Genomic DNA, 44,311 nt, shown 5'->3' with positions numbered 1-44,311 from the left:
GGGGGGGGGGGCGGGGGCGGGGGCGCGGGGTGCTGGGGGCGGGCGCGCTCGTCATCGCCAGCGCGACCGCGGCGGCGACCGGCTTGCTCGACCGGCTGCCGATCCGCATTCCCGGCATCACCCGCGTTGCCGAAGCACCCGCGCCCAAGCCGCATCACGTCGTCCGCGCCGAAAAACCGCGCTTCGAGGCTGCGAAGCCCGCCGCGCTGGCCGCCATGCCGCTCGCCAATCCGACCCCGATCCCGCCGACCCCGCAGGAGCAATGGCGCGAGCGTCGCGCCGCGCGGATCGCCGCGGGGCTGCCGGTGAAGCGCCCGCTGATCCAGCGCGCGATCGCGGCGAAGCTGCGCGCGCTACCCCCCGAACAGCGCGCGGCGGCAATCGCCGAATGGCGGCGGATCAAGGCGCTGCCCCCGGCCGAACGCAAGCTCGCGGTGGCGAAGGTCAGGGCCGAGTTTCTCGCGCAGCACCCGAAGATGGCGGCGCGGTACGAGGCGCGGCTGGAGGCGAAATCGGCCGCCGCCGCCGACGGCCGTGACCCGGCGACCGTCACGCTGCCGCCGAGCGCGCCGCAATACGGCCCGCGCTTGCCGCTCACCCCCGATCAGCGCGCCGAGCGCCGCGCGCGCCGGGAGGCCATGCTGGCCGGCCTGACGCCCGATCAACGCGCCGAGCGCCAGCAGCAATGGCGCGCCTGGCGGATCGAGCGCCGCGCGCAACGGCTCGGCAATGGCGGCATGCCACGCCGCGAAGGATCGCCGCGGCCGGCGCGTTAATCGTCCGGCGGGGCCGTTCCCCCATCCAATTTCAGCGGCCCCGCCACCTCCTCCTCCCCGATCTCCGACCAATGCGGCTCGTCCTCGATGAAGTCGTCCTCATCGTCGGGCGCGTCGGTGATGAGCAACTCGCCGCGATACGGGTCGCCGTTCTCCGGCAGCCGGATATAATTTGTCTCGGGGTCGTCCTCCAGCGCATCGGCCGCCGTGTTGCCGCCACGCTCATACGCATCGTCGATCGCGCGTTGCCGTTCGGCGCACGCGGCCAGCGCCGCGCCGATCGCGGCCTGCGCCTCGGCATCGAGCGTCACCCCGGCAAAGCCCTCGATCGCCGCCGCCGCCGAGTCCGCGCCGCCCGCGCCATTGCCGTCGCCGTTGATGACCGTGCGCACCGTCGTGGTGGAGGCCTCCGCGCCCGCCCCCGCGTCACCAGACCCGGCGCTCGCGCGCGTGCTGAAATAGTTGATCGTCGTGCGCTTGCCGTTTGCATCCTGGCCGTAATGGCGCAGGCAGAACATGAGGAGCGCGTCGTTGCGCTTGCGGCGAAAGCCCATTAATTTGCCCGCCGCGAATACGGGGATCAGCTCGCCCTCGATCGCGCGCTCGAACACGATGTCCTTCAACCGCCCCAGCCCGAAATCGAGCGCCGCCTCCCACGCGCGGCGGAATTCCTCGGCGCCGGGCGCGCGCCGCAGCGTGTAGCAATTGGCCTGCGCCATGTTGACCATGGCGGCGGCGCGCGTGACGCAGCCGGTATCGGCCAGCGCCTCGATAAACGCGCGCTGCCGCGCGGGCGTCCAGCCGTCATGCCGGTTGCCCTGGCGCGGGACGGGGGTGAAATCGGGCAGCGCCGGGCGCTCCGCGCGCGCGACGGGGGTGCGGTTCTGCATGTTGGCCTCCTTGTCCGGGCCGCGGGCGAGCGCGGCGCAATCGGCCAGCTTATGCGGGAAGGGGAGGCGTGTAGGAAAGGGTTTTGTTGCGGGTTTGTTCTTGAGCCAAAATGTTCAGGCTCGCGCGATGCGCCTCACACAAAGTTAGCGCGCGGATTCAACAAAGGACCTGTTCTGCCTCATCATTCCGATGTGTACCAGCGTTACAGCCAGCTGTGAGCTAGCATTTATTGCGCATATTCACAAAATATGTTGAATATATCCTCCATATATATTGACTATGGCTATCCGTGCAGCCATCTAAATCTCGTGCAGACGATATATTTGGAGCGAGTCGCGGATGGGCATCGAAGAACGAAAGCATCAAAAATTCCGGGAGTTGGCCGAGAAGAGGACGAACAAGGCGTTGGAAGCCGTTCGCCTAATTGGTAACCTCTCTAACCGGCAGACCTACGTTTACGAGGACGCCGAAGTTCGGAAGATCGTGAAAGCTCTGCGGGACGCTGTTGGCGACGTGGAGGCACGTTTCGGAAAATCGACCGGCCGCAGTGGCGGCGACTTCAAGTTGTAAGGGAATCAAGCGGTGAGCCACATCAACAAGATCACCCCTCTGACCATCGGCGATGTCGCCTTCACGGTATCCCGGCAGATCGAACAGTGTCCCAAGACCATGATGCTGCGGGAACTGGTCATGAACGCGGTCGAGGCCGCGGCCAAGGCACCTGAAGGCAGGCGCATCGTAGACATTAAGGGGAAAGGCGTTGAGGAATGCGGCAATGCTCGCAAGCTAGCGATCTGGAATACCGGTCCCGGACTGAGCAGCATTCAGCTAGATCACATCTGCGACCTCGCCGCGTCGCTCGGTAAGGACATGGCCCTAGAAGGCAACTTCGGTATGGGGGCGAAGGTCGCCTCGCTCCCCTCAAACACCGTGGGGATGCGATATCGCTCTGTCGCGATGGTGTTGTTAGCCAAGTCATCTTGGGAAAGCGCGATGGCGTTTACGGAAAACTGTGGGTCCCGGTGGAGGACGATGCGTTCGAGGAGGTGGTCGATGTAACGGAGCAGGTGCGCGGGGAAGGCGAGTACCGGCTGGACGAGGATTGGACCGAAGTGGTCCTGTTCGGGAACGGGGTCGATCAAGACACGGTTGCAGACCCTTACGATGGCGACCCAAAGCAAGACCGCCAGTGGATTACCACGGGCCTGTACCACCGGTTTTACAACCTCCCGCCTGGTGTCGAAGTCTACTTCCACGAAGGCACTCACCCGCGCGATGGTCGTCGCCAGTTCAAGACCATTCCGGAACGTTCGGACTCCTTTGGTCGGGTCGAAACAGTGGAAGCTGGCGAGGGCGTTCGGATCCACTACCTATACGATCCGAACTATCAGGAGACGGGGCACAACAAGTCGATCTCGGGCTCACTAACTTCGTCCGTGAGCACGGCAGCAATCATCTTCCGCGGCGAGATGTATGATGTTCGCAAGGGACGTAAGTGGGCTGGGGATGCGCCTGCGTTCGGCATCCCATTCGGGGCGCGCCATATCTCGGTGCACGTCGAACTGCCCGACAGCTTCCCGGTCCGACACGAGCCGTATCGCCGTTTCGTTCAGCTCACCGGCGGCGAGCAACGGCAGGTGGTTGTTGAGGACTTCGCCGACGCGGTATTTCGCAACAGGCCCGCATGGCTAATTGAAATCATCAATTCGCTCGCTCCCAAATCTTCAGCGTCCACCGAGGATCTGCGTAAGGAATTGCAAGACCTGCTCAACGAACTCCGCATCAAGACCAAGAGTCCCCGTGAGGCGCAGACCGGGTTGCACCTAGTGGACGAGGGCGGGGCGCGGGGCGCGCGGCCTGACCACTGCGACGGTGAAGGCGGCAACAGTGACAAGTCGCCGATTAGCCCGACTGACCTCATCTTCAACCCCGGCGGTGCCAAGCGTGCCGATATCTCCAAGAATTTGGAGCAGGCGCCCGAAATTATTCCCCTGCGGGACCCCGCCGATGTTGAAGACAATAGGATCACTGGGAAGGCAGCGCGTTATGTGCGCGAGACAAACACGCTGTTCGTCAACCTCACTTATTCTGCAGTCGCAGCGGCACAGGAGGACCTCGAACTTCGCTACGCGACCTACGAGGACCCCGAGATCGTCCGCGAATTGGCGCGTCATTGGGCCGAGCGGCTTGTTATGGGCCGGGTGGGCTACGCTGTTGTGTACGCCCAAGCTAAGCAGCTTGTCCGCGAGTGGACGCCAGAAGATGTGAAGAAGGCTCTGGAGCCCGAGAGCCTAAGCTTGGCAGCAGATGGTTGGCGGGACGCTGTCAGTACCGCCTACCGCAGCATGAGCACCCGTCTTGGAGCCGCGAAGTCGGCTGGAGCGGATGACGACGAACTAGTCGCTGCATAATTGTAGCTACGCCGCGGCAAAGCCGCGTCGTCGGACCTCGCTTGAGCGAGGCCGGCCGGAGCGAGCCGGCGGCGAGGCCGCGTCGCAGCTACGCTGCGACTTTGGCGCGGCTCGCTCTTTTCCGCTCATGCGGATCCAGGAACCGCTTACGCAACCGGATGCTCTTCGGCGTCACTTCGACCATTTCGTCGTCGTCGATATACGCGATCGCCTGTTCCAGCGTCATCCGCTTGGGCGGGGTCAGCCGGATCGCATCGTCCTTGCCGCCGCTCGCGCGGAAGTTGGTCAGCTGCTTGGCCTTCATCGGATTGACTTCGAGGTCGTCGGGCTTGGCATTTTCCCCGACGATCATGCCTTCATACAGCACTTCCTGATGCGCCACGAACAGGATGCCGCGCTCCTCGAGCGGGCCGAGCGCGTAGCTGGTCGCTTCGCCCGATCCGGTGGAGATCAGCACGCCGTTCTTGCGGCCTTCGATCTTGCCCTTGTGCGGCCCGTATTTCTCGAACAGCCGGTTCATGATCCCGGTGCCGCGCGTGTCGGACAGGAATTCGCCGTGATAGCCGATCATCCCGCGGCTCGGCGCGCTGAAGGTGATGCGGCTCTTGCCGCCGCCCGACGGGCGCAGGTCGGTCAGCTCGGCCTTGCGGATCGCCATCTTCTCGACGACGGTGCCCGAATATTCTTCGTCGACGTCGATGATGACGGTCTCGTACGGCTCGGTCTGCTTGCCGTCCTCGTCCTCGCGGAACAGCACGCGCGGGCGGCTGATGCCGAGCTCGAAGCCTTCGCGGCGCATCGTTTCGATCAGCACGCCGAGCTGGAGCTCGCCGCGGCCGGCGACTTCGTAGCTGTCGCGGTCGGCGGCCTCGGTCACCTTGATCGCGACGTTGCTCTCGGCTTCGCGGAACAGGCGGTCGCGGATCATGCGGCTGGTGACCTTGGTGCCCTCGCGTCCCGCCATCGGGCTGTCGTTGACGGAGAAGCGCATGCTCAGAGTGGGCGGATCGATCGGCTGCGCGTGGAGCGGCTCGGTCACGGCGGGGTCGCAGATCGTGTTCGACACCGTGGTGTGCGTCAGCCCCGCGATCGAGATGATGTCGCCGGCATTGGCCTCGTCGACGGGCACGCGCTCGAGCCCGCGGAAGGTCATGATCTTCGACGCGCGGCCGGTCTCGACGACCTTGCCGTCATTGTCGAGGCTGTGGATGGGCATGTTGGTCTTGACGCTGCCGGAGAAAATGAGCCCGGTCAGGATGCGGCCGAGGAAATTGTCACGGTCGAGCAAGGTGACGAGGAACTTGAACGGCCCGTCGGGATCGGCCGAGGGGGGCGGCACGTGCTCGACGATCTTTTCGAACAAAGGCGCCAGCGTGCCTTCGCGCAGATCGGGGTTTTCGTTGGCGTAGCCGTTGCGGCCCGAGGCGTAGAGCACCGGGAAATCGAGCTGCTCGTCGCTCGCGTCGAGGCTGACGAACAGGTCGAATACTTCGTCCAGCACTTCCTGGATGCGCTCGTCGGGGCGGTCGATCTTGTTGACGACGACGATGGGGCGCAGCCCCAAAGCGAGCGCCTTGCCGGTGACGAACTTGGTCTGCGGCATCGCGCCCTCGGACGCATCGACCAGCAGGATCACGCCGTCGACCATCGACAGGATGCGCTCCACCTCGCCGCCGAAATCGGCGTGGCCGGGCGTGTCGACGATGTTGATCCGGGTCTTGTGCCCCTGATGGTCGTCCCACTCGACCGACGTGCACTTGGCGAGGATCGTGATGCCACGTTCCTTTTCCAAGTCATTGGAATCCATGGCCCTTTCCTCGACGCGCTGATTGTCGCGGAAGGTGCCCGATTGGCGGAAAAGCTGGTCGACAAGCGTTGTCTTGCCGTGATCGACGTGGGCGATGATCGCCACGTTGCGGAGGCTCATGATTAATCCTGATTGGAGCGCCCGAAGGCGGGTTCGGAGGCGCGCATAGCGCAATTGTTGCAATGCGGGAAGGGGCGAGGCAGACCCGGCGAATGGCCGCTCCGCTCAACATCAAGGTGATCGTCGGCAGCGTGCGCGAAGGACGGATGTCGTTGCCTATCGCGACATGGGTGATGGAGCGGATCGCCGCCCGGCCCGACTTCGCCGCCGATTTGCTCGACCTCGCCGCGTGGAACCTGCCGATGTTCGCCGAGCCCAACCCGCCGGCGACGGGAAAATATACCGGCGAGAAGCAGCGCGAATGGGCGGCAGCGATCGGTTCGGCGGACGGCTTCATCCTCGTCGCACCCGAATATAATCACGGGATGAGCGCGGTGCTCAAGAACGCGCTCGACACGGTCTATGCCGAGTGGGGGAGAAAGCCCGTTGCCTTCGTGGCGCACGGCGGAATGGGCGGGGCGCGGTCGGTCGAGCAATTGCGCGAGGTGGCCGTCGCGCTCGGCATGGCGCCGCTGAGCTCGGCGGTGCACCTGCAAGGCGCGGCCAAGCTGCGCGAGGGCAAGCGTTTCAACGCGGGCGAGACCGAGAACCGCCGGCTGGCGACGTTGTTCGACGAACTCGCCTGGTGGGGCAGCGCGCTCCGCGCGGCGCGGACCGCCTAGTTCGCGATCGAGCCGGCCAACACCGCAGGATCGTAGAGCGAGCGCGGCGCGTCGCGGCGCAGACGCGTGGCCAGCGCTGGCGGGAAACGCCATGCGGCGAGGCGCGGCGCGATGTCGTCACCGCGATCGAGCGCGAGTTGCAGCGCGAGCAACTGGCGGTCCGCCGTGGCAATCGCCGGGCGGTCGCGCTCGACCGCGGGCAAGTCATAGCGTTCGTCGATATTCCCCAGCCTCATCCGCGCCGCGCCGATCAACAGCCTCGCGGTCGGCTTGTCGCCGAGATCGAGCGCGTCGCTCGCCGCGCGCATCGCCGCCGTCGTGTCGGCGATCGCGGCGTCGACAGCGATCGTTTCGCGCGTATCGGGACGGCAGGCGCGAAGCGCGCGGAGGTAGGCGAGCAGGCCCTCGAACGCGAGCGGCGGCGGCTCGTTGCCGTCGAATTCCTCGGTGATCAGGCCGTGGACGAAGGTCGCGAGCGCGGAGCTGGCGGGGTCGCGCGACACCTTGTTTGGCGCCGTCAGGTCGGGGATCGGCTTGGGATCGAACACGCCGTTGCCGCGGTGCGAGCTCATCAGCGACGAGGTGACGTCGGCGGTGCCGGGCTTGTCCGACAGTTCGGGCAGCAGGAAAGCGGGGTTGCTGCGCCCGCTCGGGTGGCACGTCGCGCAGCTCAATTGCGCCCGCGCGCCCTGGCCGCCGAGCAGCAGCGGATCGCGGAATGCCGCGCGGCCGATCGCGACCAGCCGAGCATCGGCGTCGGGATCGAGGCATTCGCGCGGCTGGCTGGTGAGCGCTGACACGCGCATCCCCGGCGCCAGCCAGCGCTCCCCGCGCAGCCGGACGCTATCGGCGGCCGCGCCGACGAGCAGCGCGGTCGATGTGCCGAGCAGCAGCAGTTTCAGGCGGTGGGCGATCGGCCGAGGCTGATCCACAGCCGCAACTCGTCGGCCTGCGAGCAGCCGAACGTGCACACGCGGTCGAGCTTGGCGAGGTTGGCCTTGGCGCCAGTTAGATCGCCGCGCTCGACCTTGAGTTCGCCATAATATTCGAGCGCGCCGCGATGGTCCGGATAGATCGCCAGCGCCGCGCGGTAATAGCCCTCCGCCACGTCGTAACGGCCGAGCTTGCGGTTGGCGAACCCGAGATAGGTCAGGATGTCGGGATGCGCCCCGAAGCTCATCCGCGCGGCCTGGAGCGAGGCGATGGCGTCGGCGTAGCGATGCTCGTTGATCAGCGACACCGCCGCCAGATACGCGCGGTCGCCGCTCGCAGCGCTCGTGAATGCGGAGGGCAACGAGACCGACACGCTCGCTTGCGGCCCTGCCGCGATCGCCGCGTCGATCGCCTCCACCGCGCCCTTCAATTCGGCATTGGCGGCGCAGCCCTCGCCGCATGCCGCCAGCCTGGCCTTGAGCGCGTCGCGTAGCACGCCCGCGCCGGCGGCATCGCCCATCTTGGCCTTGACCACGCCCAATTGGCGTTGCGCGCCGATCAGATTGGGATCGGCCTTGGCGGCCTTTTCGAGATAGGCGCTGGCCTTTTTCCAGTCGTTCAACCCGATCGCCGACAGGCCGGCGAGGTAATTGGTGTTGGCGTCCTTGGGCGCGACCGCGAGGACGTTCTTGAACGCCTTGAGCGCGTCCTTGAAATTGCTGGCCTGGAGCGCCGCGATCCCCTTGCGGTATTCGGCCGCAGGGTCGTAGGCGGGCGCGCTGCTGCTCGGCATTTCGGAGCCGCCGCCTCCGCCGCCACCCCCGCCGCCACTCGATCCCAGCGCCGGCGCGGCGACGATCAGCGCCGATGCGATCAGTCCCAAGCTGACGATCCGATAGTCGCGCATGGCATCCTCCCGATCTTTATGGTTGGCCCCACAATATCACGGCGCAGGCTCGCCGTAAAACCACGCTCGCGGCGATATCTTGTCATTCCGCGTCGCCGTGTTACATATGCAATACACTTGAACGCGCTGGCGAACCGGGTCAGAGTCGAAGACGGCTCAGCGAAGGGGGCCAGCGAAGAGGGAATGACCATGGCGACGACGCCCGAGACGACCACCGCCGAACCCGATCTGGTGCTGACCGCGCCCGATCCCGTCCCCGTCGTCAGCGCGACCCGGGCGGCCGGGCTGGTGCCGGTCGACGATGCCAAGAAGACCGAGCTGGAAGCGCGGGTGGAGGCGTTCGTCGACGATCTCGTCGCGCAGGACGTCGACTCGCCCGAATTCGGCAAGCGAGTCGATGCCATCACCAGCATGGGGCAGAAGGAAATCCGCGAGGCGGCGGGACAGTCGAACCGTTTCCTCGACCGCCCGGTTCGCGCGATGGACAAGGAAAGCGGCGTCGGCGCCGATCTCGTCCAGCTGCGCCTGACGGTCGAAAAGCTCGACCCGGCAAATAACGGCAAGTTCTTCGGCGGCGGGCGCGGGTTCCTCGACAAGATCTTCGGCAACAAGATCACCGGCTATTTCGACCAGTACAAATCGTCGCAGAACCACATCTCCTCCATTCTCAAGAGTCTCGGCTCGGGCAAGGACGAGCTGCTGATGGACAATGCCGCGATCGACACCGAGCGCGCCAATCTGTGGACGTCGATGGGGCGGCTGGAGCAGATGATCCATTTGTCCAAGGTGATGGACGAGAAGCTGGAGGACCGCGCCAACGATCTCGACGCGACCGACCCGGCCAAGGCCAAGGCGATCCGCGAAACGGCGTTGTTCTACGCCCGCCAGCGCACGCAGGATTTGCTGACGCAGATGGCGGTCACGGTGCAGGGCTATCTCGCGCTCGACCTGGTCAAGAAGAACAATGTCGAGCTGGTGAAGGGCGTCGACCGCGCGTCGACTACGACGGTCGCCGCTTTGCGCACCGCGGTGACGGTGGCGCAGGCGCTGACCAACCAGAAGCTCGTGCTCGAACAGATCACCCAGCTCAACACCACCACCGCGAACATCATCGATTCGACCGGCAAGCTGCTCAAATCGCAGACCGCGCAGATCCACGAGCAAGCGGCCGCCTCGACGATCCCGGTCGAGGTGCTGCAACGTGCGTTCCAGAACATCTACGACACGATGGACGCGATCGACGCATTCAAGCTCAAGGCGCTCGACAGCATGAAGACGACGGTGACGACGCTGTCGGGCGAGGTCGAGAAGTCGAAGGGCTATATCGCGCGTGCCGAGGGCCAGGCGCAGGCGTCGCTCGAAGGGCCGCAGGCGGATACGTTCAAGCTCGAGGCGGTATAGGTCCATGTCATCGACCGACGAGGTCATCGCGAAAGCGCGCGAAACGCTCGAGCGTATCTCGATGCAATATGCGGCCGGGCCGGGCCGGCGCGCGCGAGAGAACGACATCGCCAAGCGCGTGACGCGGGCGGCGGTCGCCGACCTCGCGATCGTCGGGGTCGCGGTGACGATCGGGCTGCTGCTCGGGCCGATCGGCATCATGGGGTTCTTCCTGATGATCGTCGCGATGCTGATCGTGAGCGCGGTGCTGCTGGCGACCCCGGCGACCGCCGCGCCCACGTATGAGAAATTGCGCCAGACCGACCTCAAGGCGCTCCCCGCGCAGACCGGCCGCTGGCTCGACGCGCAACGCCCCGCGCTGCCCGCGCCGGCGATCAGCGTGGTCGATCAGATCGGACTCAAGCTTGATGCGCTGACCCCGCAACTCGCGACGCTAAGCGAGGATGAGCCCGCAGCGGCCGAAATCCGCAAGCTGGTCGGCGAGCAATTGCCCGAATTCATCAAAGGCTATGAACGCGTACCCGCCGCGCTGCGCGGCGTCGCGCGCAACGGCAAGACGCCCGATCAGCAACTGGTCGATGGGCTCAAGGTGATCGGCGGTCAGATCGACGAGATGGCCGGGCAACTCGCGCAGGGCGACCTCGACGCGCTGTCGACGCGCGGGCGGTATCTCGAGATCAAGTATCAGGGCGATCAGGCCGCGGTTTGATCGGGCCTAACGAACGAGCGCCGCCCACAGCACGCTGCCCGCCATGAAGACGATGATCAGCGACCCCGGCGTCCACAGCGCGGCACGCAGATCGTGGGTCTGTGCGGTCAGATAGGCGGCGAAGTGCAGCATCCGGGTGACGACATAGGCCGCAAACAGGATCGCGGCGAGCGTCGCCGGCGGCGCGATCAGCACGTAGAGCAGCCCGGCGACGAGGAAATAGGGCAAGTTCTCCAGATCGTTCATCTGGATACGGCGGATGCGCTCGACGCGTTCGTTGGGCGCGAGTTGCGCGGGGTCTGGGGCGCGGTTGAGCGGCGTGCGCCTGAGGTCCTCCGGGCTGCGGAAGCCGCCCTTCTCGCTCGTCATCCGCACGACGGTGAGCCACGACATCGCAACGCCCTTCAGGATCATGAGCGCGGCCGCCACGGCATAGGCGGCGAAGACCGGGTTGGATAAAATCAGCAGGTTCATCGTCTTGCCCCCGAACGATGCACGATTTTAGCGCGGCTTTCCCAACGCCTCAACTGCCCGGTCATGGAGCCGCGCCAGCGCCGCCAGCTGGATCGCCGGGGCGACCGCCAGCACCCCGAACGCCTCCGCCCTCGGCGTATTGAAGCGCAACTTCCGCCCCAGCGCGTCGGTCACTTCGCACCCCGCCTCGCGCGCGATCAAGACAGCGGCGGCAATGTCCCATTCGTTGCCCCAGCGGATCGTCGCGAGCAGATCGGCTTCGCCATTCGCGACCATTGCGATGCGCAAAGCGATCGAGTTGGGCTTCGTCACCGCGACCAGGTCGTGATCGACCTTGGGCAAGGTATCGGTCGGGGCGCGCGATCCGATGAACACGCTGCGGCCGCTATGCGCGATGGGTTGACCGTTGAGCGTCGCGCCCTTGCCCGCTTCGGCGCGCCACACTTCGCCTCTGGCCGGCGCATCGAGTACGCCCACCACCGGCTGCTCGCCATCGACCAGCGCGATCGATACCGCCCAGCCGTCGCGGTCGCGAATGTAATCGCGCGTGCCGTCGATCGGATCGACCACCCAGACGCGGCGATGGTTGAGGCGGACGGCGTCATCGGCGGTTTCTTCGGATAGCCAGCCGGCGTCGGGGAGCAGCGCGGTCAGCCGTTCGCGGAGCATCGTGTTGACCGTCAGGTCGACCTCGCACACCGGGTTGCCCGGCGCCTTTTCCCAGCGCTTGAAGTCGGTACGCCAAAGGCCAAGCGCATACGCGCTCGCTTCGGCGGCAATCGCCGCAATATCGTCGGCGAGATCAGCCACCCGCCACCATCATCCCGTCGATCCGCAGCGTGGGCACATTGGTCGCGTAGCGGAATTCGAGGTCGCTGGCGGCGGTCAGGTTGAGGAACATATCCTTCAGATTGCCGGCGATGGTGAATTCGTCGACCGGCGACGCGATCGCACCATTCTCGATCAGGAAGCCTGCCGCGCCGCGGCTGTAATCGCCGGTGACGCCGTTCACGCCCATCCCGATCAGCTCGGTGACGTAGATGCCGTGCGTGACGCCGGCGAACAGATCGTCGCGGCTGACCAGCCCGGGCGCAATATAGGTATTGCTACCGCCGACCCCGGGCGCGCCCGATCCGCCGCGTACCGCGTGGCCGGTCGGCTCCATCGACAATTGCCGCGCGGAGGCCGATTCGAGCAACCAGGTCTGCAACACGCCGTCCTTTACTATGTCGGTCGGCGACACCGGCAGCCCCTCGCCGTCGAACGGGCGCGAGCGCAAGCCGTGCGGGCGGTGCGGATCGTCGGTGATGGTGATGCCGTCGGCAAAGACTTGCTCGCCCAGTTTGCCGAGCAGGAAGCTCGTGCCGCGCGCAATCGCCGCGCCGGCGATTGCGCCGATCAGGTGCCCGATCAAGGACGACCCGACGCGTGGGTCGAAGATCACCGGCATCGGCCCGCTGGCGGGCTGGGCCGGATTGACGCGGGCGACCGCGCGCTCGCCCGCCTTGCGGCCGATCGCCTCGGGCGCGTCGAGATGCGCACGATGGCGCGCGGAGTGATAAGCGTAATCGCGCACCATCGACCCGCCGGCTTCCGCGAGCACGCTCGCCTGGATGCCGTGGCCGGTGGTCTGGTAGGCGCCCGCAAAACCGTGGCTGGTGGCCAGAGCCCAAGCGACGCGCGACGCCGACGCGCCGCCGCCCTCGCTGTTGGTCACGCCGGGGACGGCGCGCGCGGCGTCCTCGGCGGCGAGCGCAGCTTCCTTGAGTGCGCCGGGCGATGGCTCGTCACCGTCGTGCAGGTCGAGATCGGGGATCGGCCCGGTCAGCAGCCGATCCTCGGGTGCGAGCCCCGCCCATTGGTCCTCGGGCGCCTCGCGCGCCATAGCGACGGCGCGTTCGACCAAAGTATCCATCGCGGCGCTCGACAGGTCGCTGCTCGACACCGACGCCGATCGCCGACCGACGAACACGCGCAAGCCGAGTTCCTCCTCCTCCGACCGCCTGACATCCTCGAGCGCGCCGAGCCGCACCGACACATCGACGCTAGCGGACGCGCCGAGGACCGCGTCGGCGGCGTCGGCGCCGGCGGCGCGGGCGCGGGAAACGATGTCGTGAGCGCGGGTCCGCGCGATGTCGGGGGTCATCATCGACGCGACTTAGGAAGCTAAGCCGTGAAGGTCAAAAGCTGGTTTGCCCGACCACCAGGCAAGCCAGGAAGATCAGCAGTCCGGCATAGCGGTTCGAGCGGAAACGATGGAGCGCGTTGGCGCCGTCGGCGGGGGCGAGGGTTGCGACTTGCCACGCGAAATGGACCGCGGCCGGAAGCAACGCGACCAGCACCAGGAGGTCGGGGCGCAACTGCCAGAACGCCGCCGCCCAAAAAGCCAGCGCCACCGCATAGAAGATCGCGACCCCCGGCTTGACCCGTGCCCCCAACGCCCGCGCGGACGATCGCACGCCGACCAGCGCATCGTCCTCGACATCCTGCAGCGCGTAGATCGTGTCGTAGCCGATCACCCAGAACATCGATCCGGCGTAGAGCAGCAGTCCGGGCAGGGTGAGCGACCCCATCACTTCGCTCCATCCGACTAGCGCCGCCCACGAAAAGACGATGCCGAGCCACGCCTGCGGCCACCAGGTGATGCGTTTCATGAAGGGATAGGCGGCGACCGGCGCCAAGCTGACCAGCGCGACGATCTTGGCATAAGTGCCAAGCTGGATCAGCACGACCAGCCCGATCAGGCACAGGCACGCCAGCCAGATCCACGCCGCCTTGAGCGATACCGTCCCCGCCGCCAGCGGCCGGTTGCGCGTGCGCTCGACCTGCCGGTCGAGGTCGCGGTCGATGATGTCGTTATAGACGCATCCCGCACCGCGCATCGCGATGCTGCCCAGCGCGAGCCACAGGATCAGGTCCCAGCGCGAGCCCGCCATCCACGGCCACGCGCCCTTTGCCAGCGCGACGCCCCAGGCGCCGGGCCAGAACAGCAATTGCCACCCGATCGGCCGGTCGAACCGCGCGAGCAACGCCAGGGCGCGGGGATACGGGGGCAACGCGCCTACCACGCCGCCATATTGCGTGTCGGGGACGATTTCGGGTTTCGCGGTCATCGTGCGTTCACTAGGCGAACGTCAATTGCCGCACCAGCGCCACGCTTTGCCTCACTATCGTCACGCTGTGGCGGCAGGAACAGGGTGCGGGGCGGGCGTGTTTTGGAGTGTGTGATGACATCGACCGTGTCCCGATTGCTGGCTTGCATGGCGCTGACGCTGGCGCCGGTTGCGCTCGCGCCTTCCGCCGATGCCGGTCCGGCGCGGGCGATCGTGCCGTCCTGGACGGGCGTGTGGCGCAACACCAACAACACGGTGCACATCAAGGCCGCGCCGTGCGGCCAGAACATGTGCGCGACCGTGGTGTGGGCCGACGACAAGACCAAAGCGACCGTTGCCGCCAGCAACCGCGATATCATCGGGATGCAATTGCTGCGCGATTTCCGCGAATCCGGGCCGAGCGAGTGGAAAGGCTCGGTGTATGTACCCGATCGCGACATGACGGTGTCGGGGACGATCACGATGCTCGACCGCAACACGTTGAAGGCGGTGGGATGTTTCCTGGGCATGTTCTGCCAGACCCGCCATTGGTCACGGATATCCTGAGCCATTTCATCCGTTAGGACCTGTTCATGGTCCATCTCTCCGTCGCCATCGCACGATTCGCCGAAACTTTGTTCTGGGGAATCGCCCAGGCGGCGGGGCTGGCGCTGATCGGCGGGGCGCTTGCGATCGCCGCGTTGCTGATCGGCTGGCGCCTGATGCATCGGCGGCGTTAAAGGGGAGCATGGCAGCTACACCCGCATGGCCTCCGCGCTCCACTCCTAGACTGTTTGTCGAAACCCCGTTGGCCGAAGGCGGACAGGTGCGCGTCGAGGGGGGGCAGGCGCATTATTTGTTATCGGTGCTACGGCTGAAGGCGGGCGATCCGGTCAAATTGTTCGACGATTCGACCGGGGAGTGGCTCGGCGTCGCCAGCATCGTCGCCAGGCGCGACCTGATCCTCGACGTCACCGCGCATCTGCGGCCGCGCGATCCGGTGCCAGACCTCTGGCTGTGCGCGGCGCCGATCAAGAAGGGCCGGATCGACTGGGTCGCGGAGAAAGCGTGCGAGCTCGGCGTCGCGCGGCTGGTGCCGGTGCTGACGCGACGGACGGTGGTCGATCGGCTTAACGGCGAGCGGTTGCGCGCGCACATGATCGAAGCGGCGGAGCAATGCGACCGCACCGCGCTGCCCGAACTTGCCGATCCGGTGAAGCTGGAGGTGTTGTTACGCGACTGGCCGGCCGAGCGCGCGCTGTTCTTCGCCGATGAATTGGGCGGTGCGCCCGCGACCGAAGCGATGGCCGCTAACAAGGGCCCCGCCGCCGTCCTGATCGGTCCCGAGGGTGGCTTCGACGACGCCGAGCGCGCGGCGATCCGCGCGCTGCCGCAGGCGGTTGGCATCGCGCTCGGCCCGCGTATCCTTCGCGCCGATACCGCAGCGGCGGCTGCCGTCTCGATCTGGATGACTGTCGCGGGCGATTGGTGAGAAACTCCTAGCGCGACGCTCTTCGCCCCCCTAAATCGCCGCGATGACGACGAAGACCGTGACGGACACAAAATCAGCGGTCATCGAGGACCGGCAGCAGCTGATCGATTTCTTTGCCAGCGGGGAGAAACCCGCCGAGCGCTGGCGGATCGGCACCGAGCATGAGAAATTCGTCTATCGTACCGACGATCACCGCGCCCCGGCGTGGGACGAGCCCGGCGGCATCCGCGACCTGTTGAACGGCCTGACCGAGTTCGGTTGGAAGCCCGTCGAAGAGAATGGCAAGGTCATCGCCATGTCGGGTGCGGACGGGTCGATCAGCCTCGAGCCCGCCGGCCAGTTCGAATTATCGGGCGCGCCGCTCGAGAATCTTCATCTGACCTGTGCGGAGACCGGACGGCACCTCGAACAGGTCAAGGCGGTTGGCGACAAGCTTGGGCTCGGCTTCCTCGGGCTCGGCATGTGGCCCGACAAGACTCGCGCCGAACTGCCGATCATGCCCAAGGGGCGCTACGCGATCATGCTGCGGCACATGCCGCGGGTCGGCTCGCTCGGGCTCGACATGATGCTCCGCACCTGCACGATCCAGGTCAATCTGGACTATGCTTCCGAAGCCGACATGGTGCAGAAATTCCGCGTCGGCTTGGCGCTGCAACCGCTCGCGACCGCGCTCTTCGCCAATTCGCCGTTCACGGAAGGGCGGCCCAACGGCATGCTGTCGTACCGCAGCCATATCTGGTCGGACACCGATCCGCACCGCACCGGCATGCTGCCGTTCGTGTTCGAGGACGGGTTCGGGTACGAGCGCTACGCCGATTACGCGCTCGATGTGCCGATGTACTTCGTCTATCGCGACGGCCAGTATTTGGACGCGTCGGGCCTCAGTTTTCGCGATTTTCTGAAAGGGGAATTGTCGATCCTGCCCGGCGAGAAGCCGACGATCGACGATTTTTCCGATCATCTCTCGACCGCGTTTCCCGAGGTGCGGCTCAAAACCTTCCTTGAAATGCGCGGCGCCGACGGCGGACCGTGGGGGCGGATCTGCGCGCTGCCCGCGCTATGGGTCGGGCTGCTCTACGATCAGGGTGCGCTTGATGCCGCGTGGGATCTGGTCAAGGACTGGTCCATGGCCGACCGCGAGGCGCTCAGGAACGCGGTTCCCGAACTCGCGCTCGACGCGCCGCTCCCGGGCGGCGGCAAGCTGCGCGACATCGCCAGCGAGGTGCTCGACATCGCGCATGCCGGGTTGACCGCACGCGCGCGGTTGGATGCCGGAGGAAGCAACGAAACAGGGTTCATCGAGCCGCTGCGCGAGGTCGTGCGCACCGGCAAGGTGCCGGCGCAATTATTGCTCGACCGGTACAACGGCGAATGGGCAGGCGATATCAGCCGCGTTTACGGCGAGATGAGCTTTTAGCTTCCGGTAGCGCGACGGGCGCCGGGGCGACCTGCGCGCCGCGCAGCCAGCGAAAGAAGCGCGGGATGGCGCCGTTGCGCTCCATCCACTGATAATATTCCTCATACGCCGGGTCGGCGCGCAAATGGCGCTCCTCGGTCCGCGCGCGCCAGTAATAGACGCCGGCGACGATCCCCATCAGCGCCGTCGCGCGGACCGCATCGATCCAGTTGCCGGTCGTCAGGAATGGCACCGTCGAAATCATCCAGAACAAGTTTTTCGACAGATACGCCGGGTGCCGGCTGAACGCGTACGGCCCGTTAGTAAGGATGCCGCGGTGCGTTAGGTTCGAGAAGCGATAACCGAAGGTCACCGTCGCCCAGGCATAGATGGCGGTTAGCCCGACCAGGATCGCGCCGATGACGCCGAGCAGCACCGGGTATCCGGCGAACCAGGTCCACCACCCATCCTCACCAAATGTGCCCGGATGGTAATCGAGCGGCCCGCCATCGCCCATCAGCACGAACGGCGGATAGCAGATCAACGCCGCCATCCAGCCGGCCGCATAGGGATTGGCGGTGCGGATGTGCGAATCGAGCGGCTTCATCGCGAGCAGATAACCGGCGGTCGCAAACGCCACGTCGATCACGAACATGAAGGTGATCAGCCAGTTGGCGAGCACCACCGGGTTGTCGAACACGCCGCTGATGTCGCCGCGGATGAAATCGCCGAACCCCGGCGGCACGATCGCGAACATGAACGCGGTGAAGAACGCCTTTACGCCCCAGCTTTTGAGGTGATTATAGATCGCTTCCTTGTCGAGCGGTTCCTTGAGCCCCATCAGCCACGCGCCCAGGTTCCAGCAGCCATCCTTGGGCTCGACCATGCGGCGGTCGAGCCACAGCGTGTAGGGGATCGAAAGTACGAACAGCACCGGCGCCGCCCACATGAAACACCACATCGAGAAGCGGAAACCGCCGACCCAATAGAAGCGTCCGACCATGTAGATCGCGGCGATCGCGCCCCAGGTCAGCCATAGCCCCGCGAGCTTGGTGATCGAAATATCGATCGTGTCGCGCCACGGCTTGGCGTTCGACCAGTCGATCCCGGTCGACGGATTGCGGTGAACCTTGTCGACCAGTACAGACCACAACACCATCGGCACGCCGGCGGCGGCGACGTTGACGAGTGCCGCATACGGGCCATCCATCCCGAACCAGCGCGCGATCCCGACCCAGGTCAGCAGCCCGGCTAGGCCGACCAACCCGGTCGCGGTCGAAACGGCGGATTTGGGGCGTGGATCGGCCTTGACGGCGGCGCTGCCCAATGCGGGGTCGTGATACATGCGCGTGTGGATACGCGCGCAATGGTAAGCAAGCCGTGAAGGATAAGGACTGGCCTAGCCGGCCCGGTTCGCCTGGCCGAGCATCGTCACGATGAGCAAGAAGACCCCGATGACAAACAGGGTGAGGACGATATGCTTGGGCGTGATCGACAGCGCGCGCAAACGGCGCGAGAGAGAACGTTGCGACATTGGGAAGGCACTCGATACGCGGTTACTGTTGCCGCCCCAAACCCCCGTCGCGGCCGCGGGTTCCCTTCAATGCGACGAAATGCGGCGTCAGAGGATATAAATTACGCCGAAGTCCTTGCGCTACAATCTTACCCTTCCCTTACGCTTGTTGACGTCGATGCACGCCAGCATCGGGCCAAGCTTCGCGCGGCCCGGCTCGAACCCCACCGCAACATCGGCACGCCTGGGATTGGCATAGGTGCCGAACAGCATGTCCCATATCGGCATGTCGCCGAAATTGCGGGCGTGCACGTCGCGCTGATGATGGAGCATGTGCGCTTCGGGCCGCTGAATAATCCAGCCCGTCCATAGAGGCGTCGGCACGTCGAGATGCTGGTAGAGCGCGATTAGAAATCCCGCCGCGCCGGCGATCCCAGCGGCCTCCGGCGTGACGCCGAGCAGGATTGCGGCGAGCAGCGACCAGAATACCTGCACGAACACGTCGATCGGATGGAAGATGAAGGCGGACGCCGCATCGACCCGTGCGACGCCGTGGTGCATCTGGTGACCGAGCCGCCACAACAGGTCGTAGCGATGCTGGAGGCGATGCGACCAATAGGTGAAGAAGGTGGTGAGGACGACGGTCGGGATCGCCCCCCAATATCCCCAGTGCGCCAGGTCCATCGGACCATGCCACGACAGTAGTGGCAGGATCGCCAGCGGCGCTGCGATGTTGACGATCAGCGTCGCGACGAACCCGACAATCCCGATAAGGCGCCAGTAGCGGATTGCGGGTTGCTCGCGGGGGCGGCGGACGATGAGTTCCAGCGCCATGCCTGCGATGAGCATGGTCGGAAACGATAGTAACAGGATGGTGTCGAACGACATGGCGATGCCTCCCCCGAGGATACTGGCAGCTACGCGCGGAGGCGATAATAACGGATCGGTGCGCCGCGGCAAAGGCGCGTCGTCGGCCAGCGCGCTTGGGGTCGTCGGTAGTGCCAAGGGAATTGAACCACGCGCGTAGCCCGGCAGGACGGAGCGTCAACAAAGACTCGAGGGTTCCGGCGTGGCAAAGCCACGCCGTCGGCCGCCACAAGCGGCGCCGGCCGGTTCGCCGCAACTTCGCTGATTAGCTGCACTAATCAGCGGCAGCGAACTGGAGCGGGTGAAGGGAATCGAACCCTCGTCGTAAGCTTGGGAAGCTTCTGCTCTGCCATTGAGCTACACCCGCTAGGAGGCGATGCGTCCGCCCACTGCCACGACCACCGCGGATCGGTCAACATCGACGTGGCGAATGTCGATCATCGGCAAACGCGGATTTCGTCGCGCGGCGCCAGATGAACTTCGTCGCAATTGTTGCCGGGTCCGGCGCGGTCGACGACGAGGAAATCGCTCTCGGCGTCCAGTGCGAGCAGGAAGTGGTGCCAGACGCCCTTGCGATACTGCACGCCCTGGCGCGCCTCGGCGTGAAACACCTGGACCAAGGAAGGGTCGAACACACCGTCCGGCGCGACCGCGACCAGATAGGGCCGTCCGCTCAGCGGCATGAACGCCTGGCTCCCCAGCGGGTGGCGCTCGAACACTTTCAGCACCGGCGGATCAAGCGGCCGCCCGCGAAACATGCTGATGACGCCGATGCCGCCATCCTCCGCGACATCGATCTCGGCCAGCCGGTCGTAGCGGTCGGTGTTGCCCCGGTTGATCGCCACCTTCACGGCATCATCGGAAACCTCGATCACGTCGCCGAACGGCGCGAAGGACTGGGCGGTCAGCGGTTGGGGGGCGATGTCGCGCAATTAATTGCCCTTTGCGCCAGCTTGGATCCACGCACCAAGCTGGGCCCGTTCGTCCTTGGTCATTCCGGTTTCGTTGCCGAGCGGCATATTGTCGGACATCACCGCTCGCTCGTAAATCTGTGGCGCGTGGCGGCGCAATGCGTCCGCGCTGTCGAAGACGACGCCGTTGGGGGGCGCCGCGATCCCCGGATGCGTTGGCACCTGCGCGTGACACATACTGCAGTGGCGGTCGATCAGCGCGCGAATGTCGGCATAGGTTGGGGCCGCGGCTGTGGCAGCCGCGGGCGGCTGCCGCATACTCTGGTTGAGCGCCGCGACCGCGAAAAAGGCCAGCCCCGCGACAAACAGGATCCAGGGACGGACGACGCCCTGGTTCTTGAGGTTGAAGAAATGCCGGATCGTCGCGCCGATCACGCCCAGCGCGATCAGCCACAGCCAGTTCAACGGCGCGGCGAAGATCATCGGATAGTGATTGCTGATCATCACGAACAGCACCGGCAGCGTCATGTAATTGTTGTGGACCGACCGCTGCTTGGCCTGCAGGCCGAGGCGCGCGTCGGGCGTCTGGTTCGCGCGGATTTGCGCCACGACCTTCTTTTGATTCGGAATGATGACGAAGAACACGTTGGCCGCCATCACCGTGCCGATGATCGCACCCACGTGCATGAACGCCCCGAGATCGGAGAAGATTCGAGTCAGGCCATAAGCGGCGACAGAGAGGAAGATCAGCCACGCGACCCCGAAGACCGCCAAATTCTTGCCCAGGATCGACCGGCACAGTCCTTCGTACACGATCAGCGAACCGGCGATGGCGCCCACGCCGATCAGGATCGCTTGCCACGGCTCCAGCGGCAGCTTCGCATTGTCGATCAAATTGGCTTGTGCGCCGACATAGAAGATCAGCGACAGCAGGACGAAGCCGCTGATCCACGTCCAATAGGCTTCCCATTTGAACCAGTGGAGCTGCTCCGGCATCTCCGCTGGCGCGACGGAGAACTTGTGCGACTGGTAGAAGCCGCCGCTATGGACGCTCCACAATTCGCCGGACACACCCTCGCGCGCCGGGACGGGCGGGCGCAGATGGCTGTCGAGCCACATGAAATAAAAGGACGATCCGATCCAGGCGATCCCGGCGATCACGTGCAGCCAATGCACCGCCAGCTTCGCCCAGTCCCCCATTTCTCCCATATCGCGGCTTGCTCCCTCGATGCCGGTTGCCAGCCGGCGGTCTTAGGCCGGGAAACGCCGCTGGGGCAGAGTGATTCTTGCCGACGCCGCGCTCGGCGGGGTAGGCGTTGCAATTCCGCCCCAGTCTGGCGGAACTGACAGGTGGTACCGTTGAACCAGGAATACCCGCGCGATCTTGTTGGCTATGGCCCGACGCCGCCGCATGCCGCCTGGCCCGGCGGCGCGCGCATCGCGGTGCAGTGCGTGTTGAATTACGAGGAGGGCGCGGAGGCCAATATCCTCGACGGCGATCCGGGCGCCGAGACCTTTTTGTCGGACATCCCCAACGCAGCACCGACGCCGGGCGCGCGGCATATGAGCATGGAGCAGATCTACGAATATGGCGCGCGCGTGGGCGTGTGGCGCCTGCTGCGATTGTTCGCGCGTTACGACATTCCGCTCACCGTGTTCGGCGTCGCGCTGGCGATGCAGCGCAATCCCGCCGTGGTAGAGGCGTTTCTCGAAGCGGGGCACGAGATAGCGTCGCACGGCTGGCGGTGGATCAACTATCAGTCCGTACCCGAGGCCGACGAGCGCGCCGATATGGCGCGTGCTATCGAGGTTCACACGCAATTGACCGGCGAGCGGCCGCTCGGCTGGTACACCGGCCGGACGAGCCCCAACACGCGCCGGATTGTGGCGGAAGAGGGCGGCTTTCTCTACGACGCGGACGATTATTCGGACGATTTGCCGTTCTGGACGTCGGTGGCGGGGCGAAGCCATCTCATCGTCCCCTACTCGCTGGAAACGAATGACATGCGGTTCGCCAGCGCGAGCATGACGACCGGCGATCAGTTCTGCGATTATCTGCGCGACAGCTTCGACACCCTGTACGCCGAGGGCGCCGACCGCCCGCGGATGATGTCGATCGGGCTTCACTGCCGGCTGGCCGGGCGGCCGGGGAAGATGGCGGGGCTGGAACGGTTTCTGCGTTACGCCTTGGGGCACAAGGATGTGTGGTTTTGTCGGCGCATCGACATTGCGCGTCACTGGCGCGAGAATTATCCGCATGTTGCCTAGCTCGCTCACTCGAGATGCCTTTATCGCCCTGTTCGGCCCGGTTTACGAGGCGTCGCCGTGGGTAGCGGAAGCCGTCTGGCCTGCTGTCGAGCGCCGTCAGCTGGACGATCCTGAGGAGCTGACCCAGGCGATGCGCGCCGCCGTCGACGCCGCGCCGCGCGCGCTGCGGCTCGCGCTCATCCGCGCGCATCCGCAACTCGCTGTCGCCAGCCGGATGGCACTCGCCTCGGTCGTGGAGCAGCGCGGTGCCGGGCTCGATCGGTGCTCGCCGGACGAGCTCGCCGACTTCGAACGCCTCAACGCGGCGTATCTCGCCCGGTTCGATCACCCGTTCATCGTCGCGGTCAAGGGGTTGTCGCGGCAGGATATCCTTGCCGCATTCGCGGCACGGCTGCACAATGACCCCGAGGCGGAGTTCGCTACAGCCATCGCCCAGATCCATCGTATCGCGGCGTTCCGCCTCGCGGCGCTTTTCACCCCAGGATGACCATGTTCGACACTCTGCGCCGCCAATATATCGATCTCGCCCAGCCGCGCCTGGGCGCCGAGGTGGTCGATGCGACCGACGATTTCTTCGCCGACAAGGCACGGCTGATCGCGCCCGCCGAGCCCGTCTTCATCCCCGGCAAGTATGACGAAAACGGCAAATGGATGGACGGCTGGGAAAGCCGGCGCAAACGCACCCCCGGGCACGATTGGTGCGTCGTCCGGCTCGGCGTGCCGGGGCTGATCGCGGGTTTTGAGATCGATACCCGGCACTTCACGGGCAACTACCCCCCAGGCTCTGAAATCGAGGTGTGTCGCTGCGATGACCGGATTCCCGACGCCGAGACCGAGTGGTCGATGGTCACGCCACGCCTCGCGTTGAACGGTGACGACCGCGTCTACGTGCCTGTGAATCATAACCTTCCCGTCACGCATGTGCGATTGCACATCTTTCCCGATGGCGGGGTCGCCCGGCTGCGCGTGTGGGGCAGGGTGGCCAAGGACTGGTCGGCGGTCGATGCCGACGTGCCGATCGACCTGCTGGCGATGGAGAACGGCGGTCGCGGCATCATCGCCAATGACGAGCATTTCGGCCGCGTCGAAAACCTCACGGCGCCAGGACGCGGCGTCGATATGGGCGACGGCTGGGAAACGCGGCGGCGGCGCGAGCCCGGGCACGATTGGGCGGTGCTCGAATTGGGTGCGTCAGGGCGGATCGAGGAAATCGTAATCGATACCGCCCACTTCAAAGGCAATTATCCCGATCGCTGCTTCATCCAGGCGGCAGCGAGTGCGACCGGCTCGCCGGACGAAATCGCGGCGATGTCGAAGGACTGGCCGGTGCTGTTGCCCGAAGTCAAACTCCAAGCCGACCACAGCCACGTCTTTCGCGACGGGCTGGCCGAACTTGGCCCGATCCGCTTCGTGCGGCTGAACATCATCCCCGACGGTGGGGTCAGCCGGCTGCGGATGGTCGGAAAGGTAACGGCGTCGTGAGCAGCTTGAGTACCCACATTCTCGACACGGCGAGTGGCCAGCCGGCTCGCGGCATGAAACTGTCACTATGGCACGATGGCGCGCTTCTCTACGAGGGCTCATCCAACGAAGATGGCCGCTGCCCGACATTGAGCGAAGGGCGGTCGCTGCCAGCGGGTGCCTATCGGTTGCAATTCCTTGTCGCCGACTATTTCCGGGCGCAGGGAGTCGCGCTGCCCGATCCGCCGTTCCTCGACGTAGTTTCGATTGATTTCGGCATGACGGACGACGGCCATTACCATGTCCCGCTGCTCGTCTCGCCGTTCGCTTATTCGACCTATCGGGGAAACTGATTGGCGCCCGACCATACCATACGCTTCGTGCTCGACGGCGAGATCGTCGCCGTCGAGGCAAGCGAGCCCAGCGCTACCGTGCTCGACCTGCTGCGCTATCGGCTGCGCCGCACCGGCACCAAGGAAGGGTGCGCCGAGGGCGATTGCGGCGCGTGCACGGTGGTGCTCGGGGAACTCGACGGGGAGCGGGTTCGCTGGCGCGCGGTCAATGCCTGCATCCTGTTCGTGCCGATGCTCCACGGCAAAGCGCTAGTGACGGTCGAGAGCCTGTCGCGCGACGGCATGCTGCATCCGGTCCAGCGCGCGCTTGCGGAGGGGCACGGATCGCAATGCGGTTTCTGCACGCCGGGCTTTGTCATGTCGCTCTATGCCCGCAGCATCGGCGGCGAGGGCACGAATGGCGCGCCGATCAAGGATGTCATCGCCGGCAATCTCTGCCGCTGCACCGGCTATGGCCCGATCCTCGCCGCGGGCGAGGCCAATCAAGCGGAAACGTCCGATGATGCGGCGACCGTGCAGCTGTTGCGCACCATCGAGCCGCTGCGAAGCGGGCCGGGCTGGTTCGCGCCGCGCGGCACGGAAGAACTGGCGGCATTGCTGATCGAGTATCCGGATGCACGGATCGTCGCCGGCGCGACCGATGTCGGGTTATGGGTCACGAAACAGCTGCGCGATCTCGGCACGGTGATCTTCATCGGCGACGTGGCCGATCTGCGATGCGTCGCCGAAGATGGGGAGGGCCTGACGTTGGGCGCGGCCGTCCGTTACACCGAAGCGCGGGATGCTCTGTCGCGGCTCCATCCCGATCTCGGCGAGCTCGTCCGGCGGATCGGCGGGCTGCAGGTGCGCAATGCGGGGACGATCGGCGGCAACATCGCCAATGGCTCGCCGATCGGCGACATGCCACCCGCGCTGATCGCGCTCGGTGCCGAACTGACGCTGCGGCGCGGCGGCGAGCGGCGGACGATGCCGCTTGAGCAGTTCTTCAAATCCTACGGCGTGCAGGATCGCCAACCCGGAGAATTCGTCGAAAGCGTCCGTATTCCGCGTCCCGACGCTGGCGCGGTGATCCGTATCGTCAAGCTATCCAAGCGGTTCGACAGCGACATCTCGGCGTTGTGCGGTGCCTTCGCGCTGCGGATCGACGGTGGGCGGATCGCGTCGGCACGCGTCGCGTTCGGCGGAATGGCTGGCATCCCGGCGCGTGCGCGGGGCTGCGAGGAGGCGCTGACCGGCGCGGCATGGAACGAGGAAACCGCCGACACTGCCGCCCGCGCGCTGGCGAACGATTATCGTCCGCTCGACGATCTGCGCGGGTCGGCGGCGTATCGCACCGAAGCGGCGGGCAACCTGCTGCGTCGGATGTGGCTCGAAGCGGAAGAAGCCGTGAGCGTGCTCGATGGCTGACGCCGGAACGCCGTCGCCTGGTGCCGTCCACGCCGCGCTGCCCCACGACAGCGCGGTCGCGCACGTCGCGGGTAGCGCGCGCTATGTCGACGACATGCCCGAGGCGCCGGGGACGCTGCACCTTGCCTTCGGGCTAGCGGCGGACGGGCATGGTCGGATCACGGCGCTGGATCTAACCGCCGTCCGCGCTGCGCCCGGCGTCGTCGCGGTTTTCACCGCCGCCGATATCCCCGGCATCAACGACGTTAGCCCGGTGTTCGGCGACGACAAGCTCTTTGCCGAGGACGAAATTCTCTATCCGGGGCAGCCGCTGTTCGTCGTCGCGGCGACCGGCCATCGCGCGGCGCGGGTCGCGGCAAGACTGGCGAAGGCTGACGTTGCGCCGCTCCCCGCGCTGGTTACGATCGACGCGGCGCGCGGGGCGGGATCGGTGATCGAGGACAGTCAGCGTATGGCGCGCGGCGATGCCGCCGCCGCGCTGTCCGCCGCGCCGAATCGCTTGTCGGGCCGCGTTGCGATCGGCGGGCAGGAGCATTTCTATCTCGAGGGACAGGCTGCGCTGGCGACGCCCGGCGAGGCGGGCCAACTGCATGTGCTGAGCTCGACCCAGCACCCGAGCGAAGTCCAGCACCTGATCGCCAAGGTGCTCGGCCTCAGCCATGCCGACGTCACCGTCGAAGTGCGCCGAATGGGCGGTGCGTTCGGCGGCAAGGAAACGCAGGCGGCGGCCTATGCCGCGGCGTGCGCGCTCGTCGCGGCCAAGACTGGACGGCCCGCGAAGATCCGCGCCGATCGCGACGACGATTTCGTGATGACCGGCAAGCGCCACGATTTCGCGATCGGTTACGATGTTGGCTTCGACGATTCGGGCCGGATCGAGGGCATCCGCTTCGACCTCGCCTCGCGCTGCGGCGCCACCGCCGACCTCAGCCCCGCGATCAACGATCGGGCGATGTTCCACGCCGACAACACCTATTTCCTTCCGGCGGTCGAAATCGTCTCGCACCGGCTGAAGACGCATACCGTCTCCAACACTGCGTTTCGCGGCTTTGGCGGGCCGCAGGGGATGGTGGGGGTCGAGCGCGTGATGGACGCGGTCGCCGCGCAGCTCGATCTCGATCCGCTCGCGGTCCGCCAGGTCAATCTTTACGGACCCGGCCGCGACACGACGCCCTATCACATGACGGTAACCGACAATGTCGCGCCCGCGCTGATCGCCGAACTGGCTGAGCGTGCCGGTTATGCCGCGAGGCGCAACGCGGTCGTCGACTTCAACGCCGCGCATCGCGTGCTCAAGAAGGGACTCGCGCTGACCCCGGTCAAGTTCGGCATCTCGTTTACCACCACGCACCTCAACCAGGCCGGTGCGCTGGTCCATATCTATGCCGACGGCTCGATCCATCTCAATCATGGGGGCACTGAGATGGGGCAGGGGCTGATGATCAAGGTGGCGCAAGTGGTCGCCGACGTGTTCGCGGTTCCGGTCGAACTGGTGAAGGTCTCTGCCACGCGCACCGATAAGGTGCCCAACACCTCGGCGACAGCAGCATCGTCGGGCGCGGACATGAACGGCATGGCCGCCTTCAACGCGGCAGAGACGATCCGCCGGCGCCTTGCTGCCGTTGCCGCTGAGCATTTCGGGGTCGAGGAAAAGGCGGTTCGCTTCACGCGCGAAGGCGTGATCGCGGGCGGTGAACGGGTGACCTTCCCGCAGCTTTGCCGCATGGCGCATATCGCGCGCGTGTCGCTGTCGTCGACCGGTTTTTACGCGACGCCCGACATCCATTACGACCGCGCCACGCATAGCGGGCGACCGTTCCTCTATTTCGCTTATGGCGCGGCGTTGAGCGAAGTCGTGATCGACACGCTGACCGGCGAGCACCGCGTGGTCGCGGTCGACGTCCTCCACGACGTCGGGCGCTCGCTCAATCCGGCGATCGACCTTGGGCAAATCGAGGGCGGGTTCGTCCAGGGGATGGGCTGGCTCACCACCGAGGAACTGGTGTTCGATGATCGCGGCCGGCTGCTCACGCATGCGCCATCGACGTACAAGATCCCAACCGCTGGCGACCGGCCCGAGCGCATGACGATCGATCTGTGGGAGCGCGGCCGCAACACCGAGCCGACGATCCACCGCTCGAAAGCGGTCGGCGAACCGCCGCTGATGCTCGCGATCTCGGTCTTTTCCGCACTCACTCAGGCGGTCGCCGCCGCCGCGCCCGGCAAGGGGCTGCCGAACCTCGACGCGCCGGCCACGCCGGAGCGCATCCTTGCCGCGATCGCCGAGCTTCGCGCGCGTGCCGCGTGAATGGGCTGCCCAGGCACGTGCCGCGCTGGGGCGTGAGCCGACCGCGCTGGTGACCGTGCTGGCGACCGAGGGCTCGGCACCGCGCGGCCCAGGGGCACGCATGGTCGTGACCGGCGATAACCAGCAGGGCAGCATCGGCGGCGGGGCGCTCGAATATCAGGCGGTCGAGCAAGCGCGCGCGATCCTCGATCATCCGCCGGGCGCGTGGCGCATCCAGGATTATCCGCTGGGGCCGCTGCTCGGCCAATGCTGCGGCGGGCGTGTGCGGCTGTTGATCGAGCATCTCGATCCGGATGCGAGCCAATGGATCGCGTCGGAACGGCCGATCGCGGCCCGGCTGCTCGCTGACCGTGTCGAGCGCACGGACACCGACATTCCGAACACCGAACCGCTGTTCGCGCGCGGCGAGCGGCCCGGCGTTGGCGCCACTTTCGCCGAGCCCGCCGACATTCCACGCATGCCGGTGCTGATGTTCGGCGCCGGCCATGTCGGTCGCGCCATCGCCCAACGGGCAGACGGCCTGCCGCTCCAGTTCGCCAGGTACGACACGCGTTCCGACGCCGCCGAGATGCCGGGCGTGGTCCACGCCGACGAGGAAGCCATGGTCGCCTGCGCCGCCGAAGCGGGCCGCGACGCCGCGGTGCTGATCCTGACGCACGACCATGCGCTCGACTATCGCCTCACCGCCGCGGCGCTGCGCAGTGCCGCGCCATTCGTCGGCCTGATCGGATCGCGGACCAAGCGCGCGCGGTTCCTCGCGCGGCTCAGGGACGAAGGGATCGATGCGTCCCGCCTGACCTGTCCGATCGGCATGCCCGGCATCGCTGGCAAGGAACCCGACGTGATCGCGATCGCGACGCTGGCCCAGTTGCTCACGCTGAGGACCACCGCATGACGCGCCGCGCCTTCCGCGCCGAAATCCTGACCGTCCCGCACGACCCCGCAAAGGCCGGACCCGACGCGATCCGCCATGACGAGGACGGGTTGCTGGTTGTGGACGACGGGCTCGTGCTGGCCCGCGGCGCCTACGCCGATCTGCATGCCCAATTCGCCGACGTGCACGTGGAAGCGTTCCCCGGCGGGCTGATCGTTCCCGGGTTCGTCGACGCGCATGTCCATTATCCGCAGACCGAACGCATCGCCTCGCACGGCGAGCAATTGCTGGAATGGCTCGATCGCCATATCTTTCCGGCAGAGGCAAAGTTCGCCGATCGCGGCCATGCCGATGCGATTGCGGCCTTCTTTCTCGACGAACTGCTGCGCAACGGTACGACGTCGGCACTGGTTTTTCCGACCGTTCATGCCTGTTCGGTCGATGCGCTGTTCGAGGCGGCACTCGCGCGCGACATGCGCATCGTCTCGGGCAAAGTTCTGATGGACCAGGGGCCTGAGACGTTGCGCGACACGCTCGCGAGCGGACGCGCCGATACCGAGGCGTTGATCGGGCGGTGGCGGGGGCGCGGCAGGATCGGTTATGCGGTCACGCCCCGCTTTGCGCTCACCTCGTCCGACGCGCAGCTCGCCGACGCCGGCGACCTTCTCGCAGCGCATCCCGACGTGCAGATGCACACCCACCTCTCCGAGAATATGGGGGAGATCGCCGCAGTCGGTGAGCGTTTCCCGAACGCGCGCGACTATCTCGACGTCTATGACCGCTTCGGGCTCGTCGGTCCGCGTTCGGTGTTCGCGCACTGCGTGCATATGAGCGACGCCGCGCTTGCGCGGATGGCGGAGGCCGGCGCGGGAATCGCGCTTTGCCCAACCAGCAACCTGTTCCTCGGATCGGGACTGTTCGACCTTGCGCAGATCGACCGCCACGGCGTCGCTGTCAGCATCGGCACTGACGTTGGCGCGGGCACCAGCTTTTCGGTGCTGCATACCCTCGGCGAGGCGTACAAGGTCTGCCAGTTGCGTGGAGCTAGTCTCGACCCCTTGCGCGCGCTCCATCTGGCCACCGCGGGTGGCGCGCGCGTCATGGGAATCGGCGACCGGGTTGGTGCGCTCGAGCCCGGGCAGGAAGCCGATTTCGTGGTGCTCGATGCCGCGGCAACGCCGCTGCTCGCGCGCCGAACCGCCGGCGCCACATTGTTCGACCGGTTGTTCGCGCTGCAAATGCTGGGCGACGACCGCGCGATCGCCTTCACCTACGTGGCCGGCCAACGTGCCCATGCGCGCGACACCGGACCTTCGTTGCACAACGCGGCGAGATAATTTAAGCCTAAACCATGGTCAGACCCGGTCCGGCGCGCATCCTTTGTCTCGGCGGCGGGCCGGCGGGATTGTACTTCGCGATCTCAATGAAGCTGCGCGACTCGGCGTGCGATATCGAGGTGGTCGAGCGCAACCGCGATGGCGACACATTCGGCTGGGGGGTGGTGTTCTCCGACCAGACGGTCGAAAACTTGATGGCCAACGACCCCGTCAGCGGCGCGCTGATCGCCGACAAGTTCGCGCATTGGGACGACATCGCCGTACATATCCGCGGCGAGACGATCGTATCGTCGGGGCACGGTTTCATCGGCATCGGGCGCAAGACCTTACTGCGTATTCTGCAGGACCGCGCGCGTGAACTGGGCGTGAAGCTGATCTTCGAGACCGAATTCGCGGTCGATCCCGCGCGCTGGGCGGATTACGATCTGGTGATCGCCGCCGATGGCGCCAACAGCAGCGTGCGCAACGCCAATCCGGACGCGTTCGGGGTCGATATCGACGTGCGCGCCAACAAGTTCGTGTGGCTCGGCACGCACCAGACCTTCGACGCCTTCACCTTCGCGTTCGAGGAGACCGAGCACGGCTGGGTGTGGGCGCACGCCTATCGCTTCGACGATGACCTTTCGACCTTCATCATCGAATGTTCGGAAAAGACCTGGGCCGGACTCGGGCTCGACCGGATGACACAGGACGAGACGTGCCGCTTCGGCGACGCGCTGTTCGCCAAGTATCTCGGCGGCTACGCCTTGATGTCCAATGCGACGCATAAGGTCGGGTCGGCAGCATGGCTCAACTTCCCGCGGATTATCTGCGAGCGCTGGTACGCCGGCAACGTCGTGTTGATCGGCGACGCGGCGCACACCGCGCATTTCTCGATCGGGTCGGGGACCAAGCTCGCGCTCGAGGATGCGATCAAGCTCGCTGAGGTGCTCAACCGGCCCGGTTTGTCGCGTGAGGCCGCGCTGGCGGAATATCAGGCCGAACGTTCGGTCGAAGTCCTCAAGCTGCAGAATTCGGCGCGCAACTCGACCGAATGGTTCGAGACGATCGAGCGCTATCTGCATTTCGAGCCGATCCAGTTCGCCTATTCGCTGCTCACGCGCAGCCAGCGGATCAGCCACGAGAATTTGCGGCTGCGCGACAAGGGCTGGCTCGAGGGAGTCGAGCGCTGGTTCCACGGCGGAACTGCCGCCGCGCCGCCGATGTTCGCGCCATTCAAATTGCGAGACATGATGCTGGAGAACCGGATCGTCGTCTCCCCCATGGCGACCTACTCGGCGACGGACGGTAAAACGAACGACTTCCACCTCGTGCATTACGGGTCGCGCGCCGAGGGCGGTGCGGGGCTGGTCTATACCGAGATGACCTGCGTGTCGGTTGAAGGCCGGATCTCACCGGGCTGTGCGGGCATGTACGCGAGCGAACACGTCGCGGCGTGGCAACGGATCGTCGATTTCGTCCACGCCAACAGCCGCGCCAAATTCTGTCTCCAGCTCGGGCATAGCGGCGGCAAGGGCTCGACCGGGCTCGGCTGGGAAGGGATGGACGCGCCGCTGGCTGACGGCAACTGGCCGCTGATTGCCGCATCCGACGTGGCGTGGACGGGCGGCAACCAGCGCCCCCGCCCGATGACCCGCGCCGACATGGACGTGGTCCGCGACCAGTTCGTCGCGGCGACGCGAATGGCGGTCCTTGCCGGGTTCGACATGATCGAACTCCACGCCGCGCACGGTTACCTGCTGTCGTCGTTCATCACCCCGCTGATGAACAAGCGCACCGATGAGTATGGCGGCAATGTCGCCAACCGGTTGCGCTATCCGATCGAGGTCTTTGCCGCGATGCGCGGCGCTTGGCCGAGCGAAAAGCCGATGGCGGTGCGCATCTCGGCCAACGACTGGGCGGGCGATGAGGGCGTAACCCCCGCCGAAGCGGTCGAGATCGCGCGCGCCTTCGCGCAAGCCGGCGCCGATTTGATCGACGTGTCGGCCGGACAGACCTGGGCCGATGCGAAGCCGGTATACGGCCGCATGTTCCAGACGCCGTTTGCCGACCGCATCCGCAACGAGGCGAAGCTCGCGACGATGGCGGTGGGCAACATCTACGAGGCCGATCACGCCAATTCGATCCTCGCTGCGGGCCGCGCCGATCTCGTTGCGCTGGCGCGGCCGCATCTGGTCGATCCGATGTGGACGCTCAGGCAAGCGGCAGCGGCGGGTTATGACGGCGCGTTCGTGCCGCCGCCCTATCGCGCCGGGCAGGAGCAATTGACCCGCATCCTCGCGCGCAAAGTGGACGGACAATGAGGCTCGCCGGCCACCACGCGCTAATCACCGGCGGCGGCACCGGTATCGGCGCGGCGATCGCGCGCGCTCTGGCAGATGAGGGCGCGGCACTGACGTTGGTCGGTCGCCGCCGGGCGCCCTTGGAGGCCATGGCCGCAGAACTGCCGAATGCCGCCATTGCGATCGCCGACGTCACCGATCGCGCCGCGGTCGATCGCGCGTTCGCCGAAGCGCGCGCGGCGCATGGCCCAGTCACTATCCTCGTCGCCAATGCCGGCGCGGCCGACAGCGCGCCATTCGCAAAAATCGATGCCGAAGCGTGGCGGCGCGCGATGGCGGTCAACCTCGATGCGGTGTTCCATTGCTGCCAGGCCGCGTTGCCTGACCTGAAGGGAGCAAGCGCCGGTCGCATCGTCACGATTGCTTCCACCGCCGGCCTCAAGGGCTATGCCTATACCGCCGCCTACACCGCTGCGAAGCACGGCGCGGTCGGGCTGATGCGCGCTCTCGCCGCAGAACTCTCGAACACCGGCGTCGCCGTCAACGCGATCTGCCCCGGTTTCACCGACACCGATCTGGTCGCGGCGGCGGCGGTACAAATTCAGGTGAAGACTGGCCGGAGCGTCGACGATGCGCGCGACGAACTGGCCCGGCTCAACCCGGGCGGGCGGCTGATCAAGCCTGAGGAAGTCGCGGCCAAGGTTCTGTGGTTCTGCCTCCCCGAGCAGCAATCGGTGACCGGCGAAGCGATCGTGATCGACGGGAGCGACGCGTGACCGCCGCCGCGATCCGCGAGAAGCATGACGGCGGGCTCGACGACCGTGCCAGTGTACGGCTGTGGCTGCGGCTGTTGTCGTGCACGATGGTAATCGAGAAGCGCGTGCGCCGCCGGCTCGACGAGCGCTTCTCCACAACCTTGCCGCGCTTCGACGTGCTCGCGGCGCTCGACCGCAACGGTGCGATGACGATGGGCGCGCTGTCGCAGGCGCTGTTGGTGTCGAAGGGCAACGTCACGGCGTTGGTGCAGACATTGAAGGCCGAAGGGCTGGTCGCGATGACGCCCTCAGCGACCGACAGGCGCGCCTCTATCGTGCGGCTGACGCCGAAAGGGGTCACGCACTTCACCGACATGGCAGAGGCGCATCATCGCTGGATCGATGCGATGCTCGCCGCGCTCGGTGCCGAGGAGCGCGCGCAATTGTTCGCGCTGCTCGGCCGCCTCAAGACATCGATCGCCGCCGAGGAGATGCCCGCATGAACCCCGCCACTTTCGCGCCCGAGCATTTCGGCTGGCGCTTCGATTCCGGCGTCGCAACGATCACGCTCGACCGGCCCGAACGCAAGAATCCGCTGACGTTCGATTCTTATGCGGAGTTGCGCGATTGCTTTCGCGCACTCGTCTACACGGCCGAGGTCAAGGCGGTGGTCCTGACCGGCGCGGGCGGCAATTTCAGCTCGGGCGGCGACGTCCACGAGATCATCGGACCGCTGACCAAGATGGCGATGCCTGAACTGCTCGCCTTCACCCGGATGACCGGCGATCTGGTCAAAGCGATGCGCGGTTGTCCGCAGCTGATCGTCGCGGCGATCGACGGCGTGTGCGTCGGCGCGGGGGCGATCATGGCGATGGCGTCGGACATCCGGCTGGCGACGCCCGCCGCGAAGACCGCGTTCTTGTTCACGCGCGTCGGGCTGGCGGGGTGCGACATGGGGGCGTGCGCGATCCTGCCGCGGCTGATCGGTCAGGGGCGCGCGGCGGAATTGCTGTTCACCGGGCGCGTGATGACGGCGGACGAAGGCGAACGCTGGGGGTTCCACAATCGCTTGGTCGCCGCCGGCACGCTGATCGACGAAGCGATGGCCGCGGCGTGCGCGATCGCCGCCGGGCCGACCTTCGCGCACGGCATCACCAAGACTCAGCTCAACGTGGAATGGGCGGTCAGCCTGGACGTCGCGATCGAGATGGAGGCGCAAGCGCAGGCGATCTGCATGCAGACGCAGGATTTCGCGCGCGCGTTCGAAGCGTTCGCCGCCAGGCGCACCCCTGTGTTCGAAGGGAACTGATGTGGCGAATGCGACCTTGCTTCCACCGGGTTGGCCGCGACCGAAGGGGTATGCCAACGGCATCGCCGCCAGGGGCCGGCTGATCGTCACCGGCGGGGTGATCGGCTGGGACGAGACTGAGCGGCTGGTTGCCGACGACCTCGCCGGGCAGTTCCGCCAGATACTGTGGAACACGCTGGCCATCCTCAACGAAGGCGGCGCCACATCTGAGCATATCGTGCGGATGACGTGGTACGTCACCGACATCGCCGCCTATCGCGACAGCTTGGCCGAGATCGGCGAAGCGTATCGCGAGCTGATCGGGCGCAATTATCCGGCGATGGCGGTGGTGCAGGTGACCGCGTTGGTGGAGCCCGGTGCAATGATCGAGATCGAGACGATGGCGGTCGTGCCGTGGCCGTGATGGTCGATCGCTTCGTGCTCGACCGGCTGCCCGCGCCCGAGCGGCAGCCGGTGTTTACCTTCGGCCGGCCCGAACTTCTCTATCCCGACCGTCTCAACGCCGCCGTCGAGTTGATCGACCGCGCGGTGCCGGCGGGCGACGGCGACCGCATCGCCGTGCGCAACGATGCCGGCGAATGGACCTATACCGCATTGTCCGACCTGTCCGACCGCGTCGCACGGCTGCTGACCGAGGACGAAGGGCTGGTTCCCGGCAATCGCGTGCTGCTGCGTGGTCCCAACGGCGCGATGCTGTTCGCGGCGTGGCTCGGCGTGGTGAAAGCAGGTGGCGTGGTGGTGACGACGATGCCGCTCCTCCGCGTGGGCGAGATCGCGGCATTGCTCGACAAGGCGCAGCCGAGCCACGCGATCGTCGACAGCCGCTATCTCGCCGACTTCGCCGAAGCGACGGCGCGGGTCGGTTGCGTCCGGTCGACGCTGACTTATGACGGCGACGCTGGTACCGGTGCGCTGGAGAGGCGGCTCGCGCAAACCGCGCCCGGCTTCGCGGCGGTGGCGACGAACGCCGACGACCCCGCGCTGATCGCGTTCACCTCGGGCACCACCGGCAATCCCAAGGGCTGCGTCCATTTTCACCGCGACATCCTGGCATGCGCCGATGCGTTCGCCGGCAATCTCGTGCGGCCGGCGCCCGGCGATGTGTTCTGCACCTCGGCACCGATCGGATTCACCTTCGGGCTCGGCGCGACGTTGGTCTTTCCGTTTCGCTTCGGCGGCACCGCCGTCACACTCGAACAGGCGACGCCGCAGGGTTTGCTGGATGCGGTCGCGCGGCATGGCGTCACGACATTGTTCACCGCGCCGACCGCGTACAAGGCGATGCTCGCGCTTGGCGCGCAGGCGGCCAGCCTGCACACCTGCGTCTCCGCCGGGGAACATTTGCCCGCGGCGACGTGGCAAGCGTGGCGCGACGCGACCGGCATCGCGATCATCGACGGCATCGGCGCGACCGAGATGATGCACATCTTCATTTCCGCCGCGGGCGACGCGATCCGTCCCGGCGCGACGGGCAAGGCAGTGCCCGGCTATACGGCATGCGTACTCGACGCCGACGGACAACCGCTCCGGGAGGGCCTCGGCCGGCTGGCGGTGCGCGGGCCGACCGGCTGCCGCTACCTCGCCGACGACCGCCAGGCCGTGTACGTTATCGACGGCTGGAATGTCACTGGGGATACTTATCGCTGCGATGCCGACGGCTATTTCTGGTATGTCGCGCGGTCGGACGACATGATCGTGTCGTCGGGCTACAACATCGCCGCGCCCGAAGTCGAAAACACGCTGTACGCCCACCCGGCGGTCGCGGAATGCGCAGTGATCGGGGTGCCGTGTCCGACCCGCGGACAATTGGTCAAGGCGTTCGTCGTGCTCGCGCCCGGCCGCGACCCGGCACCGGCATTGGCTGAGGCGCTGCAGGCGCACGTCAAGGCGACGATCGCGCCTTACAAATATCCCCGCGCGATCGAATTCGTCGATGCGCTGCCGAAGACAGCGTCGGGCAAGATACGACGATTCGCATTGCAAGCGCCGCCGGCCGCCTGATCAGCCGAGCGCATCGACCTGTTCGGCGAGGTCGAGCCAGCGCAGTTCGGCCGCTTCCTTTTCGGCGCGAGCCTCCTCGATCTTCCTGGTCAACGCTGCGAACTTATCCGGATCGCGCGCGTAGAGCGAGGGATCGTGAAGCGCATCCTCATCGCGCGCGATCGCCGCCTCGATCTCCTCGATCCGCTTGGGCAACAGATCGTAGTCGCGCTGGTCCTTGTAGCTGAGCTTCGGCGCCTTGGGTTTTTCGGGCGATGCGACGGGCTTGGCGGACGTTTTCCTTGGCTCGGCCTTCGGCTTCCTCTTGGCCTCCCAATCGGCATAGCCGCCAGCGACGATGTCGACCGTGCCCGATCCGTCGAGCCCGAGCGTCAGCGTCACGGTGCGGTCGAGAAAGTCGCGATCGTGGCTCACGATGAGCACGGTGCCGTCATAGTCGGCGATGACTTCCTGGAGCAGGTCGAGCGTTTCGAGGTCGAGATCGTTGGTCGGTTCGTCGAGCACTAACAGATTGGAACGGCGAGCGAATTCGCGCGCGAGTAGCAGGCGCGATCGTTCGCCGCCCGACAAGGTGCCGACGCGCGCCTCGACCATGTTGGGGTCGAACAGGAAATCCTTGAGATAGCCGTGGATGTGTTTCTTGACGCCCAGCACCTCGATCCAGTCGCCGCCATCGGCGAGCACGTCGCGGACGCGCTTGTCGGGCGCCATGAGCTTGCGCTGCTGGTCGATGACCACACCGTCAAGCGTCTTCGCCAGCTTTACCTGGCCTTGGTCGGGCTGGAGTTCGCCAGTCAGCAGCTTCAATAGCGTCGTCTTGCCCGCGCCGTTAGGCCCCACCACGCCGATCCGGTCGCCGCGCGTGATGCGCAGGGTGAGGTCGCGGATGATCGTGCGGCCGTCGAACCCCTTCGACGCGTGCTTGGCGTCGATCACCACCTTCGTCCGCACGTCGTCGCTGCCGGTGACAAGCGCCGAGGTGCCCTGCGGGCCGAGCATCGCGGCGCGTTCGGCGCGCATGTCCTTCAACTTGGCCAGCCGGCCCTGATTGCGCCGCCGCCGTCCGGTGACGCCGCGTTGCAGCCAATGCTCCTCGATCTTCAACTTCGCGTCGAGCCGCTGCGCGTTGCGCTCTTCCTCGGCGAAGACCTGTTCGGTCCAGGCGTCGAACCCGCCATAGCCGACTTCGGCGCGGCGGATCGTGCCGCGGTCGAGCCACAAGGTCTGCCTGGTCAGTCGCGTCAGGAAGGTGCGGTCGTGGCTGATCACGACGAACGCGCCCTTGAACCGGTTGAGCCACTCCTCGAGCCATTCGATCGCCGCGATGTCGAGGTGGTTGGTCGGCTCGTCGAGCAGCAGCACGTCGGGATTCTGCGCCAGCGCGCGAACGATTGCGGCGCGGCGGCGCTCGCCGCCCGAGGCGGTGGCGGCGTCGCGCGACAAGTCGATGCCGAGCTGATCGGCGATCGCGTCGGCTTCGTGCGGTGCGGGGGGGGGCGGTTCGGCATGCACGAAATCGGCGAGCGTCGCGAACCCGTCGACGCGCGGGTCCTGTTCGAGCAGCACGACCCTCGTACCCGGAACGATCGACCGCCGCCCTTCATCGTCATCGATCGCTCCCGCGATCAGCTTCATAAGCGTGGTCTTGCCCGCGCCGTTGCGCCCGATCAGCGCGAGCCGGTCGCGCTCGCCGATATACAGGTCGAGGTGGCGGAACAACCAGCCGCTGCCCTGGACGAGGCCAAGGTTTTCGTAAGAGAGAATTGGAGCCGCCATGAGCGCGGCTATCTAGGGCTTGGCGCTGGGCGCGCAACCTTCCGCTACCTGACAGTCGTGTTCACAGGGTGTTCAAACCGCCATCGCTATGCGATCCGGGATGGTGATGTTTGCGTTGCTTGCCCTGGCCCTTTCTCCGACGGCGATTCCGGCGGATGCGGAGCCGTGCCAGCGCCGCGACCAGGACCGCGCGTTCAAGGCGATGCGCGAAGGTCGCATCCTGCCGCTCCCCGAAATCGAGCGCCGCGTCATCCCGACGATGGCGGGCGCGCAATATCTGGGGCCGGAGATCGACCCCGACACCGGCATTTACACGCTCAAGTTCCTGCGCAATGGAACGGTCATCTGGGTGCGGGTCGATGGCCGTTCGGGCCAGATCATCGGCCGCACGGGTTATTGAGCGGTCACAACCGCTCTCTCTAAGGGGACCACAATGCGCGTTCTGATCGTCGAAGACGAACCCAATCTGGGCCAGCAGCTCAAGAACACGCTGGAAGGCGCGGGCTACGCGATCGACCTTGCCACCGACGGCGAGGAGGGGCTCTTCCTCGGGGAGACCGAGAGTTACGACGCGATCGTGCTCGATTTGGGTCTGCCGGAGATCGACGGGCTGACCGTGCTCGATCGCTGGCGCAAGCAGGGCAAGACCACCCCGGTGTTGGTGCTGACCGCGCGCGACAGCTGGTCGGACAAGGTCGCCGGACTCGATGCCGGCGCCGACGATTATGTCGCGAAACCGTTCCAGACCGAAGAGCTGATCGCTCGCCTGCGCGCGTTGATCCGCCGCGCGTCGGGCAATGCGTCAAGCGAGTTGATCGCGGGCGACGTCCGGCTCGATACGCGCAGCGGCAAGGTGACCTTGGCTGGCGACCCGGTGAAGCTGACCGCGCAGGAGTATAAACTCCTGTCCTACCTGCTCCACCACAAGGGCAAGATCGTCAGCCGGACCGAGCTGATCGAGCATATCTACGATCAGGATTTCGACCGCGATTCGAACACGATCGAGGTGTTTGTTACGCGCATCCGCAAGAAGCTGGGGCAAGACGTCATTACGACGATCCGCGGGCTGGGCTATAGCCTCGACGATCCCGACGGCCCGCCGCGCGCCGAATAAAGTGATCGCCGGTGGCTGAACAGGATCCGGTCACCGGGACGATGGACCCCGCGCTCGCGGCCGACGCGCCGCGCCCGCTGCCCGCAACCCGAGTCACCGGGTCGCTCGGCCGCCGGATGATCGTCATCGCGGCGTTGTGGATCCTTGTCCTGCTCGCCGGCGGCGGATGGGCGCTCGACCGCGTGCTGACCAGCGCGGTCACGACCAATTTCGACGACCAACTCGATTACGTGCTGACCTCGCTGTTCACCTCGGCCGAGATCGGTCCCGACGGCGAAGTGATCTTCAATCGCGAACCCGCCGACCAGCGCTTCCTCGAACCCTATTCCGGCCTCTATTGGCAGGTGTCGGCGCCGGGCAAGGAAGCGTTCCCGTCACGGTCGTTGTGGGACCGGCGGATCGCGTACGGCACCAACCACACCGACCTAGAAGTCCATGTCTACGACAGCAATCAGTTCAAGGGCGAGCCGCCGCTTCGTATCCTCGAACGCGACGTGAAACTGCCCGGTTCGCCGGTGCGCTGGCGGTTCCAGGTGGCGCAGAGCCGCGAGCAACTCGATGCCCAGATCAACGCGCTGCGGCGGACATTGGTGCGCTCGTTCCTGCTACTGGCGCTCGGGCTGATCGTGCTGTCGGGGTTGCAGACCTGGTATGGCCTGCGTCCGCTCCGCCGATTGCGCGAGGAAATCGCGCGGCTGCGCGGTGGGCGCTCGGCGCGGATCGAGGGAGCGATGCCCGCCGAAGTCGCGCCGATGGTCGAGGAACTCAACGCGCTGATCGAGCATAACGATCGCCAGGCCGAGGAAGCGCGGCGCCATGCCGGCAACCTCGCGCATGCGCTCAAGACGCCGCTGACCGTCATCATGAACTCGGCGACCGCCAAGTCGGACGATCTGTCGGAAACGGTGGTGCGCGAGGCGCGGACGATGCGGCGCCAGGTCGATCACCATCTGGCGCGCGCCCGCGCCGTCGGGCGGCGCGGATCGGCGCACAGCCGCGCCGATGTGTGGCCCAGCCTCGATTCTGTCGAGCGAGCGGTCGGGAGGCTCTATCCCCATGTTCGCATCGACGCCGACGGTCCCAAGGATCTGAAGGTCCATGTCGAGCGCCAGGATCTCGACGAAATGCTCGGCAATCTGATCGAGAATGCCGCGAAATATGGCGGCGGGAGCGTGTTCGTGACGGTCGGCGCGCAGGCCGGGTTTGTCGAATTCCAGGTCGAGGATGACGGGCTGGGCATTCCCGAGGAAGAGCGCGTGCGCATCTTCGACCGTGGCGTTCGGCTCGACACCGGCAAGCCGGGGACCGGATTGGGGCTGGCGATCGTTCGGGACGTTGCGGAAATTTACGAAGGAACGGTCAGTTTGGAAGAGAGCGACGATCTGGGCGGGTTGATGGTCCGCTTGCGCCTGCCGGCGGCGAGCTGAGTTGGCGCGCGCTCTTCCGGTTATCGTCAATAAGAATGGTGGCACCGCGGCGAAGCTTGGCGACAAGCTCGACGATACGCTGACGAACGCGTTCAGGGCGGCTGGGACGGCGGCCGATGTACAGGCGCTCGACGGCGGTGAGGTCGGCGATGCGATCGCCAAGGCGGCCAAGACCGGCCGCGTCGTTGTCGCGGGCGGTGACGGAACAATGGCGTGCGCTGCGCAGCAATTGGCGGGAAGCGATGCCGAGCTTGGTTTGCTCCCGCTCGGTACGCTCAACCACCTCGCGCGCGATCTTGGGCTGCCGACCGATCTGGACGAAGCCGCCAAGGTTGCCGCGACCGGCACGGCGACCGCGATCGATGTCGCCGAGGTCAATGGCCACGTGTTCGTCAACAACGCCTCGATCGGGCTCTACCCCGCGATGGTCCGGACACGCGAAGGGCTGCAGGACGGCAAGGGTTGGCCCAAATGGCTGTCGGCGATCCCCGCCGCCTACGCCGCGCTCGACCGCTTTCCGCACCATCGGCTGCGGGTCGATCTCGGCGATGGCGAACGGTCGATCGTCACGCCGTTGCTATTCGTCGGCAACAACATCTACTCGCTCGATAAGGGCGATCTCGGCCAGCGCGGGTCGCTCACCGACGGCAGGTTGTCGGTTTATGCGGTCGCGCGGCGCAGCCGGTTGTCGCTGCTATGGTTTGCCGCGCGTGCGCTGGTCGGGCGTGCACAGCGCGACGCGGATTTCGTGACGCTTGGCGAATGCGAAAGGTTGAACGTGTCGTCGGGCAGCGACAGCATCGAAATCGCGCTCGATGGCGAAGTGCAGCGGCTCGATTCGCCGCTCGAATTCCGGATCAGGCCGGGGGCTTTGAACGTCGTGGTCGGCTAGGCCACCACCGCCAGTTCCCGCATCGCCTCCGCCGCAAGCGCGACGCTCCGTTTGCGCGCGGCCACATCGTAGATCGAGCTCGACACCATCACTTCATCGATGCCGGTGCGGTCGATGAAGGCCGCAATGCCGCGCGCCACAGTCGGCAGACTCCCAACCGCCGAGCATTGCAGGACAAGGTCGAGGATCGCGGCGTGTTGCGGCGGCAGGCTGTCGCGATAGCCCGCGACCGGCGGCGGGAGCTGGCGCGGGTTGCCGGTGCGCAAGGCGACGAACGCCTGTTGCTGCGAACTGGCGAGGAACTCAGCTTCCTCGTCGGTGTCGGCGGCAAAGACGTTGAACCCCGCCATCGCATAGGGCTTGGCGAGTGCGGCCGACGGGCGGAAATCGCGGCGGTAGATCGCCAGCGCCTGATCGAGCGCATCAGGCGCGAAGTGCGAAGCGAAGGCGAACGGCAGCCCGAGCATCGCGGCAAGCTGCGCGCCAAACAGGCTCGAGCCGAGGATCCACAAGTGCGGGTCGGCGCCCGCGCCCGGCGTCGCGCGGATGCCGGTCTGGCCGTCGTCGGCGAAATAGCTTTGCAGCTCGAGCACGTCGCGCGGGAAGGCGTTGGGGTCGGTTTCCAGCGTGCGACGGATCGCTTGCGCGACGCGGCCGTCGCTGCCCGGGGCGCGGCCGAGCCCGAGGTCGATGCGGCCGGGAAACAGCGCGTCGAGCGTGCCGAACTGCTCGGCGATCACCAGCGGCGCGTGGTTGGGCAGCATGATCCCGCCCGCGCCGACGCGGATCGTGCTGGTCGCAGCACCAACATGCGCGATCACCACCGCCGTCGCCGAACTGGCGATCCCCGCCATGCCGTGATGCTCGGCCACCCAGTAGCGCGAATAGCCGTGAGCTTCGGCGTGCCGCGCCATATCGGCGGCGTTGGCGAGCGCTTGCGGCACGTTGCCGCCTTCGACGACGGGGACGAGATCGAGCAAGGCGAAAGCGGTCATCGTCCGAAGATAGGTTGCCCGACGAAACTCTCAACCGCCGTGCCTTGCCCCCGCGCGGTACGGCTCTTAGGGCGGAGCCGTGCTCGCCAGCCTCGCCCCGATCCGCAACTGGATTTTCGACCTCGACAACACGCTCTATCCGCATGGCGCGCGGTTGTTCGAACAAGTCGACCGGCGGATTACCGCATACATCGCGCGGTTTTTCGACGTCGGCCATGACGAGGCCTACCGCATCCAGAAGGGCTATTTCCACACGCGCGGCACGACGCTGGCCGGATTGATGGCCGAGCACGGCGTCGATCCGCACGAATACCTCGCCGACGTCCACGATATCGAGATGGACATGCTAGAGGAAAACGCGCCGCTCGCTGCCGCGATCGCCAAGCTGCCGGGGCGCAAGATCGTCTTCACCAACGCCGACGAAATTTACGCGCGCAAGATCCTTGCGCGGCTCGGGCTGGGCGAGAGCTTCGAGGCTATCCATGATGTCCACGCGCTCGATTACCGGCCCAAGCCCGAGCCGTCGGCCTATCGCCATATCTGCGATGCCTACGATCTCGACCCGCATGAATGCCTGTTCGCCGACGACATGGCGCGCAATTTGAAGCCGGCGAAAGACATCGGCATGACGACCTTGTGGGTCGACAATGGCAGCGAACAGGCCGAGGATTTTGACCGCGCGCACATCGATTTCGCGACCCGCGACATCACCCATTGGCTGCACGAGATACTGGAGGAAGCATGACCGATTTAAGCGCGACGATCGACGCCGCGTGGGAAGACCGCGCGAACGTCTCGATCGGGACGACCGGCGCGGTGCGCGACGCGGTCGAGGCGGCGCTGGCGCTGCTCGACTCGGGTGGCGCGCGCGTCGCCGAGCCGTCGGGCGACGGCTGGGTCGTCAATCAGTGGCTCAAGAAGGCGGTGCTGCTGTCGTTCCGGCTCAACGACAATGAAGTGATCGACGGCGGCGCGGCAGGCGCGCCAGCATTCGATAAGGTGCCTTCAAAATTCGCCGGCTGGGGCGAGAACCGCTTTCGCGACGCCGGTTTCCGCGTCGTTCCCGGCGCGGTCGTGCGGCGGGGGTCGTTCATCGGCCGCAACGCCGTGCTGATGCCGAGCTTCGTCAATATCGGCGCGTATGTCGGCGAGGGGACGATGGTCGATACCTGGGCGACCGTCGGCAGCTGCGCGCAAATCGGGAAAAACGTCCATATTTCGGGCGGGGCGGGGATCGGCGGGGTGCTCGAACCGCTCCAGGCAGATCCGGTCATCGTCGGCGACGATTGTTTCATCGGTGCGCGTAGCGAAGTCGTGGAGGGCGTTCGCGTCGGCGAAGGCGCGGTGCTGTCGATGGGGGTGTTCATCGGCAAATCGACCAAGATCGTCG

Annotated in this window: 46 protein-coding genes and 1 tRNA gene; 31 read left to right on the top strand and 16 right to left on the bottom strand. The window is 66.2% G+C overall.

What is annotated here, in order from left to right:
- The coding region (locus tag JWM94_RS08165; RefSeq protein ID WP_299424787.1) for a hypothetical protein at window positions 1-776 on the top strand (776 nt) is incomplete at its 5' end.
- Here the strand turns inward: JWM94_RS08165 and JWM94_RS08160 are convergent.
- A complete protein-coding gene (locus JWM94_RS08160) occupies window positions 773-1,666 on the bottom strand; it encodes a hypothetical protein (protein WP_299424784.1) in 894 nt (297 codons plus the stop codon). The genes JWM94_RS08165 and JWM94_RS08160 overlap by 4 nt on opposite strands.
- A gap of 340 nt (window positions 1,667-2,006) precedes the next feature.
- Here JWM94_RS08160 and JWM94_RS08155 point away from each other — a divergent pair, with 340 nt between their 5' ends.
- The 3 genes from JWM94_RS08155 to JWM94_RS08145 are packed head-to-tail and all read left to right on the top strand — an operon-like array spanning window position 2,007 to window position 4,078.
- A complete protein-coding gene (locus tag JWM94_RS08155; RefSeq protein ID WP_299424782.1) occupies window positions 2,007-2,237 on the top strand; it encodes a hypothetical protein in 231 nt (76 codons plus the stop codon).
- Window positions 2,238-2,249: 12 nt separating this feature from the next.
- A complete protein-coding gene (locus JWM94_RS08150) occupies window positions 2,250-2,726 on the top strand; it encodes an ATP-binding protein (protein ID WP_299424779.1) in 477 nt (158 codons plus the stop codon).
- Window positions 2,690-4,078: a hypothetical protein gene (locus JWM94_RS08145; RefSeq protein ID WP_299424777.1), complete on the top strand. Its 1,389-nt coding sequence runs from the start codon at window positions 2,690-2,692 to the stop codon at window positions 4,076-4,078. Before JWM94_RS08150 ends, JWM94_RS08145 begins: the two co-directional genes overlap by 37 nt.
- A gap of 88 nt (window positions 4,079-4,166) precedes the next feature.
- Here the strand turns inward: JWM94_RS08145 and typA are convergent, their stop codons facing one another.
- Entirely contained in the window at window positions 4,167-6,005 is a 1,839-nt protein-coding gene (gene typA, locus JWM94_RS08140) for a translational GTPase TypA (protein ID WP_299424775.1), read from the bottom strand.
- 92 nt (window positions 6,006-6,097) lie between these two features.
- Between typA and JWM94_RS08135 the strand changes: the two genes are divergently transcribed.
- Complete coding sequence (locus JWM94_RS08135; RefSeq protein ID WP_299424772.1) at window positions 6,098-6,667, top strand: NADPH-dependent FMN reductase; 570 nt, start codon at window positions 6,098-6,100, stop codon at window positions 6,665-6,667.
- Here JWM94_RS08135 and JWM94_RS08130 read toward each other — a convergent pair.
- Together JWM94_RS08130 and JWM94_RS08125 are read right to left on the bottom strand one after the other, a co-directional pair.
- Entirely contained in the window at window positions 6,664-7,599 is a 936-nt protein-coding gene (locus JWM94_RS08130) for a hypothetical protein (protein WP_299424770.1), read from the bottom strand. The genes JWM94_RS08135 and JWM94_RS08130 overlap by 4 nt on opposite strands.
- Window positions 7,566-8,507 (bottom strand): tetratricopeptide repeat protein, encoded by a 942-nt coding sequence (locus JWM94_RS08125; protein WP_299424767.1) that lies wholly within the window; start codon window positions 8,505-8,507, stop codon window positions 7,566-7,568. The genes JWM94_RS08130 and JWM94_RS08125 overlap by 34 nt, the downstream gene beginning before the upstream one ends.
- A gap of 189 nt (window positions 8,508-8,696) precedes the next feature.
- Between JWM94_RS08125 and JWM94_RS08120 the strand changes: the two genes are divergently transcribed.
- Window positions 8,697-9,908 carry a toxic anion resistance protein gene (locus tag JWM94_RS08120; RefSeq protein WP_299424764.1) on the top strand — a complete coding sequence of 404 codons (1,212 nt, stop codon included), beginning with the start codon at window positions 8,697-8,699 and terminating at the stop codon, window positions 9,906-9,908.
- Window positions 9,909-9,912: 4 nt separating this feature from the next.
- Window positions 9,913-10,617, top strand: a complete 705-nt coding sequence (locus JWM94_RS08115; RefSeq protein WP_299424762.1) for a hypothetical protein — start codon at window positions 9,913-9,915, stop codon at window positions 10,615-10,617.
- A gap of 6 nt (window positions 10,618-10,623) precedes the next feature.
- On the opposite strand, the gene JWM94_RS08110 is transcribed toward JWM94_RS08115, so the two are convergent.
- From JWM94_RS08110 to ubiA, 4 genes are read right to left on the bottom strand one after another with little or no spacing between them, the layout of a single operon-like run.
- Window positions 10,624-11,091, bottom strand: coding sequence for an MAPEG family protein (locus tag JWM94_RS08110; RefSeq protein WP_299424760.1), 468 nt, complete (start codon window positions 11,089-11,091; stop codon window positions 10,624-10,626).
- A gap of 27 nt (window positions 11,092-11,118) precedes the next feature.
- A complete protein-coding gene (locus JWM94_RS08105) occupies window positions 11,119-11,901 on the bottom strand; it encodes a 3'(2'),5'-bisphosphate nucleotidase CysQ (protein WP_299424757.1) in 783 nt (260 codons plus the stop codon).
- Window positions 11,894-13,240: a metallopeptidase TldD-related protein gene (locus JWM94_RS08100; RefSeq protein ID WP_299424755.1), complete on the bottom strand. Its 1,347-nt coding sequence runs from the start codon at window positions 13,238-13,240 to the stop codon at window positions 11,894-11,896. Before JWM94_RS08100 ends, JWM94_RS08105 begins: the two co-directional genes overlap by 8 nt.
- 31 nt (window positions 13,241-13,271) lie before the next feature.
- A complete protein-coding gene (ubiA, locus tag JWM94_RS08095) occupies window positions 13,272-14,204 on the bottom strand; it encodes a 4-hydroxybenzoate octaprenyltransferase (RefSeq protein WP_299424754.1) in 933 nt (310 codons plus the stop codon).
- 114 nt (window positions 14,205-14,318) lie between these two features.
- On the opposite strand from ubiA, the gene JWM94_RS08090 reads away from it, so the two are divergent.
- Genes JWM94_RS08090 through JWM94_RS08075 form a run of 4 tightly spaced genes read left to right on the top strand, consistent with a single transcriptional unit; the run spans window position 14,319 to window position 17,092 of the window.
- Window positions 14,319-14,750, top strand: coding sequence for a DUF2147 domain-containing protein (locus JWM94_RS08090; RefSeq protein ID WP_299424751.1), 432 nt, complete (start codon window positions 14,319-14,321; stop codon window positions 14,748-14,750).
- A gap of 26 nt (window positions 14,751-14,776) precedes the next feature.
- Window positions 14,777-14,923, top strand: coding sequence for a hypothetical protein (locus tag JWM94_RS08085; protein ID WP_299424748.1), 147 nt, complete (start codon window positions 14,777-14,779; stop codon window positions 14,921-14,923).
- An 8-nt stretch (window positions 14,924-14,931) separates the two neighbouring features.
- A complete protein-coding gene (locus JWM94_RS08080; RefSeq protein WP_299424745.1) occupies window positions 14,932-15,675 on the top strand; it encodes a 16S rRNA (uracil(1498)-N(3))-methyltransferase in 744 nt (247 codons plus the stop codon).
- A 43-nt stretch (window positions 15,676-15,718) separates the two neighbouring features.
- Window positions 15,719-17,092 carry a glutamate--cysteine ligase gene (locus JWM94_RS08075; protein ID WP_299424742.1) on the top strand — a complete coding sequence of 458 codons (1,374 nt, stop codon included), beginning with the start codon at window positions 15,719-15,721 and terminating at the stop codon, window positions 17,090-17,092.
- On the opposite strand, the gene JWM94_RS08070 is transcribed toward JWM94_RS08075, so the two are convergent.
- The 6 genes from JWM94_RS08070 to JWM94_RS08045 all read right to left on the bottom strand — a co-directional run bounded on the left by JWM94_RS08070 (window position 17,061) and on the right by JWM94_RS08045 (window position 21,571).
- Window positions 17,061-18,416: an isoprenylcysteine carboxylmethyltransferase family protein gene (locus JWM94_RS08070; RefSeq protein WP_299424739.1), complete on the bottom strand. Its 1,356-nt coding sequence runs from the start codon at window positions 18,414-18,416 to the stop codon at window positions 17,061-17,063. The genes JWM94_RS08075 and JWM94_RS08070 overlap by 32 nt on opposite strands.
- A gap of 54 nt (window positions 18,417-18,470) precedes the next feature.
- On the bottom strand, window positions 18,471-18,605 hold the full coding sequence (locus JWM94_RS08065; RefSeq protein WP_299424737.1) for a hypothetical protein: 135 nt from the start codon (window positions 18,603-18,605) through the stop codon (window positions 18,471-18,473).
- A gap of 120 nt (window positions 18,606-18,725) precedes the next feature.
- On the bottom strand, window positions 18,726-19,472 hold the full coding sequence (locus JWM94_RS08060) for a sterol desaturase family protein (protein WP_299424736.1): 747 nt from the start codon (window positions 19,470-19,472) through the stop codon (window positions 18,726-18,728).
- A gap of 272 nt (window positions 19,473-19,744) precedes the next feature.
- Window positions 19,745-19,818 (bottom strand) — tRNA-Gly (locus JWM94_RS08055).
- 70 nt (window positions 19,819-19,888) lie between these two features.
- Window positions 19,889-20,383 carry an ureidoglycolate lyase gene (locus JWM94_RS08050; protein ID WP_299424734.1) on the bottom strand — a complete coding sequence of 165 codons (495 nt, stop codon included), beginning with the start codon at window positions 20,381-20,383 and terminating at the stop codon, window positions 19,889-19,891.
- Window positions 20,384-21,571, bottom strand: coding sequence for a urate hydroxylase PuuD (locus tag JWM94_RS08045; RefSeq protein ID WP_299424731.1), 1,188 nt, complete (start codon window positions 21,569-21,571; stop codon window positions 20,384-20,386).
- Between the two features lie 150 nt (window positions 21,572-21,721).
- On the opposite strand from JWM94_RS08045, the gene puuE reads away from it, so the two are divergent.
- From puuE to JWM94_RS07975, 14 genes are read left to right on the top strand one after another with little or no spacing between them, the layout of a single operon-like run.
- The gene (puuE, locus tag JWM94_RS08040) at window positions 21,722-22,630 is read left to right on the top strand and encodes an allantoinase PuuE (protein ID WP_299424728.1); all 909 of its coding nucleotides are present in this window, start codon (window positions 21,722-21,724) and stop codon (window positions 22,628-22,630) included.
- Window positions 22,590-23,117: a 2-oxo-4-hydroxy-4-carboxy-5-ureidoimidazoline decarboxylase gene (gene uraD, locus JWM94_RS08035; protein ID WP_299424725.1), complete on the top strand. Its 528-nt coding sequence runs from the start codon at window positions 22,590-22,592 to the stop codon at window positions 23,115-23,117. Before puuE ends, uraD begins: the two co-directional genes overlap by 41 nt.
- A gap of 2 nt (window positions 23,118-23,119) precedes the next feature.
- Complete coding sequence (gene alc / locus JWM94_RS08030; RefSeq protein WP_299424722.1) at window positions 23,120-24,112, top strand: allantoicase; 993 nt, start codon at window positions 23,120-23,122, stop codon at window positions 24,110-24,112.
- Window positions 24,109-24,444 (top strand): hydroxyisourate hydrolase, encoded by a 336-nt coding sequence (uraH, locus tag JWM94_RS08025; protein ID WP_299424720.1) that lies wholly within the window; start codon window positions 24,109-24,111, stop codon window positions 24,442-24,444. Before alc ends, uraH begins: the two co-directional genes overlap by 4 nt.
- A complete protein-coding gene (gene xdhA / locus JWM94_RS08020; RefSeq protein ID WP_299424717.1) occupies window positions 24,445-25,851 on the top strand; it encodes a xanthine dehydrogenase small subunit in 1,407 nt (468 codons plus the stop codon). It begins immediately after the preceding gene.
- Window positions 25,844-28,159, top strand: coding sequence for a xanthine dehydrogenase molybdopterin binding subunit (xdhB, locus tag JWM94_RS08015; protein ID WP_299424714.1), 2,316 nt, complete (start codon window positions 25,844-25,846; stop codon window positions 28,157-28,159). Before xdhA ends, xdhB begins: the two co-directional genes overlap by 8 nt.
- Window positions 28,122-29,054 (top strand): xanthine dehydrogenase accessory protein XdhC, encoded by a 933-nt coding sequence (xdhC, locus tag JWM94_RS08010; RefSeq protein ID WP_299424712.1) that lies wholly within the window; start codon window positions 28,122-28,124, stop codon window positions 29,052-29,054. The genes xdhB and xdhC overlap by 38 nt, the downstream gene beginning before the upstream one ends.
- The gene (gene guaD / locus JWM94_RS08005; protein ID WP_299424709.1) at window positions 29,051-30,370 is read left to right on the top strand and encodes a guanine deaminase; all 1,320 of its coding nucleotides are present in this window, start codon (window positions 29,051-29,053) and stop codon (window positions 30,368-30,370) included. The genes xdhC and guaD overlap by 4 nt, the downstream gene beginning before the upstream one ends.
- Before the next feature lie 14 nt (window positions 30,371-30,384).
- Entirely contained in the window at window positions 30,385-32,673 is a 2,289-nt protein-coding gene (locus JWM94_RS08000) for a bifunctional salicylyl-CoA 5-hydroxylase/oxidoreductase (protein WP_299424706.1), read from the top strand.
- Window positions 32,670-33,428 carry an SDR family NAD(P)-dependent oxidoreductase gene (locus JWM94_RS07995; protein ID WP_299424704.1) on the top strand — a complete coding sequence of 253 codons (759 nt, stop codon included), beginning with the start codon at window positions 32,670-32,672 and terminating at the stop codon, window positions 33,426-33,428. Before JWM94_RS08000 ends, JWM94_RS07995 begins: the two co-directional genes overlap by 4 nt.
- Window positions 33,425-33,910 (top strand): MarR family winged helix-turn-helix transcriptional regulator, encoded by a 486-nt coding sequence (locus tag JWM94_RS07990; protein ID WP_299424701.1) that lies wholly within the window; start codon window positions 33,425-33,427, stop codon window positions 33,908-33,910. The genes JWM94_RS07995 and JWM94_RS07990 overlap by 4 nt, the downstream gene beginning before the upstream one ends.
- Window positions 33,907-34,716, top strand: coding sequence for an enoyl-CoA hydratase family protein (locus JWM94_RS07985; RefSeq protein ID WP_299424698.1), 810 nt, complete (start codon window positions 33,907-33,909; stop codon window positions 34,714-34,716). Before JWM94_RS07990 ends, JWM94_RS07985 begins: the two co-directional genes overlap by 4 nt.
- Before the next feature lies 1 nt (window position 34,717).
- Window positions 34,718-35,119, top strand: a complete 402-nt coding sequence (locus JWM94_RS07980) for a RidA family protein (protein ID WP_299424695.1) — start codon at window positions 34,718-34,720, stop codon at window positions 35,117-35,119.
- Complete coding sequence (locus JWM94_RS07975; protein WP_299424792.1) at window positions 35,119-36,717, top strand: AMP-binding protein; 1,599 nt, start codon at window positions 35,119-35,121, stop codon at window positions 36,715-36,717. Before JWM94_RS07980 ends, JWM94_RS07975 begins: the two co-directional genes overlap by 1 nt.
- On the opposite strand, the gene JWM94_RS07970 is transcribed toward JWM94_RS07975, so the two are convergent.
- Window positions 36,718-38,493 (bottom strand): ABC-F family ATP-binding cassette domain-containing protein, encoded by a 1,776-nt coding sequence (locus JWM94_RS07970; RefSeq protein WP_299424692.1) that lies wholly within the window; start codon window positions 38,491-38,493, stop codon window positions 36,718-36,720.
- A gap of 100 nt (window positions 38,494-38,593) precedes the next feature.
- Between JWM94_RS07970 and JWM94_RS07965 the strand changes: the two genes are divergently transcribed.
- The 4 genes from JWM94_RS07965 to JWM94_RS07950 are packed head-to-tail and all read left to right on the top strand — an operon-like array spanning window position 38,594 to window position 41,926.
- Complete coding sequence (locus JWM94_RS07965) at window positions 38,594-38,893, top strand: hypothetical protein (RefSeq protein ID WP_299424690.1); 300 nt, start codon at window positions 38,594-38,596, stop codon at window positions 38,891-38,893.
- Window positions 38,894-38,926: 33 nt separating this feature from the next.
- Complete coding sequence (locus JWM94_RS07960; RefSeq protein ID WP_299424687.1) at window positions 38,927-39,607, top strand: response regulator transcription factor; 681 nt, start codon at window positions 38,927-38,929, stop codon at window positions 39,605-39,607.
- A gap of 41 nt (window positions 39,608-39,648) precedes the next feature.
- On the top strand, window positions 39,649-41,034 hold the full coding sequence (locus JWM94_RS07955) for an ATP-binding protein (protein WP_299424790.1): 1,386 nt from the start codon (window positions 39,649-39,651) through the stop codon (window positions 41,032-41,034).
- A gap of 1 nt (window position 41,035) precedes the next feature.
- Complete coding sequence (locus tag JWM94_RS07950) at window positions 41,036-41,926, top strand: diacylglycerol kinase family protein (protein ID WP_299424683.1); 891 nt, start codon at window positions 41,036-41,038, stop codon at window positions 41,924-41,926.
- Here the strand turns inward: JWM94_RS07950 and JWM94_RS07945 are convergent.
- The gene (locus JWM94_RS07945) at window positions 41,923-42,921 is read right to left on the bottom strand and encodes an LLM class flavin-dependent oxidoreductase (RefSeq protein ID WP_299424681.1); all 999 of its coding nucleotides are present in this window, start codon (window positions 42,919-42,921) and stop codon (window positions 41,923-41,925) included. The two genes, JWM94_RS07950 and JWM94_RS07945, sit on opposite strands and share 4 nt — an antisense overlap.
- 79 nt (window positions 42,922-43,000) lie before the next feature.
- Between JWM94_RS07945 and JWM94_RS07940 the strand changes: the two genes are divergently transcribed.
- Window positions 43,001-43,666, top strand: coding sequence for a pyrimidine 5'-nucleotidase (locus JWM94_RS07940; protein WP_299424678.1), 666 nt, complete (start codon window positions 43,001-43,003; stop codon window positions 43,664-43,666).
- Window positions 43,663-44,311 (top strand): 2,3,4,5-tetrahydropyridine-2,6-dicarboxylate N-succinyltransferase (locus tag JWM94_RS07935; RefSeq protein ID WP_299424676.1); only part of this gene is annotated, 649 nt, incomplete at its 3' end. The genes JWM94_RS07940 and JWM94_RS07935, both read left to right, overlap by 4 nt.

The organism is Sphingomonas bacterium, from assembly GCF_028289855.1.
Taxonomy (GTDB): domain Bacteria; phylum Pseudomonadota; class Alphaproteobacteria; order Sphingomonadales; family Sphingomonadaceae; genus Sphingomonas.
The sequence above is the reverse complement of the archived record's forward strand: the minus strand, read 5'-3'. Positions and strand labels throughout refer to the sequence as shown.

What these genes read in the sequence shown, in the direction of transcription:
- JWM94_RS08160 (WP_299424784.1), bottom strand. Translation starts at nt 1,666, where the DNA reads ATGCAGAACCGCACCCCCGTCGCGCGCGCGGAGCGCCCGGCGCTGCCC.
- JWM94_RS08155 (WP_299424782.1), top strand. Translation starts at nt 2,007, where the DNA reads ATGGGCATCGAAGAACGAAAGCATCAAAAATTCCGGGAGTTGGCCGAG.
- typA (WP_299424775.1), bottom strand. Translation starts at nt 6,005, where the DNA reads ATGAGCCTCCGCAACGTGGCGATCATCGCCCACGTCGATCACGGCAAG.
- JWM94_RS08135 (WP_299424772.1), top strand. Translation starts at nt 6,098, where the DNA reads ATGGCCGCTCCGCTCAACATCAAGGTGATCGTCGGCAGCGTGCGCGAA.
- JWM94_RS08125 (WP_299424767.1), bottom strand. Translation starts at nt 8,507, where the DNA reads ATGCGCGACTATCGGATCGTCAGCTTGGGACTGATCGCATCGGCGCTG.
- JWM94_RS08120 (WP_299424764.1), top strand. Translation starts at nt 8,697, where the DNA reads ATGGCGACGACGCCCGAGACGACCACCGCCGAACCCGATCTGGTGCTG.
- JWM94_RS08115 (WP_299424762.1), top strand. Translation starts at nt 9,913, where the DNA reads ATGTCATCGACCGACGAGGTCATCGCGAAAGCGCGCGAAACGCTCGAG.
- JWM94_RS08110 (WP_299424760.1), bottom strand. Translation starts at nt 11,091, where the DNA reads ATGAACCTGCTGATTTTATCCAACCCGGTCTTCGCCGCCTATGCCGTG.
- JWM94_RS08100 (WP_299424755.1), bottom strand. Translation starts at nt 13,240, where the DNA reads ATGATGACCCCCGACATCGCGCGGACCCGCGCTCACGACATCGTTTCC.
- ubiA (WP_299424754.1), bottom strand. Translation starts at nt 14,204, where the DNA reads ATGACCGCGAAACCCGAAATCGTCCCCGACACGCAATATGGCGGCGTG.
- JWM94_RS08090 (WP_299424751.1), top strand. Translation starts at nt 14,319, where the DNA reads ATGACATCGACCGTGTCCCGATTGCTGGCTTGCATGGCGCTGACGCTG.
- JWM94_RS08085 (WP_299424748.1), top strand. Translation starts at nt 14,777, where the DNA reads ATGGTCCATCTCTCCGTCGCCATCGCACGATTCGCCGAAACTTTGTTC.
- JWM94_RS08080 (WP_299424745.1), top strand. Translation starts at nt 14,932, where the DNA reads ATGGCAGCTACACCCGCATGGCCTCCGCGCTCCACTCCTAGACTGTTT.
- JWM94_RS08075 (WP_299424742.1), top strand. Translation starts at nt 15,719, where the DNA reads ATGACGACGAAGACCGTGACGGACACAAAATCAGCGGTCATCGAGGAC.
- JWM94_RS08070 (WP_299424739.1), bottom strand. Translation starts at nt 18,416, where the DNA reads ATGTATCACGACCCCGCATTGGGCAGCGCCGCCGTCAAGGCCGATCCA.
- JWM94_RS08065 (WP_299424737.1), bottom strand. Translation starts at nt 18,605, where the DNA reads ATGTCGCAACGTTCTCTCTCGCGCCGTTTGCGCGCGCTGTCGATCACG.
- JWM94_RS08060 (WP_299424736.1), bottom strand. Translation starts at nt 19,472, where the DNA reads ATGTCGTTCGACACCATCCTGTTACTATCGTTTCCGACCATGCTCATC.
- JWM94_RS08045 (WP_299424731.1), bottom strand. Translation starts at nt 21,571, where the DNA reads ATGGGAGAAATGGGGGACTGGGCGAAGCTGGCGGTGCATTGGCTGCAC.
- alc (WP_299424722.1), top strand. Translation starts at nt 23,120, where the DNA reads ATGTTCGACACTCTGCGCCGCCAATATATCGATCTCGCCCAGCCGCGC.
- xdhB (WP_299424714.1), top strand. Translation starts at nt 25,844, where the DNA reads ATGGCTGACGCCGGAACGCCGTCGCCTGGTGCCGTCCACGCCGCGCTG.
- guaD (WP_299424709.1), top strand. Translation starts at nt 29,051, where the DNA reads ATGACGCGCCGCGCCTTCCGCGCCGAAATCCTGACCGTCCCGCACGAC.
- JWM94_RS08000 (WP_299424706.1), top strand. Translation starts at nt 30,385, where the DNA reads ATGGTCAGACCCGGTCCGGCGCGCATCCTTTGTCTCGGCGGCGGGCCG.
- JWM94_RS07995 (WP_299424704.1), top strand. Translation starts at nt 32,670, where the DNA reads ATGAGGCTCGCCGGCCACCACGCGCTAATCACCGGCGGCGGCACCGGT.
- JWM94_RS07985 (WP_299424698.1), top strand. Translation starts at nt 33,907, where the DNA reads ATGAACCCCGCCACTTTCGCGCCCGAGCATTTCGGCTGGCGCTTCGAT.
- JWM94_RS07975 (WP_299424792.1), top strand. Translation starts at nt 35,119, where the DNA reads ATGGTCGATCGCTTCGTGCTCGACCGGCTGCCCGCGCCCGAGCGGCAG.
- JWM94_RS07970 (WP_299424692.1), bottom strand. Translation starts at nt 38,493, where the DNA reads ATGGCGGCTCCAATTCTCTCTTACGAAAACCTTGGCCTCGTCCAGGGC.
- JWM94_RS07965 (WP_299424690.1), top strand. Translation starts at nt 38,594, where the DNA reads ATGGTGATGTTTGCGTTGCTTGCCCTGGCCCTTTCTCCGACGGCGATT.
- JWM94_RS07960 (WP_299424687.1), top strand. Translation starts at nt 38,927, where the DNA reads ATGCGCGTTCTGATCGTCGAAGACGAACCCAATCTGGGCCAGCAGCTC.
- JWM94_RS07955 (WP_299424790.1), top strand. Translation starts at nt 39,649, where the DNA reads ATGGACCCCGCGCTCGCGGCCGACGCGCCGCGCCCGCTGCCCGCAACC.
- JWM94_RS07945 (WP_299424681.1), bottom strand. Translation starts at nt 42,921, where the DNA reads ATGACCGCTTTCGCCTTGCTCGATCTCGTCCCCGTCGTCGAAGGCGGC.